Genomic DNA, 57671 nt, shown 5'->3' with positions numbered 1-57671 from the left:
GTGACGATCGATCCCGACAGCGCCTTCACCGACCCGCTCGACGCGATGCTGGGCTTCCATCTGCGGCGCACGGCGGCGGCGGTCACCGGCGCGCTGGGCGAGGCGCTGGCGCCGCTTGGCCTCAATCCGGGCGAAGCGACCTTGCTGCGCCTGATCGGTGCCAATCCGGGGTGCAGTCAGAGCGATATCGCCCGTGCGCTGCGCGCCCAGCCGGCCAATCTGGTGCCGCTCATCAACAAGCTGGCGCTGTCTGGCCTGTTGGAGAAGGGCGCGGGCAAGGGGCGCGCCATTCCGCTGACGCTGACGGCGCAGGGGCAGACGCTGCACGGCCAGGTCTGCGCGGCGTTCGACGCGCATGAGGCGCGGATCGGTCGCGCGATTCCGATCGAACAGCGTCGCGACGTCATCGCCCTGTTGCGTCAGATCTGCCTCGACGCCTGTTGCGGCCCGGCCTAATCGGCCTCCGCCTCCACCCATAGCGGGTGCCGCACCATGGCTAGAGCGAACAGATCCGATTCCAGATGCCCGGCCAGCCAGCCGCGCAACGCGGTCCAGGGCTGCGCGGCAAACCAGTCCGACTCGACCGCAGCAAACTGCCGCACGAACGGAAAGATCGCCATGTCGGCCAATGTCCGCCGCGCGCCACAAAGCTGGGCCTGATCGCGTAACCGCGCGTCCAGCGCGCCGAGCAGCCCGGCCGCTTCGGTCCGATGGGCGATCGGGTCGCTGCCATGGCGCTCGGCATATTTGTAGCGATCCAGATGCCGCTTGAACGGTCCGTCATTGGTCGCGATCAGCGCTGCTGCGTCACCCGCCAGCCACCCCTCGGGATCATGCTGCCCCAGCGCCCAGCGCATGATCTCCAGACTCTCATTGATCACGCCTCCGTCGGGCAGCACCAGCACCGGCACCGTCCCCTTGGGCGAGGCGGCCAGCATCGCCGCCGGCTTGGCGCGCAGCAGGATTTCGCGATGCGCCACCGCCTGTCCGCTCACCAGCAGCGCCAGCCGCGCCCGCATCGCATAGGGACAGCGGCGGAAGGAATATAGGATCGGGGCATCGGCCATGGCCCGCCCTAACCGAGCGGCCGGCCAAGGACTAGCCTTGCTCCGCCTCGACCCATGTCGTCGTCAGCGCGCGCGGCGAGAGATATTTGGTCGAGGTCCAGCCGCCATCCACGACGATCGTCTGGCCGTTGATGAAGGCGGCGCCGGGCGAACAGAGGAAGGCGATGGTGCTGGCCACATCCTCCACCTCGCCCAGCCGCGGGAAGGGGGTGGTCTCCACATTCACCCGCTTGAACATCTCGTCCTCGAACCGGTGGCGCACCATGTCGGTCATGGTGACGCCGGGTGCGACGCAATTGGCGCGGATGCCCTGCGGGCCGTAATCGCAGGCGATATGCTTGGTCAGCGCGTCCAGCCCGCCCTTGGCCGCCGAATAGGCGCCGCCGCGCCGCCCGCCGATCACCGCATAGGTGGAGGTGACGTTCACGATGCCACAGCCCTCGCCCATATGGACGATCGCCTCGCGCGCCAGGCGGAAGGGCGCGCGCAGCATCAGGTCCAGGAACCCGTCCAGCGTGGCGTCGTCGGTTTCGTGCAGCGGCTTGGGGCTGCCCGCGCCGGCATTGTTGACCAGGAAGTCGATCCGGCCGAACCGGTCGAGCGCCAGCTGCACGATCCGCGCGGGCGCATCATCCTGCGTCACATCGATGGACAGGGTGGCGACCCGCGCCGGATCGCCGATTTCGCTCTCCAGCGTCGCCAGCTTGGCCGGATCGCGGCCGACGCCGACGATCGCCATGCCGGCGTCATGCAGCATCTTCGCCGTGCAGAGCCCGATGCCGCTGCCCGCCCCGGTGATGATCGCTACCTGCATCTATCCTGTCCTCTACTCTGTCCTGCCCCGCTCTTATCCGCTTCGCCGGGCATCGGCGAACCGCCATGGCGATGCCTTGCCGCCCCGGCTTGAACCCGCGCGCGCGCCGCGTCACCCCTGCGCCATCATCTGCATAATCCAGCGAAAGGCCCGCTCATGTCCGAACTGCGCTACGACGATCGCGTCATCGTCATCACCGGTGCCGGGCGGGGGCTTGGCCGCGCCTATGCGGAACTGCTGGGCGCGCGCGGCGCCAGGGTCGTGGTCAATGATCCGGGCAGCGCCGTGCGCGGCGAGGGGATCGACGTCGGCCCGGCGGCTGAAGTGGTTGCCGCGATCCAGGCGCAGGGCGGCGACGCGATCGTCTCGACCGACAGCGTCGCCACGCCGGAGGGCGGCCGCGCCATCATAGAGGCGGCGCTCGACCATTATGGCCGGATCGACGGGCTGATCCACAATGCCGGCAATGTCCGCTACGGCTCGATGCAGGCGCTCAGCCAGGAAGATTTCGATGCCGTGCTGGACGTTCATCTGCGCGGCGCCTTCCATGTCGCGCGCGCTGCCTTCCCGCACATGTGCAAGGCGCGCTATGGCCGCATCATCCTCACCAGCTCGATCGGCGGCCTCTATGGCAATCGCGATTGCGTCAATTATGGCATGTCCAAGTCGGGCATGATCGGCCTCAACAATGTGCTGGCGCTGGAGGGGGAGGCCGAAGGGGTCAAATCCAACATCATCGTGCCCGGCGCCGTCACCCGCATGGCCGAGGGGCTGGATATCTCCCAATATCCGCCGATGGGGCCGGAACTGGTCTCGCCGGTCGTCGCCTGGCTGGCGCATGAAAGCTGCTCGGTCACCGGCGAGATGCTGGTGTCGATCGCCGGCCGCGTCGCCCGCGCCTTCATCGCCGAAAGCAAGGGCGTCTATCAGCCCAGCTGGACGCCGGAGGATGTCGGCGCCCGGATCGACGCGATCATGGACAGCCAGGACCCGCTGGTCTTCGGGCTGGAGGGCCATGTCGACCATATCCGCTACAGCTTCGGCCGCGCCGTCGCGGGGGAATAAAGGCCGCGTTCCGACTGTATCCGGCCGGTCGAATGCGGCCGGTCGAATCCTGGCGGTCGATGCGCTATGGATCGGGCATCCCCGTGCGGAGTCGGAACCCATGAAGGCGGAACGGATCGACGAGGCCAGCCTGCGCCAACTGGTCGAAAGCTTCTATGCCCGCGTCCGCGCGGACGACCGACTTGGTCCGATCTTCAACGACGCCGTGGAAGACTGGCCGGCGCATATCGACCGGCTGGTCGATTTCTGGTCGTCGGTGATGCTGTCATCGGGCCGTTACAAGGGACAGCCCGTCCCGGTGCATATGGCGCATCGCGACCGGATCACGCCCGCCCTGTTCGACCATTGGCTGAATCTCTGGTCGCAGACGACCGACGCCGTCATGGTTCCGGCGGCGGCCGCCGCCTTGCAGGGCAAGGCGCAGCGGATCGCGGAAAGCCTGCAACTCGCGCTGTTCTTCCGGTTGGGGGCGCCGCCGGCCGCGGGGGCATGAAGGGCGCGCCGATACGCGCCCCTGTCCGCCTTATTCGATCGTCACGCCGACCACCCGCCAAGCCCCATTTTCGCGATCCAGCGTCACCGTCTCGATCGCCTGTGCCTGGTTGGCGTAGCTGGCGCGGAACTTCACCACTTCATAGCCATGGGGCGGGGCGGGCAGTTCCTCCTGGCTCAGCAGGCTGCGCGACTGGAGGGCGCCGAACCGGCCGCGCATCGTCTGCGACACCTCGGTCCAGACCTGCACCGTATTGAGTTTCTGGAAAGCGCTGCCGGTGCCGCGATAGCTTTCGGCCCATTTGTCCTGGTCGATCAGCGCCAGCCATTGGCGTGCGGCGTCGACGACCTCGGCATTATGGGCCTGGGCGGCGGCCGGCGTCGATTGTGGTGTGGGGGCGGCATCGGGCAGGGCGGCAAGGGCCAGCAGGCCAAGGACAAAAGACATGAGAAGCACTCCAGGCAGGATCGGGCGCCGGCGATCGGCCGGCCCCACGCCGATGACCGGCGCCTCGTCCTGATCCGCTTCGACCGGGGCTGCGTCTGCCCCCAATAGCCTGTCCCCCAGAAAATCGGGGGGCGATGCCTCGGGCGTGCCTTCGGCTTCCAGCAACAGCCGGGCGGCCTCGCGGCTGCTCGACACCGCCATCTTGCGCCGTGCGTCGCGCAGCCATTCGTTGATGGTATGGACCGACAGGTCCAGGCTGCGCGCGATCGATTTCGCGTCATGGCCCCGGACCATCAGGCGCAGCGTCTGCTTTTCCTTCTCGGTCAGCGCCCAAAGGCCGTCTGTCATCCCGCTGGTCATGGCGCCAGATGTACGAAGCCCCCGGTGCGCCAGCTACCCCAAAAAATTCGTATCTTTGGCCGGGGCCGCTCAGTCCGACAGGCTGCGCAGATAGGCGATCAGGTCGGCCCGCGCGAGCGGGTCGGGGATGCCGCTGAACTGCATCTTGGTGCCGGGCACGAAGCGCTGCGGATTGGCGATCCAGGCGTCGAGCGCCTTGTCGTCCCAAACGCCGCCTTTGGCGCGCAACTCGGCGGTATAGCCGAAGCGGGCGCTGTGCTGGCCGATCGGCTGGCCGTAAATGCCATGCAGATTGGGGCCGCCAGTGTCGGGTCCGCCGGCGCTGCTGGTGTGGCAGGCGGCGCAGGTGCCGAACAGCCGGGCGCCGGCCTTGGCGTCGGCCACCGTCATCAGCTTTTCCAGCGTCGGATTGGGGCCGGCGGCCTTCAACCGCTCGGCGCGGCGATCGTCGGCACAGCCGATCAGGCTCAGGGTCAGCAACAGGGCGGCGGAGACGGGACGCAACATGGCGCGCCCATGCCCGATCGCACGGCGCGCGGCCAGCGGACCAATTGTCCTACGACGTTGCCGGCGCGGCCTCTTCCACCAGCCGGGCGCGGATCTGCTGCTTCAGCACCTTGCCGGCGTCATTCTTGGGCAGGGCGTCCCACAGCGCCACCGCCTCGGGATATTTGAAGCGCGCGACGCCATGGCCGGCCAGATGCGCGGCCAGCGCGGCGACATCGGGTGTGGCGCCGGGGCGCGGCACGATCACCGCCACCGCCCGTTCGCCGGTGCGCGGGTCGGGGACGCCGACGATCGCGATCTCGGCAATGGCGTCATGGCCGACCAGCAGATCCTCGATCTCCTTGGGCGCGATATTCTCGCCATTGCGGATGATCAGATCCTTGATCCGGCCGGTCACCACCAGATGGTCGCCATCGACCCAGGCGCCCTGGTCGCCGCTGCGATAATAGCCGTCCGGATCGAAGCTCGCGGCCTCATCCGCCTTGTGGATATAGCCGACCATCATCTGCGGCCCGCGCGCGCGGATCTCGCCATCCTCCGCGATGCGGACGGTGGCGATGCCGGGGCGGCCGTCGGTCTCGGCGGCATGGGTGATATCGGCCCGGTCGATCACGCCAACGGTGGTGACCGGTAATTCGGTCGATCCATAGACGCGGCTGACCACCGCCTGCTCGAAATAGCCGGCCGCTTCGCGGATCAGCGCCGGCGGCACCGACGCGCCGCCGCAGATGAACAATTTGAGCGCGGGCAGCCGCGTCTCCGCCGCGCGCGCCGCCGCCAGCAGATGCTGCAGGAAGGGGGTGGCTCCGGCCATATGGGTGCAGTCGGCCTCGGCCATGATCCGCACCGCATCGTCCGGGTTCCACTGCTCCATCAGGATCGCCGTCGCGCCCAGCAGCAGCGGCGTCTCGAACGCATAGATGGACCCGCCAATATGGCTGATCGGGGAGGGCACCAGGAAACGGTCGCCCGGTTCGACCAGCCAGTGGCGGCCGATCTGGCGGATCAGCGCATTGATCGAATTATGGCTGTGCATCACCCCCTTGGGCCGGCCGGTGGTGCCGCTGGTGTACATCACCATGCGCACCTCGTCGGCATCCAGCGCGGGCAGCGGCCGGCCGGCCGGGGCCGAAGACAACAGAGCGTCATAAGCGCAAACTTTGCCATCTTCCGCCCGGACGATGACGATCTCCGGCGGCCTTTCCATCTCTGCCGCCACCCGTTCCAGCATCGCGCCATAATCATGGCCGCGAAAGCGTTCCGGCACGAAGATCATCCGGCTGTCCACATCCGCCAGGATGAAACGCAGGTCATGGTCGCGCAGCGACGGCAGGATCGGATTGGCGACCATGCCGGCGAGCGTCGCGCCCATGTAGATGACGGCCGCCTCCTGCCAGTTGGGCAGCATGAAGGATATGACGCTGCCGACCGGGAAGCGTGCCAGCAGTACCTGCGCCAGACGCTGCGCCTGATCGTGCAGGCCGGCGGCGGTCAGGCAATGATCGCCGTCGATCAGCAGGATGCGATCGGGCGTGTCGCGGGCGGCGTTCACCAGCGCATCGGCGGCCGTGTCCGATCGCCACCAGCCATCGGCATAGGCCTGCGCTGCCTGATCGGCGTCCCAGCGTATGTCCCATCCTGCGGCGGTGATCCGCCGTCCTGCTCCTGTCCCGGCCATGCTCGCTCCGCTGTCGATGGACGAGCCATGCGAAAGAAGCGCCGACCGGGCAAGCGCGGCGCTGATCCACCGTCCCCGCGATCAAATCGGCTGGCCGGTTCCGACCCTTCCGATCCTCCTTTATGGCCGACCCGATCCGTTTCGAGAGGGCAGCATGCGCATAGTCGACAATTTCATCGGGGGGCAGCATCGCGCATCGGCGTCGACGCGCCTGGGCGACATCTTCAACCCCGCCACCGGCCAGGTGCAGGCGCAGGTTCGCCTGTCGGCGCCCAGCGAACTGGATGAAGCGGTCGCCAATGCGCAGGCCGCGCAGCCCGCCTGGGCGGCGATGAACCCGCAGCGCCGCGCCCGCGTGATGTTCAATCTCAAGGCGCTGATCGAACAGCATATGGACGAGCTGGCCGAACTGCTGTCGGTCGAACATGGCAAGGTCCATTCCGATGCCAAGGGCGATATCCAGCGCGGCCTCGACGTGGTCGAATTTGCCTGTGGCATCCCGCATCTGCTGAAGGGCGAGTATACTGAGGGGGCAGGTCCGGGCATCGACGTCTATTCACTGCGCCAGCCGATCGGCATCGCGGCCGGCATCACCCCGTTCAACTTCCCGGCGATGATCCCGATGTGGATGTTCGCGCCTGCGATCGCCTGCGGCAATGCCTTCATCCTGAAGCCCAGCGAGCGCAATCCCTCTGTCCCGGTGCGCCTTGCCGAACTGGCGATGGAGGCGGGGCTGCCGGCCGGTATCCTGAACGTCGTCCATGGCGACAAGCAGGTGGTGGACGCGATCCTCGATCATCCCGCGATCAAGGCGGTCAGCTTCGTCGGCTCGTCCGACATCGCCCAATATGTCTATGGCCGGGGCGCTTCGAACGGCAAGCGCATGCAGTGCATGGGCGGCGCCAAGAATCACGGCATCGTCATGCCGGATGCCGACCTGGATCAGGCGGTCGCCGACATTCTCGGCGCGGCCTATGGTTCGGCGGGCGAACGCTGCATGGCGCTGCCGGTGGTAGTGCCGGTGGGCGAGCAGACCGCGGTGGCGCTGCGTGCCAAGCTGGAGGCGGGTATCGCCGGGCTGCGCGTCGGCGTGCCGAGCGATCCCGACGCCCATTATGGCCCGGTGGTCAGCGCCGCGCACAAGGCGCGGATCGAGAATTATATCCAGATGGCGGTCGATGAAGGCTCCGAACTGGTGATCGACGGTCGCGGCTTCGCGCTGCAGGGCTATGAGGATGGCTTTTTCCTCGCCCCGACCCTGCTCGACCGCGTGACGCCGCAGATGAAAAGCTATCAGGAAGAGATTTTTGGTCCCGTCCTGCAGATGGTCCGCGCCGAGACCTTCGAGGAAGCGATCAGCTATCCGACCAGGCATCAATATGGCAACGGCGTCGCGCTCTTCACCCGCAATGGCGATTTCGCGCGCCGCTTCTGCGCCAATGTCGAGGTCGGCATGGTCGGGATCAACGTGCCGATCCCGGTGCCGGTCAGCTATCACAGCTTCGGCGGCTGGAAGCGCTCGGGCTTTGGCGACATGAACCAATATGGCATGGACGGCGTGCGTTTCTACACGCGGGTCAAGACCGTCACCCAGCGCTGGCCGAGCGGCGGCGCGGTGCTGGACCAGAGCTTCGTCATCCCTACCATGGGCTGACACGTCTCCTGAGGGGGAGAGGGCAAGGGCGGGTCGGGCAACCGGATCCGCCCTTGGTCCTTTTGCCGCGTGGTGAAACGCGCGCCGGCCGCTATAGGTTAGGGATCGACCACAGGAGAGAGGCGATCCATGACCCCAAAGGGCGACCAGGCATTATATCAGCAGACACGGCGTTCGGCGCAGGAGGCGGCGGCGCTGATCCCGTCGGGCGCGAAGATCTGCATGGCTTTGGGGACCGGCCAGCCGCCTGCCCTGCTAGCCGCCCTTGCCGAACGCGCCCGGTCCGCTTCTGTCGCTGATCTGCGTATCTATTATATGCTCTGCACCGGGATCGCCGGCGCCAGCCTGTTCGACTTCGCGTTGCGCGACCGGATCACGCCGATGAGCCTGTTCCATGGCGGCGTCGAACGGACGCTGGATCGCCAGCTGGGCGACGCGCATCTCCCGATGATCGATTTCCTGCCCTGCCATTTCAGCCAGGTGCCGCGCGCCATGGTCGAGCATGTTGGCGTCGACACGCTGATTGCGACGGTCGCGCCGATGGATGCGGACGGCAATTTCAGCCTGGGAACCGATGTCGACTATGCGCTGGCGGTGGCGCGCAAGTCGGGCACCCGGATCATCCTGGAGGTGAATGCGCATATGCCCTATGTGCGGGGCGATTGCATGATCCCCCTGTCGGCGGTGACGGCGCTGGTCGAGCATGATGTCGCGCTGCCGACTCTGCCGGCCATCACCCGCACGCCGGTTGATGACGCGATCGGCGCCACCGTCGCCGGGCTGATCCGCGATGGCGACTGCCTGCAGATGGGGATCGGCGCGCTGCCGGAGGCGGTGTGCGCCGGCCTTGCCAATCACCGGCATCTGGGCATCCATACCGAGATGATGACCACGGGCCTGGCAGGACTGATGCAGTCGGGTGTGGTCGATAATAGTCGCAAGCAGATCCATGCCGGCAAGGCGATCTATACCTTTGCGCTCGGCGATCAGGCGCTTTATGATTTCCTGCACGACAATCCGGCGGTCGAGGCGCATCCGGTCGATTATGTGAACAGCCCGTTCCTGATCGCGCGCAACGACAATATGGTGTCGGTGAACGCGACGTTGCAGGTCGATTTCCACGGCGCGTGCAATTCCGAATTCGTCAACGGGCGACAGTTTAGCGGCACTGGCGGACAGGTGGATTTCGTGCGCGGCGCCTATGCTTCGCGCGGCGGCCGATCGATCATCGCCTGCCATTCGACTGCGGCCAAGGGCACGATATCGCGCATCACCCCGCGTCTGGACGGGCCGGTGACAACGCCGCGCATGGACACGCATCTGATCGTCACCGAATATGGCCTGGCGGACCTGAAGGGCAAGTCGGTGGGCGAGCGAGCCAAGGCCCTGATCGCCATCGCCCATCCCGATTTTCGGGAACAGCTGGAGCGCGCAGCGTTTGAGGCAGGCTTGTTCGCCGGCTGATCAGCGCGGACGGATCGTCAGCCATTGCGAGACGGTGCCGATCGCGCCGTCCCGGTCGCGCAATATGCTGTGGGTAAGGCCGATGCCATCGGCGCCGAAGGAAACGGTGACGTCGCAGCCCAGCCATTCACCGACCGGCGCGCGGAAGATATGGGCGGTGAGATCGAGATTGGGGAAGGCGGCATCGGCGGTTGACACCAGGGGCGCCAGGCCATTGGCGGTATCGACCAGCCCCATGGCACGGGCGAGCGGGGATACCGCTTCATCTTCGATCAGCGCATGGGGCGTGCGGATCCAGCCAATGGCGCGGCCCGGCGCGACATATTGGCGGCGGGCATCGATGCTGGCGATGAAGCCGCCGGGCCATTCGCCGGTGCCGTCCCATGGCGCCATGGTTTCCGGGCCGGGAACGGGATCAAAGCCGCCGCCGGCGATCGCGCTGGTGTCGTAGGTCTGGGCCAGCCAGGCGCGCAGCAGGATTGCGGGTCGGCCGCCATGGCTGAGCCGCGCTTCGACCAGTTCGATGGTGCGGCCGGGGCGGATGACGCTGACCTCAATCTCGACCGTATCGAGCGGGATAGTGCCCAGGATATCATAGGACAGTCGCCCCAGTTGCAGCGGATCGGGCCGGCGGGATCTGGCATCGACCTCGATTGCGTGGGCCAGCAGGCCGATCGCGGGGGCAACATGTTGTTCCGTCACGTTCCAGGCGCCGCCGACCAGTTCCGTCGGGGTGAAATGGCGGGCATCAAGCCGCCGGAAATAGGCCATGGGGTCCTCTTCATTGCCGTCTGGGCGGGTCTGAGTTCCCCTATCAGCTGGAACCGTCCGCCCGCAAGCTGACGGCGATGATGACAGTCCGGCGTCGGTCGGATGACGATCGCCGCCTTCAAAATTTAACCCCACTGCCGCGCGAACGACACGAGCGTGACTCATGCGCCCGCTAGGGAGGAGGCAGGGGAATGAGGGATGGCGAAGCCTTTGCGTGCGATATTGGTCGCGAGCCTGGCGGTGTTGGCCGCCACGGGATCGCAGGGCGAAAGTCGGCGGAGCGATACTGCCGGGCTGGCGGCGACCGGGCTAGAGCCGGATAGGCCGCTGTCGGTGATGACCTATAATGTGATGGGCCTGCCCTGGCCGATCGCCCTTGGCCGGGACGAAGCACTGGGCCGCATCGCCGATCGGCTGGCGGAGCTGCGCCGGGCCGGGCGCCAGCCGCATATCGTCCTGCTGCAGGAAGCCTTTTCGCCGCAGGTCGCGCAGTTGGCGCGCCGCGCCGGCTATGCCCATGTCGCGATCGGCCCGGACAGCGGGTTGCGTACGGCGATTGTGGCGGGACCGGATGACCGCCACTTTCTGCAGGCGGCGCGCTGGGACCGGGGCGAGACGGTGCCCAAGCAGTTGAACAGCGGTCTGCTGATCCTGTCCGATTATCCGATCGCCGGCATCGATCGCATGGCCTTTCCCGATTTCGCCTGTGCCGGCTTCGATTGCCTGGCGAACAAGGGCGTGCTGATCGCTCATCTGGCGGTGCCGGGCTTCGACCGGCCAGTCAGCATCGTTAACACCCATCTCAACGCGCGCAAGGCGGCAGGCGTGGCGATCGCCCGGTCGCAGCGGGCGTTTGATCGGCAGGCCGGGCTGCTGGCCGACTTCGTGCGCGCCCATGTTCCCGCCGGACAGCCGATGATCCTGGGCGGCGACCTTAATATCGGCGGCGATCGCAACCGCATCCATGCCTTCTTCACCCGCTGGGCGCGGGCGGGCATGGGCTTTGTCGCGGCGCATCTGGGCGGCGCACGTCGGGCTCTGGCGGACAGCCTGCCATCCGATGCCGGCACGCACCGGGATCTCGAACAGGCGCGCGCGCGCGGCAAGGACTGGCTGTTCGCGCGCGACGATCGTGGTCGGCCGATGCGGGCCATCCACGCGGCCGTGCCCTTTGGTACGGAGGTGGAGGGCGCGCCGCTGTCCGACCATTTCGGTTACATGATCGCCTATGAACCGGAAAGTCGCGCCGGGGCCGTCATCCAATTGGCGCAGGTGGCGTCATGACGATGATCCGCTGGATGTTGGTGCCGCTGGCAGCCCTGGCGTTCGCGGTCCCGGCATTGGCGCAGACGATTAACTCCGACCATGGCGGCTTTGTGCTGAAACGGCCCTTGCGGTTTTCCCTGCTGCCCGCGCCGCTGGACGGTGCAGCGAAGCCAGCGCGCATCTATGCGGTCGAGCTGGCGCCATCGCCGACCGAGCCGGCGGCGATCGGCATCGCCGTCCAGCGCAAGCGTAACCGTATGGTGGCGCTGCCGGCTCGTCGGATCGGTACGGTACCCCTGCCCGCCGACCTGTCCGGCGATGCCCAGCCGCGCAGCAGTCTGATGCTGGTCGACGCCCATGGCAGCCTGCCACTGGCGGACGGCTTGCAGGCTGAGCTGGGCTGGCAGGGCGCCAAGCTCAACAATCGCGGGGCCAATGTGACGGCGCTCTATGGCAGCGACGCAATCAAGAGCCGCGACCTGTTCTTGCCGACGGGGCGGCTGGCCTATGACGCCGCGCCCGGCGTCACCCTGCGCGCGGACTATCGCGAAACGATAGAGGCCTATGCCGGGGTCGGCCTGTCGGGTGCGCTGGGGCTGACACGGGAGGCGTTCCGCACGTTGCAGGCCGGTCTGCAGCCGGAACGCGACAGCCGCATGCGGCTGGGCAGCGACTGGATGGTGGCACCGGACCTGACATTGGCGGTCGATGCCTTTGACGGCGAGGTCGAAGACCGGCTGGCCTTCGTCGAGGACGGCTATCTGCCGGTCAATCGCGGGTCGGCGCATGTGCGGGGGCTGGCGATGCGGGCGGAGCATCGGCTGACGTCCGCGCTCAGCCTGTCGGCGCGATACCATATGGCGCAGTTGCGCCAGGACCGGGGCGGCAATGTGCAGGAGCAGCAACTGATGCTGGAAGGACTGTGGGCGCAGGGCCCATGGCGCTGCCGGATCGCTGCCGCGCAGAGCAGCGCGCCGGCGCTGATGCAGGATGATGGTGGCCTGCGGCTGGAGGCCGGCATCGATTATGCGTTGACCGGGCGTCGACCGATGCGGGTTGGCCTGCACCTGACCGATCCCGACCAACTGGCGAGCAGCAGGCTGATGCGCGTTGATGCCTCCGGCGCGGCGCGGCCGGAGGATCAGGCGCAGGCGCTGATGCTGACCGCCGCCCTCGCCTGGTAAGGCAAGGGGCGGCAGGAAGCACCTCAGTTCAGGGCATAGGCAATCAGCTCGTCGCCCACTGGCGTCTGCATGAAATGATGACCGCCGGCCATGATGACCAGATATTGCTTGCCATTCTGGCTGTAGGTCATCGGCGTCGCCTGGCCACCGGCGGGCAGCACATCCTGCCACAGGGTCTTGCCGGTCTTGAGGTCGATCGCGCGGATCAGATTGTCGGTCGCGGCGGCGACGAAGATCAGCCCGCCGGCCGTCACCACCGACCCGCCATTATTGGGCGTGCCGATCGTCAGCGGCAGCATGGAGGGGATGCCGAACGGGCCGTTGGTGCGCGCGGTGCCGAAGGGACGATCCCAGATGGTCTTGCCGGTGGCGATGTCGATCGCGCGGATGCCGCCATAGGGGGGCTGCTTGCAGAGCAGGCCGGTGAAGGGCAGGCGCCAGCCGGCATTGACATCGATCGCATAGGGGGTGTGCGCCTGCGGATCGCCTGCGCCCTCCGCCCCGCCAATCTCGCCGCGCGCCTGGTCGCGGGGGGCCCAGCCCTTCTTGTTGGCTTCCTTGCGGGGCACCAGCCGGACATAATTGGGCATATCGTTATAATTGGCGACGATCACCCCGCGCGCCGGATCGACGGCGATGCCACCCCAGTCGGTGCCGCCATTATAGCCGGGATATTCGATCGAGCGCTTGTCGGCCTCGGGCGGGGTGAAGAAGCCCTTGTAGCTCGCCCGGCGGAACTGGATGCGGCAGATCATCTGGTCGATCGGCGACATGCCCCACATGTCCTTTTCGGTGAGGTCGGGCTTGCGCAGCGTATGGTAGAGCGAGATGCGCTGGGTGGCGGCGCGCTGCTCCGGCTCGACACCGATCTGCGGGGCCTTGATGTCACCGATCGGGGTCAGCGGCCGGCCGGTGCGGCGGTCGAGCACATAGATGTCACCCTGCTTGCTGGGCAGCAGCATCGCCGGTACCGGACCGCGCGGGGTCGGGAAATCGATCAGGGTCGCCTGGGCGCCGAAATCATAGTCCCACACATCCTTGCGCACCGCCTGGAAATTCCAGCGCGGCTTGCCGGTCATCACGTCGATCGCGACCAGCGAGGTGGCGTAGCGATTTTCCTCCGGCCGGCGCAGGCTGCTGTAATAATCGGCGGCGCTGTTGCCCATCGGCAGATAGACGAGGCCAAGCTGCTCGTCGCCCGAGGCGATCGTCCACATGTTCGGGGTGCCGCGGGCATAGGTCTGGCCGGCCGGCGGCGGACCGCTGCGTTCCGGGTGCATCATGTCCCAGGCCCAGCGCATCTTGCCCGTGACCGCGTCATAGGCCTGGATCACGCCGGACGGCGCCCAGCGATCCTGCCCGTCCAGCACCTGATGGCCGGTGACGATCACGCCGCGCACGATGGTCGGCGGCGAGGTGATGGAGACATAGCCCGGAGGGACCTGGCCCATGCCGTCGGTGATGCGGACCTGGCCATTGCTGCCGAAGTCGTGGCACTGCTGGCCGGTGCGGGCGTCGAGCGCCATGATCCGGGCATCGAGCGTGCCCAGGATGATGCGCTGGGCGCAGGGCGCGTCGGCCGTGGCGCCGGGCACGGCATAATAGCTGACGCCGCGACAGGCGGCGGTATAGGGAATGGCCTCGTCCGACACCCTGGGATCGAAGCGCCATTTCTGCTTGCCGGTGGCGGGATCGAGCGCGATCACCATGCTCTTGGGCGTGCAGACATAGAGGGTGTCGCCGATCTTGAGCGGCGTGTTTTCCGCGCCATAGGTGTTGCGGATCTGGGCCGAGGCCGGCAGGTCGCCGGTGTGGATCAGCCAGGCACGCTTGAGGTTGCCCACATTGGCGGTGGTGATCTGGGCGAGCGGCGAGTAGCGACGGGCGCTGTTGGTGCCGCCATAGGCCGGCCAGTCGGCGCCGGTGGTGCCGATCGAGGGATCGGCCATGGCATAGCGGGCGTCGGGCAGACCCTGCAGCACCGGCGGAATGAAGTTGCTGGCGATGCTCCAGAAAAAGCCGATCGCGACAACGAAAGTGACAGCCACCCCGACCCATGCACGACGCCAGCGACCGGCGCTGCGGTCGAGCGTCGGCCAGACCAGTTGCAGCGCGATCAGGAGGACCAGCGGGGCGACGACGCGCGGCACCAGTGCCCAGGGATCAAGGCCCACTTCCCAATAGGCCCAGAGCAAAGTGACAGCGAAGATGACAATGTAGAGCCAGCCGCCCGCCTTGCGCCCGCGTGCCAGCAGCACGCCCGCGACGATCAGGGCGATGCCGGTGACCAGATAATAAGGCGAGCCGCCCGAGATCAGCAGCCAGGCGCCGCCGCCGGTCAGCACCAGCCCGATGAGGCCGAAGACGATGCCCAATATCAGGGCGGCGATCGATCGGCGGGGCGGTGCGTTTGTCATGGTCGGATACTCCCTGGGCAGGAGGCACGGGCAGGTGCCAGTTTACAAAGGAGAAACCGACCAGCTTCGTTCCAGACATGAACAAAATTTCATCTTCGTGGCGCGATTGTAGCGCGCATGCAATGCTAATGCGTTTGACTCGCATTCTGGACATGCCTAACGCGCGGCGCAGATAGAGAGCCATCGGGGAAATCAAAATGCGTCTGTCCTTGCGCCACCTCCTGTTGAGCAGCAGCTTTGCCCTTGTCGTGATGCCGCATGTCGCCCGCGCGGCAGAAGCGGACAATGCCGCAGAGGACGCGTCGCGGATCGTCGTGACCGCGGCCAACCAGCCGTCCAGTTCCGCCACCGCCCTGTCGCTGTCGGTGCGCGAGACGCCGCAGTCGGTGACGATCATCAATCGCGAACGGATCGAGGATTTCGCGATCACCAACGTCAACGACCTGCTCGACCAGACGATCGGCATCAATGTCGAGCGCGTCGAGACGGACCGCACCTATTTCAACTCGCGCGGTTTCGACGTGTCCAATTTCCAGGTCGATGGCGTCGGCCTGCCGCTCGCCTGGGGCATCCAGTTCGGCGACCTCGACACCGCCCTGTTCGAGAATGTCGAGGCGGTGCGCGGCGCCAATGCGATCATGACCGGCATCGGCAATCCGTCGGCGACGATCAACTATGTCCGCAAGCGGCCGCTCGACGAGTTCCAGGCCAAGGGCACGGCCCAGCTCGGTTCGCGCGACCTGTGGCGCGTGGAGGGCGACGTCAATGTCCCGGTGACCGATACGGTGTCGGCGCGCTTCATCTATGCGCATGAGGATCGCGACACGCATCTCGACTATAACCATATCAATCGCGACGTCTTTGGCGCGATCCTCGCCTGGCAGGTGACGCCCGATCTCAAGGCGACGGTCGGTTACACGCGCCAGGAAAATGACGCCGACGGCGTGATGTGGGGGGCGATGCCGCTGGTCTTCACCGACGGCACCCGGATCGACTATGCGCGCTCGGCAACCACCTCGGCCGACTGGACCTATTGGAACACCAAGGACCAGAACAGCTTTGGCGAACTGGTCTATACGATGGGCCAATGGACGCTGAGCGGGATGTTCACCTACAAGCGCTTCCAGGAGAATGCGAAGCTGCTCTATGCCTATGGCTATCCCGACAAGGAAACCGGCGAGGGCGTCTATGGCATGGCGGGCATCTACCCGTCCGACTATAAGCAATATCTGGGCGATTTCAGCGCCACCGGTCCGTTCAGCCTGTTCGGCCGCGAGCACAAGCTGGTGCTGGGCCTGTCCTACGCCAAGTCCAATGCCAAGGAGTGGGAGAATTTCGCCGAGGACACGGCGCTGGTCTATCCGTCGGTCTATGACTGGGGCAGCGCGCAAGTGACCGAGCCGGATTATCCGGGCGAATATCTGGCCGCCAAATATAGCGACGAGCTGACCCGCCTCTATGGCGCGGCGCATCTCAACTTCACCGACCAGCTGAAGGGCGTGGTCGGCGCCAGCGCGATGTGGATCAAGTCGTCCGGCTATTCCTATGGCACCGATCAGGCGCGCGACGACCACAAGATCAGCCCCTATCTCGGCCTGCTCTATGACGTGACGCCCAATGTCACCCTCTATGCCAGCTATACCGACATCTATAATCCGCAGGCCGAGGTCGACGCGAATAATCGCAAGCTGGACCCGGCCAAGGGCACCAGCATCGAGGGCGGCATCAAGAGCAGCTGGTTCGGCGATCGCCTCTATGCCACCGCCACCGTGTTCCGCGCCAAGCAGAAGGGGCTGGCCGATTATGCCGGCACCTTTGGCGAGGATGGACCGGGCAAGGCCGGCGGCAGCTATTATGCCGGCGTCGATACCACCTCGACCGGTTTCGAGCTGGAAGTGGCAGGCAAGATCACCGACCAGTGGACGCTGAGCGGCGGCTATACCCAATATGATATCGAGGATGATGACGGCAACGACACCCGCACCTGGTTGCCGACCAAGTCGCTGAAGCTGGCCACCACCTATCAGGTGCCGCAGCTCAACGACCTGAAGCTGGGCGCGCAGATGCGCTGGCAGAATGCGATCAAGACGACGCTGACCGATGTCTATGACGGCGATGTTTACATGGGCGATGTGGTCGTTAAGCAGAAGAGCTATGCCGTGCTCGACCTGATGGCGGGTATCCGGGTGGTCGATCATCTGCGGGCAAGCGTGAACGTGAAGAATGTCACCAACACCAAATATCTGGGCAGCCTGATGTGGGGCCAGGCCTTCTATGCCGCGCCGCGCACGGCGGTGTTCACCTTGAGCGTCGACTATTGAGCAAGGCGGCGGCTCTGCGCGCCCGTAGCGGCTGGCGTTATCGCGGCAATGTCGCGCTGCGCACGCTGGCGGGCACGGTGGGCGCCTATGCGGTGGCGGCGCTGGCGGCGATGCTGCTGGCCCGCACCCTGCCGATGGGCCGGCTGGAGGCGGTGACGGTTGCGACCATGTTCTCCTACCTGTTCGCCCCGGCGGTCAGCGTCTGGGCCTTTCTGGCGCGCGGACCCTGGGTCGCTCTGGGCGGCGTGATAGTTCTTTCCGCACTGCTGGCCGGGCTGGTCTGGACCAGCGGAGGCTTTGCATGAGCGGGGCATCGGCGATGGTGCGGGATGGCGTGCGGCAGGCGATGGCCTGGCTGCACGGCTGGACCGGGCTGCTGCTGGGCTATGTATTGTTCGTCATGTGCCTGGCCGGGACGCTCAGCGTCTTCAAGCCGGAGATCGGCCGCTGGATGCGGCCCGAGGTGACGGCGCAGGCGGATAGCAAGAGCGCGATCGTCGCGGCGACAGGCTGGCTGTCGAAACATGCGCCCGGTTCCACCGGCTGGTATCTGACCGCGCCTGACGGCCGGGCCAATACGGTCGAGGCATCCTATGACCAGGGCAGCGACTATCTCTATCGCGCGCTCGATCCGGTGACCGGCGCGCCGGTCGCGCGCGAGACGCTGGGCGGCGAATTCTTCTACCGCCTCCATTTCGAGCTGGAAATTCCCTATCCCTGGGGCCGGCTGCTCGCCTCGCTGGCGGCGATGGTCATGCTGGTGGCGCTGGTCACCGGCATCATCGCGCACAAGCGCATCTTCAAGGACTTCTTCACCTTCCGCCCGGCCAAGGGCCAGCGGTCCTGGCTCGACGGGCATAATGCGACCGGTGTGCTGGCCATGCCCTTTCACCTGATGATCACCTTCACCGGGCTGCTGACGCTGGCGTCGCTCAACATGCCCTGGCCGATCAGTGCCGGCTATGGTGACAAGGTGATGGAGATGTACGAGGCGCTGGCGCCGGGTTCGGTGACCCGTCCGGCGGCCGGAAAGCCCGCGTCGCTGGCACCGATCGCACCGATGCTGACGGCGGCCGAGCGCGCATTTGGCGGCGGCCATGTCGGCCGCGTCTATGTGTTCAACCCCGGCGACGCGGCATCGGTCGTCACCGTCTACCAGTCCGATGCCGACACGATCGGCTATATGCGGGGGCAGGCGAGCTTCGACGGCGCGACGGGCCGGCTGCTAAAAAGCTGGGTCGAGCGGCGGCCGGCGATGCGCACCTATCAGGTCATCTATGGCCTGCACATGGCGCGCTTCGCGCCGATGGCGACGCGCTGGCTCTATGTGCTGGGCGGGGCGATGCTGACGCTGGCGATCTCGACCGGGATGGTGCTGTGGATCGCCAAGCGGCGCGAGCGCCAGCCGCTCTCGATCGGCAATCGCATCCTCGAACGGCTCAATGTCGGCGTGATCATCGGCGTGCCGCTGGGCGCGGTCGCCTATTTCATCGCCAATCGCCTGTTGCCGATCGGCATGGCGGGGCGCCCCGAAGCGGAAGTGTCCGTGGCCTTGTGGACCGCGGCCGCGGCCGTGCTGGCCGGGCTGGCGCTGCGACCGGCCATCGGCTGGCCGCTGATGATGGGGCTGCTCGCCTTTGCCTGCGTGCTGGCGGCGGTGCTGGGGCCGGTCTGGTCGACCGAACCGGTCCTGCTGGCCGGCAATCTTCTGTTCCTGGCCATGGCGGCCGCGCTGGCGCTGATCGTGCGTCGGCAGGTGCGGCGGCGCAATGCGCCAACGCCAGCGCGTCGGCGGATGCGGGAGCAGCCGGCATGATCGTCGCGGGACTGCTCTATATCGGTTTCTTCGCATTGGCGGCGGCGATGACGCGGCATGGACCGGCGCTGCTTGGCCCATGGCAACGCCATGGACTGGCCCGGCATCTGCCGCTGCTCGGCTGGAGCGCGATTGCCCTGTCGCTGATCGGTGCGATCCTGGCCGGCACCGACGGGATCGGCGTCGTCACCTGGTGCGGGCTGCTGCCGCTGATGGCGGGGGCGGTGCTGCTGGCGCTGACCTATGGTCCCCGGCTGGCGCGCGGCGGGCTGCTGCTGGCATTGGCGCTGATGGCAATCGGTGCGGTTTAGGCCGCCTTCATCTCGATACTGGCGATCAGGCCGCCATCGGGCGCATTGCGCAGCGCGACGATCGCACCGAAGCTGAGGCCCAGCGACCGCGCGATGGTGAGGCCGATGCCGGTGCCGTGGCGGCCGCCCGGCTGGCTGCTGGCGCCGCGGGTGAAGGGTTCGAACATCTGGTCCAGATCCTGCGGCGGGATGCCGGGGCCATGGTCGCGTATCTCGATCGTGACATGGCCGGGCGTGCGCAGGCAGCTGATCTTTGCGCATCCGCCATATTTGACGGCATTGTCGACCAGATTGCTCATGCAGCGGGTCAGCGCATTGGGCTTGACCCGGACCGACGCGCCGCAACCGGCGGCGAACTGGACCGGCGCGCCCAGTTCCTGCGCATCCTCGGCCATGCTGGCGAGCAGGGAGTCGAGGTCGATCACTGACCATTCCTCATGCGTCTCGGTGCTGGCGGCAAGGTCCAGCCCTTCGCGCACCAGCCGCTGCATCGCCTCATGATCCTGCAGCAGGCGGGCGCGCAATTCCTCATTCTCGACCAGTTCCAGCCGCAGCCGCAGCCGGGTGAGCGGGGTCTGGAGATCATGGCTGATCGCCGCCAGCAACTGGGTCCGTTCGGTAAAGCCAGCACGGACGCGGCGCTGCATCAGGTTGAAGGTGGAGAGGGCGGCGCGCACCTCCTCGGGACCGCGCTCGGGAATCTCCTCCGGGTCGCGGGACACGGAAAAGGCCTCGGCCGCCTGGGACAGACGACGCAGCGGCTTGGCGGCGATCCGGCCGATCAGGATGGAGAGGCCGGCGGCCGAAAGCAGGATGACGACCAGATAGGCCGGGCTGAACAAGGAGCTGGGCGGCCGGGCGAGGCGCGGGAAGGTGAGCGCCATGCCGCGGCGCTGGCCGGTCGCGTCGGTCATGCGCACGATCCAGCAATCGGGCCGGGGCGCATCGATCAGGCCGGCGGCGCGGCTGCGCCCGGCATCCTTGTCGGGGAAACAGAGGCCGAAGGGCACCTGTCCCGCCTCCGGCTGGGCGCGGGCCCCGAAACGCCGGGCGAGCGCGGCTTCGAGATCGGGATCGGGCTCATTGATGGAGATGCCGTCAGGGGCGATGGAAGCGCCGACAATGCCGTGATTTTCCAGCATCTGCTGGACGCGCACCGGATCGCGGCGCAGCCGATCGGCGACGTCGAAGGCACTGGCCAGCACGCGCTGGCGGCGAACGCGTTCGAAATCATGACGCCGCCCCTGTTCCGACACGGCGAGCGCGAGGATGGCCGAGAGCGAGATGCCGACGGTCAGCAGCACGAAGATATGCCCCGCCATCGAGCGGAAGAAATCCCGCACGCGCTGCACCGGCTGGCCGATCATTCGTAGCGCACCGGGCTGGCGAGGACATAGCCTTCGCCCCGAACGGTCAGGATCAGGTCGGCGCCGCCGGTGGCGCCGGCCAGCTTCTGGCGCAGGCGGCTGACCTGCAGGTCGATGGTGCGGTCGAAGGCGGCGGTGGCGCGCCGTTCGGGCAGCAAAGTCTCACGCGCGAGCACGACATTGGGCTCCTCGATGAAGCGGGAGAGCAGGCGGAATTCGGCGGAGGACAGCATCACCAGCCGGTCATCCGGGGCGATCAGCCGGCGTTGCAGCAGATCGAGCCGCCAGGGACCGAAGACGGCATAGCGGGACTGGTCGGCGGGTGCCGGGGCCTCGACGCGGGGACGGCGCAGCAGGTTGCGGATACGCACCAGCAGCTCGCGCGGCTCGAACGGCTTGGTCAGATAATCGTCGGCGCCCAGTTCCAGCCCGAGCACCCGGTCGATCGCGCTGCCGCGCGCCGTCACCATGATGATCTGAATGCCCGACCCTTCGGCGCGCAACTCGCGGCACAGCGACAGGCCGTCGCCATCGGGCAGGTTGAGATCGAGCACGATCAGGTCGACCGGCTGCTCGCGCAGGGCCTGGCGCAGTTCGGCGAGGTTCGAGGCGGAAAGCAGGTCGTAATTTTCCTGCCGCAACTGATCGACGATCAGACCGCGAATATCGGCATCATCGTCGACGACGATGACGCTGTTGCGGCGGGGATCGGACAGGTCAGCCATGTTGCGCTTCTAGCGGCGGATATTGCAAAAGTCTGTGCCTCTACCGGGGATGATACAGGGCGATACAAAGCGATACGCGTTCGGATGTCACGCGACATGATGATGCGTCAGGATATCAACTTGGTCTAGCAGGATACCGCCCAAATCGCGATCAGGCGATCGTCGGCGCTGCCTGCCGGCGGTAACGATGTGAAGCCATGCCCATTTTCGCAGAGCTCCGGAGCCTCCGGGTCGCACCGATCGCATTATGCATCCTGATCACCGCTTGCGGACAGGAAAAGGCGCCAAAGAAAGGGCCTGTGGAAGTGGGCGTGGTGACGCTGGCGGCACAGAATGTGACCGTCTCGTCCGAATTGCCGGCGCGCACCGTGTCGACCATGCAGTCGGAAGTCCGGCCGCAGATCACCGGCGTGATCCAGAAAAGGCTGTTCACCGAAGGATCGATGGTGACGGCCGGCCAGCCGCTCTACCAGATTGACGAACGGCTCTATCGCGCGTCGCGCGACGAGGCGCAGGCGGCGCTGGTGAGCGCGCAGGCGACGGCGGTAGCGGCACAGGCCAAGGCGCAGCGCTATCGCGGCCTTGGCGATACCGAGGCGGTGAGCGCGCAGGACCGCGACGATGTGATCGCGACGGCGCGCCAGGCAGCGGCCGCAGTGGGCCAAGCGCGCGCTTCGCTCGACACCGCGAATGTCAACCTGACCTTCACCCAGGTGCGTGCGCCGATCAGCGGCCGGATCGGCCGCACGCTCTTCACCCCCGGCGCGCTGGTAACCGCCAGCCAGACCGATCCGCTGACGACGATCCAGCAGCTTGACCCCATCTATGTCGATGTCACCCAGTCGAGCAGCCAGCTGCTGCAGCTGCGGCGATCGCTGGCGGCGGGCAAGACGCTGCCGGCCAGCGCGACGATCCGGCTGAAGCTGGACGACGGCACCGAATATCCGCTGGAAGGGCGGATCGAATTTGCCGAGCCGATCGTCGATGTCGACAGCGGCACGGTGACGCTGCGGGCGCGCTTCCCCAATCCCGACGGCATGCTGCTGCCCGGCATGTTCGTGCGCGTCGTCGCGCCGCAGTCGGTCGTGCCCGGCGCGATCCTGGCGCCGCAGCAGGGCATCGCCCGCGACGCCAAGGGCAATGCGACCGCGCTGGTCGTGACCAAGGACAACAAGGTCGAGCGCCGCACCGTCACCGCCGCGCAGGCGATCGGCGACAAATGGCTGATCACCGCAGGCCTGAAGGCCGGCGACCGGCTGATCGTCGAGGGCACCGACAAGGTCCAGCCCGACGACAAGGTAAAGCCCGTCGCCGTCGCGGCGAAGAAGTAGGAGAGGCCCGGTGCTGAGCCGCTTTTTCATCGACCGGCCGATCTTTGCCTGGGTCATCGCCATCGGCATCATGTTGGCGGGCCTGGGTGGCATGCTGTCGCTGCCAGTCGCCCAATATCCCGACATCGCGCCGCCGGGCGTCGGCATCAGCGCCACCTATCCGGGCGCATCGGCCGAAACGGTCGAGACCAGCGTCACCCAGGTCATCGAACAGCAGCTGACCGGCATCGACGGCCTCATGTATTTCTCCTCCTCGTCGACATCGACGGGGCAGTCGCGCATCACCGTCACCTTCCAAAAGGGCACCGATCCCGACACCGCGCAGGTGCAAGTGCAGAACCGGGTGCAGCAGGCGCTGAGCCGGCTGCCCAGCGCCGTGCAGCAGCAGGGCCTGTCGGTCACCAAGCAGCAGACCGACTTCCTGATGCTGGTGGGTCTCTATGACGAGACCGACAATGCCACCCAGGCGGACATTGCCGACTATCTGGTCAATAATTTCCAGGATTCGATCGCCCGCATCGACGGCATCGGCGCGACCCAGATCTTCGGGTCGCAATATGCGATGCGCATCTGGCTGGACCCCTATAAGCTGGCCGCGGTCAAGCTGATGCCGTCGGACGTCGAAACGGCGATCAAGGCGCAGAATATCGAAGTGTCGGCCGGCCAGATTGGTGCCGATCCGGCGCCGGCCAACCAGCAGATCAACGCGACCGTCACGGCGCGTGCGCGCCTGGAAACGCCGGACCAGTTCCGCAATATCGTGGTGAAGACGCAGAGCGACGGGTCGGTCGTCCACCTGTCCGACGTGGCCCGCGTCGAGCTGGGCAATGAAAGCTATACCACCAGCGCGCGCCTCAACGGCCATCCGGCATCGGGCATGGCGTTGCAGCTGGCGCCGGGCGCCGACGCGCTCAAGACCGCCGAGCTGGTGAAGGCGCGCGTCGCCGAACTGGGCGGCAACCTGCCGCACGGCTACAAGATCGTCTATCCGCGCGACACCACGCCCTTCATCAAGCTGTCGGTCGAGGAAGTCGTGCAGACGCTGATCGAGGCGGTCGTGCTGGTCGTCATCGTGATGTTCGTCTTCCTGCAGAGCTGGCGCGCGACGCTGGTGCCCGCGATCGCGGTGCCGGTCGTACTGCTCGGCACGTTCGGCATCCTTGCCCTGTTCGGCTATTCGATCAACACGCTGACCCTGTTCGGCATGGTGTTGTCGATCGGCCTGCTGGTCGACGACGCGATCGTCGTGGTGGAAAATGTCGAGCGCATCATGGAGGAAGAGGGGCTGTCGCCCCGCGACGCCACGATCAAGTCGATGATGGAGATTGGCAGTGCGCTGGTCGGCATCGCGCTGGTGCTGTCGGCGGTGCTGCTGCCCATGGCCTTCTTCGGCGGATCGACCGGCGTCATCTATCGCCAATTCTCGATCACGATCGTGTCGTCGATGCTGTTGTCGGTCGTGGTCGCATTGATCCTGTCGCCGGCCCTGTGCGCCACCATCCTGAAGCCGATCGACAAGGCGCATCGCGAGAAGGGCTGGTTCGGCAAGTTCAACCGCTGGTTCGAGCGGCTGACCAATGGCTATGTCCGCCGCACCCAGGGCGTGATCGGCAAGCGGGGCATCTTCTGGGGCCTCTATGTGGTGGTGCTGGGTATATTGGTCGTGCTGTTCATGCGCCTGCCGACCAGCTTCCTGCCGGTCGAGGATCAGGGCCAGGTGATGGTGCAGGTCACGCTGCCGTCCGGCGCCAAATCGAGCCGCACCAATGCGGCGATCGACCAGGTGCAGAGCTATTTCCTCAATGACGAGAAGGACAATGTCGCCTTCGCCTTCATCATGACCGGCTTCAGTTTCCAGGGGCAGGGCGAGAATGTCGGCCAGGGCTTCATCAACCTGGCGCCATGGGACGACCGCAAGGGCAAGACGAACGAGGCCGGCACGATCGCCAATCGGGCGACCAAGCAGCTGGGCGCGATCCGCGATGCCAAGGTGCTGGCGATGACCCCGCCGGCGATCCGCGGCCTGGGCCAGTCCAATGGCTTCACCTTCGAACTGCTGAACAGCGGCGGCCTCAGCCGCGAGCGCTTCCTGGAGCTGCGCAACCAGCTGATCGCGTCCGCGCAGCAGGATCCGGTGCTGGCCGGCGTGCGTGCAGCCTCGCTGGAGGACACGCCGCAGCTCAAGATCGACATCGATACCGAGAAGCTGACCGTGCTGGGCCTGACCCAAGCCAATGTCGACGATGTGCTCAGCTCCGCCTGGGGCAGCACCTATGTCAACGACTTCGTCGATCGCGGCCGGGTGAAGCGCGTCTATATGCAGGCCGACGCTCCCTATCGCGCCTTGCCGAGCGATCTCGACAACTGGATGGTGCGGTCGAGCACGACCGGCGAGATGGTGCCCTTCTCCGCCTTTGCCACCAGCCATTGGGTGATGGGGCCGAGCAGCGTGCAGCGCTTCAACGGCCTGTCCTCCTTCGAGATCCAGGGCCAGTCGGCGCCGGGCGCCAGCTCGGGCGATGCGATGGACCGGATGGTGGCGCTGCAGAAGCAGCTGCCGGCCGGCACCAGCTATGCCTGGAGCGGCCTCAGCTATCAGGAGCAATTGTCCGGCGGACAGGCACCCCTGCTCTATGGCCTGTCGGTGCTGGTCGTCTTCCTCTGCCTCGCGGCCCTTTATGAAAGCTGGTCGATCCCGCTGTCGGTGCTGCTGGTCATTCCGCTCGGCCTGATCGGCGCGGTGCTGGCGGTGACGCTGCGCGGGCTGGAGAATAATATCTTCTTCCAGGTCGGCCTGCTGACCACCATGGGTCTGGCGGCGAAGAATGCGATCCTGATCGTCGAGTTTGCCGAACTGGCGCATCGCAATGGCCGCAATGCGCTGGAAGCGGCGCTGGAGGCGGCGCGGCTGCGCTTCCGTCCGATCCTGATGACCAGCCTGGCCTTCATCGCGGGCGTCATTCCGCTCGCCATCGCCACTGGGGCTGGCGCGCAGAGCCGCGTCGCGATCGGCACGGCGGTGGTCGGCGGCATGGTGACGGCGACGGTGCTGGCGATCTTCTACGTGCCGCTCTTCTTCGTCTCGATCGCCCGCCTGTTCGGCATGGACAAGAAGAAGCCGGGTGGCGAGCCGCCGGCCCAGGAACCGCCCGTGGACGGAGTGCCCGCATGACCCGCGCTGCATGGATGATGATGCCGCTGTCGGCGCTGGTGCTGGCCGGGTGCGACATGGCGCCCAAATATGTCCGGCCGCAAACGCCGGTGGCGCCGGCCTTCCCCACGGGTGAGGCCTATGCCCCGGCCAGCGCCGAGCCTGCGGGCCTGCCCTGGACCGCGCTGATCGGCGACGCGCGGCTCAAGACCGTGATCGAGCGGGCGCTGGCCAATAATCGCGACCTGCGGGTGGCGCTGGCCAATGTCCAGTCGGCGCGGGCGCAGTACAAGGTCGAGCGGGCGGCGCAGTTGCCGACGATCACTGGCGACGCAGCGGCGAGCTTCAGTCGCCAGAATGACAATCGGCAGAACAGCTATAGCGCCGATGTCGGCTTCAGCGCTTTCGAGATCGACCTGTTCGGCCGGGTCAAGAATCTGACCCGATCGGCGCTGGAATCCTATCTGGCGACGCAGGAAGGGATGCGGTCGACCCGCATCACCCTGATCGCCGAGACGGCGAACGCCTATGCGACGATGGCAGCGGACCAGGAATTGCTGGCCCTGTCGCGCCAGACGCTGGCGAGCACCGAGCGCAGCCTGAAACTGACGCAGACGCTCAACACTTCAGGTCTGGCCGGCAAGCTGGACGTGCATCAGGCCGAAACCACGGTGGAGCAGGCGCGCTCCGACATCGAGGCGAATGTCACCCAGGTGGCGCAGGACCGCAACGCGCTGGAACTGCTGGTCGGCGCGCCGGTCGAGGATGCGTTGCTGCCGCAATCGCTCGACAGCCTGTTGCAATCGACCGCGAAGGTGCCAGCCGGCCTCTCCTCCGACGTGCTGTTGCAGCGACCCGATGTGCTGCAGGCGGAGCATCAGCTCAAGGCCGCCAATGCCGATATCGGCGCGGCGCGGGCGGCGATGTTCCCCAAGATCAGCCTGACCACGGCGATCGGTGTGGCCAGCTCGGCCCTGTCTTCGCTGTTCAGCGATGGCGGATTTGCCTGGTCGGCGGCACCATCGGCCAGCATGCCGATCTTTGGCGGGGCGGCGCGCGGCAATCTGGACTATAGCAAGGCGCAGCGCGACCTCTATGTCGCGCAATATGAGAAGGCGATCCAGACCGCCTTCCAGGAAGTGTCGGACGGGCTGGCGCGGGCCGGCACGATCGACCGGCAGCAGGCGGCACAGCAGGCGCTGGTGACGGCGAACCAGCGTTATTATGCGCTGGCGGACCAGCGCTATCGGGCGGGCATCGACACCTTCCTCAATTCGCTGACCAGCCAGCGGTCGCTCTACAGCGCGCAGCAGTCGGCGATCGCGACTGAGCTGGCGGCGGTGCAGAATCGCATCCTGCTCTACCGGGTGATCGGCGCCGACCAATAGGCGCCGATCCGCCCTCTTCTCCGGCTTTTCCATGCCCGCGAATCCTGTTATTCTGCGCGCATAAAGAAGAAGGAGAGGGCCATGGCATTTCTGGCTCGGTGTCTGGACTGGCTGTGCGGCATCTGTGCATCCGCCGCGCAGGATGAGTGCGTCATCAACCAGCTGATCTCCAGCGTGACGCGATCGCGACATACGCCCTGACCTCTTCGCAGCTGCAACATAGTTCTTCACCTGCGCGCGCCGCCGTGTAGACTGGCGCTGCGGCATGATGCGCCGCAGGCTTGGGACATGGGGTGGCGCAAATGGCTCCCGACAGTCGTGATGCAGGCGATCGGCCCTGGTGGAAGGGCGCGGTCCTCTATCAAATCTATCCCCGCAGCTTTCAGGATTCGAACGGTGACGGCATTGGCGACCTGCCGGGCATCACCGCGCGGCTGGAGCATGTCGCCCGGCTGGGCGTGGACGCGATCTGGATTTCGCCCTTCTTCCCCTCGCCGATGCGCGATTTCGGCTATGACATCGCCGATTATTGCGGGGTGGACCCGATCTTCGGCACGCTCGCCGATTTCGACGCGCTGGTGGCGCGCGCGCATGAACTGGGGATCAAGGTCACGATCGACCAGGTCTATGCCCATAGTTCCGACCTGCACCCCTGGTTCGCGCAGAGCCGGCAGGACCGGGACAATGACAAGGCAGACTGGTTCGTCTGGGCCGACCCCCGGGCGGACGGCACCCCACCCAACAACTGGCAGTCGGTGTTCGGCGGCCCGGCCTGGACCTGGGACGCGCGGCGGCGCCAATATTATATGCACCAGTTCCTGACCAGCCAGCCGCAGCTCAACGTCCATAATGTTGCAGTGCAGGATGCGCTGCTGGGCGCGATGCAATTCTGGCTGGATCGGGGCGTCGACGGCTTTCGCCTCGATGCGCTCAACCATGCGATGCATGACCCGGAATTGCGCGACAATCCACCCGCCCCCGAGGGGGAAGGGCCGCGCACCCGGCCGTTCGACTATCAGATTCGCCGCTACAGCCAGTCGCATCCCGGCGTGGTCGATTTCGTCGCGCGCATCCGCGACCTCACCGATCGCTATGGCGCGATCTTCACCGTGGCGGAGGTGGGCGGCGACCTCGCCGAGCAGGAGATGAAGGCCTATACGGCGGGCGAAGGCCATCTCAACAGCGCCTATGGCTTCAACTTCCTCTATGCCCCGGCGCTGACCCCTGGCCTGATCGCCGATACGCTGGCGCGCTGGCCGGATGAACCGGGCATGGGCTGGCCGAGCTGGGCGTTCGAGAATCATGATGCGCCGCGCGCCTTGTCGCGCTGGTGTACGCCGGAGGATCAGCCCGCCTTCGCCCGGCTCAAGATGCTGCTGCTGATGGCGCTGCGCGGCAATGTCATCCTCTATCAGGGCGAGGAGCTGGGCATCACCCAGGTCGATATCCCGTTCGAGAAATTGCAGGATCCCGAGGCGATCGCCAACTGGCCGCTGACCCTATCGCGCGACGGCGCGCGCACGCCGCTGCCCTGGTCGGTCGATGCGGCGGAGGCGGGCTTTACCGATGGCGAGCCCTGGTTGCCGCTGGGCGATGACAATGTCGCGCGGGCGGTGGCGGCGCAGGAGGGCGACCCCGCGTCGCTGCTGCACTTCACCCGCGCGATGATCGCGCTGCGCAAGGCGAATCCGGCGTTGCGCCATGGGCGCCTGGATATCATGCGTGCCGACGACCAGTGCCTGGCCTTCCGTCGTGTGACAGGGGATCAGGCCCTGACCTGCATCTTCAACCTGTCGCCGACGCCCGCGCCCTGGCCGGAGGAAGTGGAAGGGCGCGGCGCGATCATCGCGGCGATTGGCGATGCCGCGCCGGGGATGGCATTGCCGCCTTATGCGGCGCTGCTGCTGGCGCAGGATTAGGTCAGCCTACTGCCGCCAGTTCCGGTGTGACGAAGCCGGCGAGGCGGTTCTGAATAATCGCGGTGGCGTCGTCGACGATGCGGGTGATGAGGTCCTGACAGGTCGGGATGTCGTGGATCAGGCCCTGAATCTGGCCGGCCCAGATCAGCCCCGCGTCGAGATCGCCGGTTTCGAGTGCGACCCGGCCCCTGGCGCCGGATACCAGCGGCTGGATGTCGGGGAAGACCGATCCTTCGCGCAGCGAGATTTCGACCACCTCGTCCGACACGCTGTTCTTGGCGACGCGGCCGGTATTCTTGAACTTGCGGAAGATGAGGTTGGTGCCGCGTTCGTCATTGTCGACCAGGAACTGCTTCACATTCTGGTGGATCGGCGCCTCGACCGTGGCGCAGAAGCGGGTGCCCATGTTGATGCCCTCGGCGCCCAGCGCCAGCGCGGCGGCGAGGCCGCGGCCGTCGCCGAAGCCGCCGCTGGCGATCATCGGGATGCTGAGCTTGTCGGCCGCCGCCGGGATCAGGATGAGGCCGGGAATATCGTCCTCGCCCGGATGGCCGGCGCATTCGAAGCCGTCGATCGAAATGGCGTCGACGCCCATCCGCTCGGCCGAGAGGGCGTGGCGGACGGCAGTGCATTTATGGACGACGATGATGCCATGCGCCTTGAAATCATCGACATGTTCCTGCGGCTTGTGGCCGGCGGTCTCGACGATCGTCACGCCGCTGTCGATGATCGCCTGGCGATACTCCGCATAGGGCGGCGGATTGACCGAGGGCAGGATGGTGAGGTTCACGCCGAAGGGCTTGTCCGTCATCGTCCGGCAGCGGTCGATCTCGCGGCGCAGATCGTCCGGCGTCGGCTGGGTCAGGGCGGTAAGGATGCCCAGGCCCCCGGCATTGGAGACGGCGGCGGCCAGTTCGGCGCGGCCGACCCACATCATGCCGCCCTGCACGATCGGATGTTCGATGCCGCACAATTCGGTGAAACGCGTCTTCAAAGCCATCACAGTGCCTCCACGATCGTCACATTGGCGATGCCGCCGCCTTCGCACATGGTCTGCAGGCCATAGCGCTTGCCCCGTGCCTTGAGCGCATGGACGAGCGTGCTCATCAGCTTGGTGCCCGACGCGCCGAGCGGATGGCCGAGCGCGATCGCGCCGCCATGAACGTTGAGCTTGTCGGGATCGGCACCGATCGCCTTGAGCCAGGCCATGGGGATGGAGGCGAAAGCCTCGTTCACCTCGAACAGGTCGATATCGTCGAGCTTCAGGCCCGAGCGTTCGAATGCCTTGCGGGTCGCGGGGATCGGCTCCTCCAGCATGATGACCGGATCGCCGGCGGTGACGGTCAGGTTGACGATGCGGGCGAGGGGCGTGAGATTGAAGCGCTTGATCGCGGCTTCGCTCGCCACCAGCACGCCCGACGCGCCATCGGTCATCTGGCTGGCATTGGCGGCGGTGATGGTGCCGCCTTCCTCCAGCGTCTTGACGCTGGCCATCGCCTCCATCGTGCCGCCACGGCGCACGCCGTCGTCGGTGTCGAAAATGCCTTCGGGCGTCAGCACCGGCACGATCTCCGCCTTGAAGGCGCCGCTGTCGATCGCGGCCGCCGCCTTGGCGTGGCTGGCGAGCGCATAGGCGTCCATATCCTCGCGGCTGAAGCCATATTTGTTGGCGATCGCCTGCGCGCCATGGAACTGGCTGAATTCGGCGACGCCATAGCGTTTCTGGATGCTTTTGGGCCAGGGGCCGTCGCCCAGCCCGGCGGCAGCGTGGAGCTGGAAATTGGAACCCATCGGCACGCGGGTCATGCTTTCGGCGCCGGCGGCGATCACCAGATCCTGGGTGCCGGACATGATCGCCTGCGCCGCGAAATGCAGCGCCTGCTGCGAGGAGCCGCATTGCCGGTCGATCGTCACGGCCGGCACGCTGTCGGGCAGTTTCGAGGCGAGGACGAGGTTACGGCCAAAGGCGAAGCTCTGTTCGCCCGCCTGGCTGACGCAGCCGACGATCACATCCTCGATGGCGGCGGGATCGATGCCGGTGCGATCGACCAGCGCGTTGAGAATGGTGGCGCCCAGATCGGCGGGATGGACGTCGATCAGCCCGCCCTTGCGGGCACGGCCACCGGCGGTGCGGACGGCATCGACAATATAGGCCTCGGCCATGGGTCAGGCTCCTCTGAAATTGGGGGGACGCTTGGCGAGCAGGGCGGCAAGCCCTTCCTGCGCCTCACCGGCGCCGGCTATCGCCATCGAACGCAATTCACGGTCGAGCTGGGTCTCGAAACCGGTGTCGAAACTGTCGTGCAGCAGGGTGCGGGCGGCACCGTATGCTGCGGTCGGCGCATCGGCGAGGCGGGCGGCGAGCGCCAGCCCCTCGGCCTCCAGCACCTCGTCATCGACCAGCCGGGTGACGAGGCCGATCGCTTCGGCCTCCTCGCTTTTGATGCGACGGTTGGTGAGGATGATCTCCTGTGCGCGGCGCAGACCGACCAGGCGCGGCAGCAGCCAACTGAGCCCGCCATCGGCGGTCAGGCCGATCGCGCCATAGGCGGCGGTATAATGGGCCGAGCGGGCGGCCAGCACGACATCGCCCAATATGGCGAGGCTAAAGCCCGCGCCCGCCGCCGGGCCGTTGACCAAAGTCACCAGCGGCTTGGCCATGCGGGTGAGGCGGGTGACGGCGGCGTGGAAGGTGGCGATGAGTTCGGTGAGGACGGTGGGCAGTTGCGCGCCCGCGCCGCCCATCAACGCGACATCGCCGCCGGCGCAGAACAGCTTGCCATTGCCGGTGAGGACGACGCAGCGGACCGCCGCATCGCCCTCGCAGCGGATTGCGGCGTCGAGCAGCGCGCGGGCGAGCGGCAGGTCGATCGCATTGCCGACCGCCGGCCGGTCGAGCGTGATCCGGGCGATGCCGTCGGCGATCGCCAGCGTCACGCCGCTGCCCGACCCGCTCATCAGCGCGGCGCCATGCGGATGGCGCCGTCGAGGCGGATCACCTCGCCATTCAGCATCGGGTTGCGGACGATGGATTCGACCAGCTGGGCATATTCGGCCGGCTTGCCGAGGCGGCTGGGGTGGGGCACCTGCGCGCCCAACGCATCCTGCACATGCTGGGGGAAGGCCTCCAGCATCGGGGTCAGGAAGATGCCCGGTGCGATCGTCATGACGCGGATCTTGTGCTGGGCGAGATCACGGGCGATCGGCAGGGTCATGCCGACCACGCCGCCCTTCGACGCGGAATAGGCCGCCTGGCCGATCTGGCCGTCATAGGCCGCGACCGAGGCGGTGTTGACGATGACGCCACGCTCGCCGTCCATCTCCTCGGCCGCCGCCGCGCGGGCGGCGAATTTGGAGATCATGTTGAAGGTGCCGATCAGGTTGACGGTGATCGTCTTGCTGAACGTGTCGAGCGGATGAGGCACATTTTCCTTGCCCACCGTCTTCACGGCCGGGGCGATACCGGCGCAATTGACCAGGATGCGGGCGGTGCCATGGGCGGCTTCCGCCGTGTCGAGCCCGGCGGTGACGCTGGCATCGTCGGCAACATTGACGCCAACATAAAGCCCGCCAATTTCGGCGGCGACCGCCTTGCCGGCATCCTCATTGAGGTCGAAGATCGCGACCTTGGCGCTCTGCGCCGCGAGCATCGTCGCGGTGGCACGGCCGAGGCCGGAGGCGCCACCGGTGACGATGGCGGCCCGTCCCTTGATATCCATTATCTGTCCTCTCCCGGCAGAATTATACGAGTTCGACGGCCATGGCAGTGGCTTCGCCGCCGCCGATGCAGAGGCTGGCGACGCCGCGCTTGAGGCCGCGCGTTTCCAGCGCGCCCAAAAGGGTGGCGACGATGCGCGCACCCGATGCGCCGATCGGATGGCCAAGCGCAGTGGCGCCGCCATTGACGTTGAGCTTGTCGGCCGGGATGCCCAGTTCCTTGGCGGCGATCATCGCGACCACGGCAAAGGCTTCGTTGACCTCGAACAGGTCGACATCCTCGACCGACCAGCCGGCCTTGGCCAGCAGCTTGCGCATCGCGGGCACCGGCGCGGTGGTGAACTTGGCGGGCTCATGGGCATGGGCGGCGGTGGCGACGACCTTCGCCACCACTTTAAGGCCCTGCTTTTCCGCAACGCTCTGGCGGGTCATCACCAGCGCGGCGGCGCCATCCGAAATGGACGAGGCATTGGCGGCGGTGATGGTGCCATCCTTGACGAAGGCGGGCTTGAGGCCGGGGATCTTTTCCGGCCGGGCCTTGCCGGGCTGTTCGTCGGTGTCGATGACGGTGTCGCCGCCCCGGCCCGATACGGTGACCGGCGTGATCTCGCGGACGAAGGCGCCGCTGCCGATCGCCGCATTGGCGCGGTCGAGCGAGCGGATGGCATAATCATCCTGGTCGGTGCGGGTGAACTGATAGTCGCGCACGGCCTCTTCGGCGAAGACGCCCATCGCCTTGCCGGGTTCATAGGCATCCTCCAGCCCGTCCATCATCATCGTGTCGATGATGCGGTCATGGCCGATGCGGGCGCCGCTGCGATGCTTGGGCAGGGCATAGGGGGCGTTGGTCATGCTCTCCATGCCGCCGGCGATGACGATGTCGGCTGCGCCCGATGCCAGCGCCTCATGCGCCATGATCGCCGCCTGCATGCCCGATCCGCACATCTTGTTGACGGTCGTCGCCTCGGTATTGAGGCCAAGGCCCGCGCCGAGTGCCGCCTGACGCGCGGGCGCCTGCCCAAGGCCGGCGGGCAGCACGCAGCCCATATAGATGCGATCGATGGCGTCAGTGGCGACGCCGGCGCGCTCAACCGCGGCCTTGACCGCCGTCGCGCCAAGATCGGTCGCCTTGACCGCCGAGAGCGCGCCCTGGAACCCGCCCATGGGGGTGCGGGCATAGCTCGCAATGACTACCGGATCGTCCTGCATCGAAATACTCCTTCAAAGGCTGCGCGCAATGACCATGCGCTGGATGTCCGACGTGCCTTCGTAAATCTGGCACACGCGGACATCGCGGTAGATTTTCGCGATTCCGAATTCTTCAAGATAGCCATAGCCACCCAGTGTCTGCATCGCGCCGGATACCACCGCCTCGGCGGCTTCCGACGCGAACAGCTTGGCCATCGACGCCTGGGTCAGGGCCGGCTGGCCACTGTCCTTCATCGCGGCAGCGGACAGAGCGAGCTGGCGCGCGGCCTCCAGTCGGGTGGCGAGGTCGGCAAGGCGGAAGCCGACCGCCTGATGCTCGATGATCGCCTTGCCGAAGCTCTTGCGGTCCCTGGCATAGGCGACCGCAATCTCCAGTGCCGCCTGGGCCATGCCGACGCACTGGGCGGCAATGCCGATGCGGCCGGTCTCCAGATTGGCGAGCGCTTGTGCGTAGCCCTGGCCCGGCTGGCCGATCAGCAGATCATCCTCGACGAACATGTCGTCGAAGCGCAGCGCGCAGGTGTCGGACGCGCCCTGGCCCATCTTGTGCTCGACCTTGTCGACCGCATAGCCGGGCCGGTCGGTCGGCACGATGAAGGCAGACAGGCCCTTCTTGCCGGCATCGGGATCTGTGACGGCGATGATCATCACCAGCCCGCCAATCTTGCCGGAGGTGATGAACTGCTTGGCACCGGTGATGCGCCAGCCGCCATCGACCTTGACCGCGCGGGTGCGCACGGCCGACGCGTCGGAGCCGGCGTCGCTTTCGGTGAGGGCAAAGGCGCCGATGGTGCGGCCGCCGATCAGGTCGGGCAGGAAGCGGGCCTTCTGCGCCTCGCTGCCATCCTTGAGCAGGCCGGAGACGAGGATCGAATTCTGGATCGAGACGATGGTGGACAGCGCGCCGTCGGCAGCGGCCAGTTCCATCAGGGCGAGGGCATAGGAAACGGAGTCAGCCTCCGCGCCGCCATAGGCTTCGGGCGCGGTCATGCCCCAGAGGCCAAGGCCGGCCATCTCTTCGAACAGCGCGCGGGGATAGCCGCCCTCCGCCTCGAACCGGGCCGAATGCGGGCGGATCGTCGCCTGGGCGAAATCCCGGACGGTGTCGCGAATCGCGCTCTGGATTTCGGTCAGCATAAACCCTTGCGTCTCTCCTATACTCATGAGTAGGTTGCGCCTGTTGCGATTTCTTGTCAACAGGCGGCATGGAGGAACAGCGAGTGTCGGCGAAAAGCGCAGTGGCGATCCCGTCTCCCTTCCGCACGCGGGAGGAGAAGGCGCGCGAGCGGGAGGAAAAGCGCGAGGCGGTGCTGCGCGCGGCGGTGCGGATGTTCAATGCGCGCGGCTTCCATGCGACCTCGCTGGACGATGTCGCCGCCAGCCTGGGGATCAGCAAGCCGACCATCTATCATTATCTGGGCAACAAGGAGCAGGTGCTGATCGAATGCGTCACCCGCGGCCTGGAGATGCTGCGCGCGGCGGCCGATGAGGCCCGCGCGGGGGAAGGCAATGGCCTGGCCCGGCTTGCCTATTTCCTGCGCCGCTATGGCGCGGTGATCATGGATGATTTCGGCGCCTGCGTGGTGCGGACGGGTGACGAATGCCTGTCGGCCGAAGGCGCGATCCTGTTCCGATCGCGCAAGCGCGACATCGACCTCGCCATGCGCGGGCTGATCGCCGACGCGGTGGCGGACGGGTCGATCGCCCCGGTCGACGTGAAGCTGGCCGCCTTCACCCTGGCCGGCGCGCTCAACTGGGCGGCACGCTGGCGCGATCCGGCAGGCGCGATGAGCGCCGAGGCAATCGCGGCGGCGCAGGTCGACCTGCTGATTGCGGGCCTCGCCCCGCGCGGCTGAGGCCGCCCGCTTCCTTCCTGTCCGAATTGGTCAAGCGACGCGTCATGGCGCGCGCCTATGACCGGCCCATGGACAGACAGCCCGCCGCGACGGGCGGGAAGGAGAGGGCCCGATGGACATTGCCGTCACGCATTTGCAGGCGATGCTGGACCGGGAGGCGATCCGCGATTGCCTCGCCCGGCTGGCGCGGGGTGAGGACCGGCGCGACGCTGACTTGATCCGGGCCTGCTGCTGGCCCGATGGCAGCACCGATTATGGCGTGTTCGCCGGCGATTTCGACGCTTATCTCGCCTGGGTGGTGCCCGGCGCCGACGCGATCCTCTGCACCCAGCATCTGCTGGGGCAGAGCGTCGTCGACCTGGAGGGCGACGCTGCGCGGGTCGAAACGCAGGTCCAATCCTATCATCGCATCGACATGGGCGATGCGCAGCGCGACGTCATGATCGGCGGCCGTTACCTCGATATTTTCGAACGGCGCGAGGGCCAGTGGCGGATCGCGCGGCGGACCATGCTCTATGACTGGGTGCAGGATATCGGCGCATCGGCCGACTGGAGCCAGGGCGTGATGGGCATGGCGTTCAGCGCGCCGCATTTCACCGGCCGCGCGAACGGCGATCACAGCATGCGCTTCTTCGCGCGCGAGACGGACTGAGGGAGAGGATCATGAAACCGCTGGACGGCAAGGTCGCGATCGTCACCGGCGCAAGCCGGGGCATCGGCAAGGGGATGGCGCTGGCGCTCGCCGAGCAGGGCGCGACCGTCTATGTCACCGGGCGCACGGTCAAGGCGGGCGACCATGAACTGCCAGGCACGGTCGGCGAGACGGCGGCACAATGCGATGCGCGCGGCGGCCGGGGCATCGCGGTGCAGGTCGACCATGGCGATGATGCGCAGGTGGCGGCCCTGTTCGACCAGGTGCGGCGCGAACAGGGGCGGCTCGACCTGCTGGTCAACAATGCCTTTGCGATCCCCGAGGATCTGACCGTGCCGGGCAGCTTCTGGGAAAAGCCCTTGTCCAACTGGGACATGGTCGATGTCGGCGTGCGCTCCAATTTCGTCGCGGCGCGCCATGCCGCGCAGATGATGGTGCCGCAGGGTTCGGGGCTGATCGTCGCGATATCGGGCTATGTCGGCGTGACCTATACCTATGGCGTCGTGTTCGGCACTGCCAAGTCGGCGGTCGACCGCATGGCGCGCGACATGGCGATCGAATTGCAACCCCATGGCGTCGCTTCGCTCTCGCTATGGCAGGGGCTTACCATGACCGAGCGGGCGCAGCGCAACATCGCCGCCAATCCGGCGATGAAGGCGCTGACCGTCACCAATCCGCTGGTCGGCTGCTCGCCCGAATTTCCCGGCCGGGTGATCGCCGCGCTGCTGGCCGATCCGGCGATCATGGCGCGATCGGGCGGCACCTTCATCACTGCGGAGCTGGCGCAGGATTATGGCATCACCGATGTCGACGGAAAGACCATCCCGTCGCTGCGGGCCGAGCGCGGCGCGCCGATCTGGCAGCCGATCGCCCCACGGACGGAGGCATAGGATGGACGCGGATCGCCAGGCGCGGATCGACGCGCTGCTCGACCGGCAGGATATTGTCGACTGCCTGACCCGGTTCAGCCGGGGCATGGACCGGTTCGACCGGGCGTTGTTCCTGTCGGCCTTTCATGACGATGCCACCGTCGCGGCGGGCAGCTTCGTCGGCGCGCCCGATGCGCTCTATGCCTGGGCCAGCGCCCTGCACGAGGGCGGGCAGGTGGCGACCCATCATAATCTGCTCAACATGACGATCGATATCGACGGCGACAGCGCCCATGCCGAAACCTATTATCTGTTCGTCGGCCGCAACCGGGACGAGAGCAACTGGATCGCCGGGGGCCGCTATCTCGACCGGCTGGAACGGCGCGATGGCCAGTGGAAGATTGTGCTGCGCACCAACATGATCGAATGGTCCGGGCTGGTGCCGACGCTGCCGCTCCCCTTTGGCGACATACCGGACCTGCATGCCAATGGCGCGCCGGCACGGGACAAGAGCGATCCCTCCTATCAGCGGCCGCTGGCCAACCGGCGGGCGCCGCATATTCCCCAATAGCGCGCATCGCGGGGTCGATCCTTGGGCGGGGACATTCTGTCCACGTTGACGCCGCCTGCCGCGCATCCCACCTTCGCATCGAAATGGGGCCATGCTGCGTTGGACGCAGCGACGGGCGCGCCCTGCGCCCCTTGCCCCGCATCCTGCCGAAGAAGGTGATCCGATGACCATAGCCCTTGCCGACCCCAGCCTGCTGCGCGAACAATGCTATGTCGACGGCCAGTGGATCGGCGCCGCCAGCATCGACGTGACCGATCCTGCGACGGACGAGCGGCTGGCCGGCATTCCCGCGATCGACGAGGCGGGGACGCGCGCGGCGATCGAGGCGGCCGAGGCGGCACTGCCAGAGTGGAAGGCGAAGACGGCGGGCGAGCGGTCGCGCATATTGCGCCGCTGGTTCGAACTGCTGATCGCGCATCAGGATGACCTGGCGATGATCCTGACCCGCGAGCAGGGCAAGGCGCTGACCGAGGCCAAGGGCGAGATCGCCTATGCCGCCAGCTTCATCGAATGGTTCGGGGAAGAGGCCAAGCGCATCTATGGCGAGATCATCCCCAGCCATCGCGCCGACAGCCGCATCGTCGTCATCAAGCAGCCGGTCGGCGTGGTCGCCGCGATCACGCCGTGGAATTTCCCCGCCGCGATGATCACGCGCAAGGCGGCACCGGCGTTGGCGGCAGGCTGCACCATGGTCTTGAAGCCCGCCACCCAGACGCCGCTGACCGCGCTGGCGCTGGCCGTGCTCGCCGAACGGGCGGGCGTGCCCAAGGGGGTGTTCAACGTCGTCACCGGATCGTCGCGGGTGATCGGCGCGGAACTGACCGGCAACCCGCTGGTGCGCAAGCTGAGCTTCACCGGATCGACCGAGGTCGGCAAGACGCTGATGGCGCAATGCGCGCCGACGATGAAGAAGCTGTCGATGGAGCTGGGCGGCAATGCGCCCTTCATCGTCTTTGCCGATGCCGATCTGGATGCCGCCGTCGAAGGCGCGATCGCGTCCAAATATCGCAACAGCGGCCAGACCTGCGTCTGCGTCAACCGCATCCTGGTGCAGCGCGACGTCGCGCCGGCCTTTGCCGAGAAGCTGAAGGCCGCCGTCGCGAAGCTGAAGGTCGGGCCGGGCACGGAAGCGGGCGTGACCCAGGGGCCGCTGATCGACGAGAAGGCGGTGGAGAAGGTCGAGGAACATGTCGCCGACGCGCTGGCCAAGGGCGGCACGCTGGTGAGTGGCGGGCATCGCCATGCACTGGGCCACAGTTTCTTTGAGCCGACCATCATCAGCGGCTGCACGCCGGAGATGAAGCTGGCCGACGAGGAGACGTTCGGGCCGCTTGCCGCGCTCTTCCTGTTCGACACGGAAGAGGAAGCGGTCGCGCTGGCCAACGCCACCGAAGTCGGCCTGTCGGGCTATTTCTACACCCGCGACCTGTCGCGCGCCTGGCGCGTGGGCGAGGCGCTGGAGGTCGGCATGGTCGGCATCAATACCGGCCTCATCTCGACCGAGGTCGCGCCGTTCGGCGGCATCAAGGAATCGGGCATGGGCCGTGAGGGATCGCGCCATGGCATCGAGGACTATGTCGAGATCAAATATCTGTGCATGTCCGGGATCTGACGCAGACTATCGAAAGGGGATGATGATGGCGGGAGTGGTGGCGGTAACCGGTGCGGCCGGTGCGCTGGGCCGGGCGGCGGTGCAGGTGCTGCGCGCGGCCGGCTGGACGGTGGCGGGTATCGACCTGGGCGATGTGCCGGCCGATGGCGTCGACCTGGCGCTGGGCGGCATCGACCTGTCCGACGAGCAGGCGGTGGCCGGCGCGGCGGCGAAGATCGGCGAAGCGCTGGGCGGGCTCGACGCGCTGGTTAATATCGCCGGTGGCTTCAGCTGGGAGACGGTGGAGGATGGCTCGGTCGCCACCTGGGATCGGCTCTATGGCATGAATGTCCGCACCGCGCTGATCGCGACTCGCGCCTTGCTGCCGCTGTTGCGCGATGGCGGCGGGGCGATCGTCAATATCGGCGCTGCGGCGTCGGTAAAGGCGGCCGCCGGCATGGGCGCCTATGCCGCGTCCAAGGCGGGCGTCGCGCGCCTGACCGAGGCGCTGGCCGAAGAACTGAAGGATGCGGGCGTGCGCGTGAATGCGGTGCTGCCCAGCATCATCGACACGCCGGCCAACCGCGCCGACATGCCCGACGCGGATGTCAGCCGCTGGGTCTCGCCCGAGGCGCTGGGCGGGGTGATCGCCTTCCTGCTGTCGCCTGCCGCCGCACCGATCACCGGCGCGCTGATCCCGGTCACCGGCCGGGTCTGATCGCGATCGACCGGTTGCCGTTGCAAGGCGCGCAACCGGTCGATGGCGTTTCGTGCAACTGGCCTTGGCGCCTTTGCATTTGCGAAAAAAGCCGGGGAGGACCAGATGAACCTCGATGCTGCGACGCAGCAATATTCTTGTCCGAGGTTCTTATGTTTTCGCTCATCTCGCTCTATTTCGCCTATCGCCGGGACGTCGTCACCGCCGAGCGTTATATCGCCGCGCTGACCCCCGCTGCCGAGCCGGTTTCGGCCGACGTCGTGACCTTCCCGGTCGCCAAGGAAGAAAAGCTGGCCCGCGCCGCCTGATCGGCGCGCTAGCTGACGACTGACCACCTCTCCCGCTGACTGCCCATTTTCAGGGCAGCGCCGCGGCCAGAAGGCCGCCAAGGGATCGCCACAGCGCTAACAGCGCCGGCCCGCCGCTACGCCATTGCAAGTCAACATATGTGTTGATTAACAAAATGGCGAGAACAGCGATCCCCAGGAGAGGTCATGACCTGCAAGCCGACGCAGACGCCTGCGGCTGACACATTCGATATCCCGACCCTGCGCGAGAAATATCGCGCCGAGCGCGACAAGCGGATGCGCGCCGACCGGGAAGGCCAATATCAGCCGACCACCGACGACACGACGCACAGCTATGACGTCGACCCGCATATGCCGGTCGTCGCGCGCGACCCGATCGTCGAGGAACTGGATGTCGTCGTGCTGGGCGCCGGCTTCGCCGGCCTGCTCGCCGGCTATCATCTGACCAAGCAGGGCGTCACCAATTTCCGCAACATCGACCATGGCGGCGATTTCGGCGGCGTCTGGTACTGGAATCGCTATCCCGGCATCCAGTGCGACAATGACGCCTATTGCTATCTGCCGCTGCTGGAAGAAACCGGCTTCATGCCGTCGAAGAAATTCGCCGACGGCGCGGAGATCCAGGCCTATTGCCGCCAGATCGCCGAAAGCTTCGGTTTCGCCGACAAGGCGCTGTTCCACACCCTCATCACCTCGCTGAAATGGGACGAGACGATCCAGCGCTGGCGCGTCGGCACCAGTCGGGGCGACGAACTGCTGGCCCGCTTCGTGGTGATGGGTTGCGGCGTGCTCAACATGCCCAAGCTGCCCGGCATCGCCGGCATCAACAGCTTCAAGGGCAAGATCTTCCACACCGCCCGCTGGGACTATGACTATAGCGGCGGCAGCTATGCCAATCCGGTGCTCGACAAGCTGGCCGACAAGCGCGTCGCCATCATCGGCACCGGCGCGACTGCGATCCAGGCGGTGCCCTATCTTGGCCGCTACGCCAAGCAGCTCTATGTCATCCAGCGCACGCCATCGACCGTGGACGAACGGCCCAATCCGGCGACCGACGCTGACTGGGCGGCATCGCTGCAGCCCGGTTGGCAGGCCGATCGCCAGGCCAATTTCCACCGCGCCGCGATGGAATCCTTCGCGCCGGGCGAGCCGGACCTGATCTGCGACATCTGGACCGAGATCGCCCGCAACCTGTCGGCCGAACTGGAAGCCGAAGGCTGGCCGGAAATGTCGATCGAGCAGTTCATGGCCAAGCGCGAGCTGGTCGATTATCGCGTGATGGAGCGGCTGCGCGCCCGCGTCGACGAGATGGTCGATGACAAGGCGACGGCCGAGGCCCTGAAGCCCTGGTATCGCTTCCTGTGCAAGCGCCCGCTGTCGAGCAACGAGTTCTACCCGACTTTCAACCGGCCCAATGTCACGCTGATCGACGTTGCCGACAGCAAGGGGCTGGAGAAGATCACCGAGAAGGGCTTCGTGTCGGGCGGCGTCGAATATGAGGTCGACTGCATCATCTTCGCCAGCGGCTTCGAGGTGACGAGCGAGCTGAAGCGCCGCTGGGGCATCGACGCGGTCGAGGGGCGCGATGGCCTGTCCATCTACGATCATTGGGCCAATGGCCCGCGCACCCTGCACGGCACCATGACCCATGGTTTCCCCAACCAGTTCTTCATCGGCTATATCCAGGGCGGCCTCAACGCCAGCGTGACCGAACAGTTCGGCCGCCAGGCGGAGCATATCGCCCATATCATCCATGCGGTGATGGATAAGGGCGCCAAGGTGGTCGAGACCACCCTGCAGGGGCAGGAGGATTATGTCCGCCATTTCGAGGAAATGGAAATCGACATGACCGCATTCCAGCAGGAATGCACCCCCAGCTATTTCACCAATGAGGGCCAGGTGAAGGCGCCCTGGGCGCTGTTCCGCAGCTATGGGCCGGGCTGGGGCGCCTTCCAGAAACTGGTGCAGGACTGGCGCGCGAAGGGCGATCTCGACGGCATGGAATTGCGGTCCTGAGCCATGGGTCGGATCGCCCCGGGGATGGTTCGTAGCGGTCGCCGCTCTTCCCTTGGGGCGCTCCCGCCAGTTGCGATAGGCAGGTTGAAAATATTGTCCTTGCGGACCCGGCGAGCGGACTCGCGGGCCGTACCCATCGGGCAACGCGGACGTTGCAGGAGGATGCCATGAGCAAGATCGACAATATCGATGTGGAGGCGCTGGCCAAGCCGCTGACCTACCCGACCGAGGCATTCCTGTCGAAGGACTATGCCCTGGCGGAGAAGGAGAAGCTGTGGCCCCATGTCTGGCAGATGGCGGCGCGGGTCGAGGAACTGCCCGATGTCGGCGACTGGATGACCTACGACATTTGCGATGAGTCGATCATCATCGTGCGGACCGCGCCCGATACGTTGCGCGCCTTCTTCAATGTCTGTCCGCATCGCGGCCGCCAGCTGGTCGACGTGCCCAAGGACGTGCATTCGGTGCGTGGCAAGAACCGGCGCAGCTTCGTCTGCGGCTTCCATGGCTGGACCTTCGATACCGAGGGCAACAACACCTATATTCTCGACCCGCAGGACTGGCAGGGCGCGCTCAATGCCGAATGCACCCGCCTGTCGGACGTCAAGATCGACACATGGGGCGGCTGGATCTGGATCCATATGGACCTCAATGCCGAGCCGCTGATCGATTTCCTGGGCGATGCCGGCCGGATCCTGTCCTACTTCGAAATGGACAAGATGCGCTACAAATGGCGCAAATGGGTGGTCTATCCGGCCAATTGGAAGACCGCGCTTGAGGCTTTCATGGAGCCTTATCATGTCGCGGGCACCCATACCCAGCTGCTCGATTATGGCGATTATTACGCATACAGCGCGGCCTATGGCCTGCATGGGGTGAGCGGTTTCGACCAGCGCGACCCGGCCTTCCAGATGAGCCAGAGCAGCAGCGTCACCCGCGCGGGCAAGGGCGACGATCCGCGCCGCTCCACCTATGAGCTGATCCGCGAAAATTACGAGACGCTGAACTATGCCGCCTCGACCGAGACTTTGGTCAATGCGGCGAGCCGGCTGGTCGACGAACTGCCCGAGGGCACGGCGGCGGGCGACGTGATCGCCCATTGGCTGAAATCCGCCAAGGCCGACGATGCCGCGCGCGGCGTCATCTGGCCGGAAATCCCGCCCGAGGTGATGGCCGAGGCGGGGCTTGCCTGGCACGTCTTTCCCAACATGTCGGTGCTGCAGGGGATCACCTTCGCCCTTTGCTACCGCACCCGTCCCTATGGCGACGATCCCGACATGTGCATCTTTGAATCCTACGCGATCGAGCGCTTTCCCGAAGGTGAAGTGCCGGCGACCGAGTGGGAAGAGACGGAGGCCACGGCCGAGGGCTGGGGCGCCGTCCTCGCCCAGGATTTCTCGAACATGGAGTGGGTGCAGAAGGGCATGAAGTCGCGCGGTTTCCGCGGGCCGCTGCCCAACCCCCACCAGGAACGCAAGATCACCAATTTCCACCGCAACCTAGCCACGTACATGGGTACGGGCGCACCGAGGTTACTCAAATGAGCTATGACGATCCCAAGCCCGCCGTCAACGTGAACGCCACCGACAAGAAGGGCACGCCGGTCTACAAGCGGATGCTGGACCTGTTCGAGGCCGAAGGCATCAACACGCTGTTCGGCATTCCCGACCCCAATTTCGTCCACATGTTCCTGGAGGCCGAACGGCGCGGCTGGACCGTGGTTGCGCCCCATCATGAGGCCGCTGCCGGCTTCATGGCCGAGGCCGCGTCGCGCATCACCGGCAAGCCGGCCGTCGCGATCGGCACGCTGGGGCCGGGCATCGCCAATATGGCGCCCGCCATCCAGTGCGCGCTGGTCGAAAATTCGCCGGTCATCTTCCTGTCGGGCCAGCGCGCCCGCGTCACCGAACAGCGCGTCCGTCGCGGCCGCATCCAGTTCGTCAAGCAGATGCCCCTGTTCGAGAATAGCGTCAAATATGCTGCCTCGATCGAATATGCCGACCAGACCGACGAGGTCGTGCGCGAGGGCATCCGCAAGGCAATGGGCGGCACTCCCGGCCCGGTCTATATCGAATATCCCAGCCACATCATCCTGGAGGAGCTGGACCTTCCCGCGCCACTGGCGCCCGATCGTTATCGTCTGGTCAACCAGGGCGCCGACATCGACCGGGTCAAGGAAGCGGCCGACCTGATCCGCGCGGCCAAGAACCCGATCCTGCTGGTCGGCCATGCCGTCCACACCTCGCGCTCCGGCGCGGCGGTGAAGGAACTGGCGGACCTCATGAACTGCCCGGTGATCCAGACTTCGGGCGGCACCAGCTATATCAAGGGGCTGGAAGATCGCACTTTCCAGTACGTCTTCTCCAAGGCGTCGATCGAGGCGGTCACGGAATCGGATCTGGTGCTGGCGCTGGGCACCGAACTGGGCGAGCCGGTCCATTTCGGCAAATGGCGCTACTGGATGAAGAATGAAGCGATCCGCAAATGGATCTATGTCGAGCAGGATCCCGCTGCGATCGGCGTCAACCGCCCGATCGACGTGCCGCTGGTCGGCGATCTGCGCGGCGTCGTGCCGCAGCTGGTCGAGGCGCTGAAGGACACGCCGCGCGCCCCTGCGCCGATGCTGGAAGCCTTCATGCGCGACGGTCAGGCGGAACTGGACGAGCTGGCGGCGGAATCGCGCACCAAGAGCGACGGCACCGGCGACCTGCCGATCCATCCCGCCCGTCTGGCGGTGGAAGCGACCGAGGCCTTCCCCAAGGACGGCATCCTGATCCGCGACGGCGGCGCCGGCGTGATCTTCCAGTGGACCTATTCGCAGTGCAAGCCGAACGACGTCATCTGGAACCAGAATTTCGGCCATATCGGCACCGGCATTCCCTACGCTACCGGCGCGATGCTGGCGGACAAGGCGGCCACTGGCGTCAGCCGTCCGGGCCTGTTGCTGACCTCCGACAGCAGTTTCATGTTCCATATCGCCGAACTGGAAGTGGCGGTGCGCACCAAGCTGCCGCTGGTCTGTGTCGTCGGCGTGGATAATCAGTGGGGCCTGGAAGTGGGCGTCTACAAGCGCACCTTCGGCCAGGGCACGGAAGAAACCGGCACCCATTGGAGCAAGGACGTCCGCTTCGACAAGATCGGTGAGGGCTTTGGCTGCCACGGCGAATATGTGACCAAGGCAGAGGACATCAAGCCGGCGATCGCGCGCGCCTATGCCAGCGGCAAGCCGGGCGTCGTCCATGTCGTGATCGATCCCAAGGCCAATTCGGAAGAAATGCCGAAATATGCCGAATTCCGCACCTGGTATGCCGAAGGCACCCAGTAAAACGCCCTACCTCCCCAGATAAGGGGAGGGGGACCGCCGCAGGCGGTGGAGGGGTGTCACCCTGGTGGGCACACCCCTCCGTCTGGCCTTTGGCCAGCCACCTCCCCTTCCGGGGGAGGATTTTGGAGAGGATGGGACATCGACATGCGCGACTATCGGAACTTCTATATCGACGGCCAGTGGGTCGCCCCGGTCGAACCGAAGACCGCGGATGTCATCAACCCGGCGACCGAGGCGGTTGCGGGTACCATCTCGCTCGGCGGTGTCGCCGACGTGAACAAGGCGGTCGCCGCCGCCCGCAAAGCCTTTGCTAGCTGGTCGCAGACCACACGCGAACAGCGGCTCGACCTGCTGCTCGCCATCCAGGCCGAATATGCGCGGCGCCAGACCGAACTGGGCGATGCGATCATCGAGGAAATGGGCGCGCCGTCCTCGCTCGCCCATGGCTTCCATGTCGGGCTGGGGGCGGGGCATCTGCAGACCGCGATCGAGGTGCTGCGCGAATTCAAGTTCGACGAGCCGCATGGCGCGACGATGATCGCGCGCGAGCCGATCGGCGTCTGCGCGCTCATCACGCCGTGGAACTGGCCGATGAACCAGACCTGCGTGAAGATTTTCCCGGCGCTGGCGACCGGCTGCACCATGATCCTGAAGCCGCCACAACTCGCGCCCTTCTCGGCCCAGATCCTGGCCGAGATTCTCGACACGGCGGGCGTGCCGGCGGGCGTGTTCAACATGGTGCAGGGCAGCGGCAGCGTGATTGGCACGGCGCTTTCCACCCATGAGGATGTCGACATGGTGTCCTTCACCGGGTCGGAGCCGGTCGGCGTCCAGATCCAGAAGGATGCCGCGACCACGATCAAGCGGGTCGGGCTGGAACTGGGCGGCAAGAGCGCTTTCATCGTGCTGGACGATGACGCGCTGGCCGCCAATGTCGCCGGCGCGACCGGAGGCATGATGGGCAATTCGGGCCAGACCTGCAGCGCGGGATCGCGCTTGCTGGTGCCCGCGTCGCGCATGGACGAGGTGATCGCGGCGGCCAAGGGCGCGGCGGACGCAGTGACGGTCGGTGATCCGACCGGCAATGTCGCCATGGGTCCGGTCGTGTCGAAGAGCCAGTACAACATCATCCAGGACTATATCCGCAAAGGCCTGGACGAGGGCGCGACCCTGATCGCCGGTGGCGCCGGTCGCCCGGACGGGATCGACAAGGGCTGGTTCGTGAAGCCGACGGTGTTCGTCGGCACCAACAACATGGTGATCGCGCGCGAGGAGATATTCGGCCCGGTGCTGGTGATCATCGGCTATGACGATATCGACCATGCGGTCGAGATCGCCAATGACAGCAATTTCGGCCTTGCCGGCTATGTCAGCGGCACCGATGTCGACCAGTGCCGCGCCGTTGCCCGGCGGATGCGCACCGGCTGGATCAGCATCAATGGCGGCTTCGATTTCCACGCCCCCTTTGGCGGTTACAAGCGCAGCGGCAATGGCCGCGAATGGGGCGAGCATGGCTTCCTCGAATATCTCGAAGTGAAGTCGCTGCTGGGCTACGCCTGAGATGGCGGTCCAGTCCGGGCGCTATGGCGCCGCCAGTGCTGCGGTCGCTGCCGAGGGCTGGACCCTCGCGCGGCTGACCCCGCCCAGTCGCCTGCACGGCGCCAATGGTCTGGCCACCGGGCCGGACGGGCGCCTCTATGTCGCGCAGGTTGGCGGTAGCCAGGTCAGCGCGATCGATGTCGAAAGCGGCGCGATCGAGACGATCAGCGCGATGGGCGGCGCCATCGTCGCGCCTGACGATCTGGTGTTCGACGATGCCGGCAACCTCTATCTGACCGAGATTACCGAGGGCCGGGTCGCGATGCGCACGCCATCGGGCGACGTGCGGGTGGTGCGCGGCGACATTCCGGTCGCCAATCCGATCACCTGGCATCAGGGCCGGCTGATTGCGGGCGAATGCCGCATCGGTGCGCGGATCATGGAACTGAACCTGGATGGGGGCGAGCCGCGCATCATCCTCGACAATATCCCGATGGCCAACGCCTTTCAGGTCGGGCCGGACGGCAAACTCTATTTCCCGGTGATGGGCGCCAACGAGATTTGGCGGGTGGACCTGAATGGTGGTGCGCCCGAAGTGGTGGCCGGCGATCTGGGCGTGCCGGATTCGGTGAAGTTCGACAGCAAGGGGCGGATCGTCACGACCCAGGTGGCCAGCGGGCAGGTGCTGCGGCTCGACCTGGTGAGCGGCACGCGCGAGGTGCTGGCCGATCTTGGCCCCGGCCTCGACAATGTCAGCTTCATCGGCGACCGCATCTTCGTGTCGAGCATTCCGGGCGAGATCACCGAATTGCTGGGCGATGGCAAGGTCCGCTCCGTCGTGCCGCGCGCACTGCAATGGCCGCTGGGTCTCGCCATGGGCGCGGACGGCGCGCTGTTCGTCGCCGATGGCACCTTCGGATATACGCTGCGAGCTGGCGCGGCGCTGACCCTGGCCGGCATGATCTTCTACCCCGGCTGTCCCGGCTATATGCGCGGTGTCGCTGCGGGCGCGCAGGCGGGCGAATGGATCATCAGCACCGGCTTGGGAGCGGTGGCGCGCTATCGGCCGGGGCAAGGGGAAAGCGATTTCCTCGCCACCGGCCTCGACCAGTTGATGGGTGTGGCGGTCGCTCCGGGCGGCGCGGTAGTGATTGCCGAATATGGCACCGGCCGGCTGCTCTCGATCGAGAATGGCGCGGTCAGCGAACTCGCGACCGGACTCGACAAGCCGATGGGCGTCGCGCTGGCGCCGGACGGGACAGCCTATGTTGCCGAGACCGGAGCGGGGCGCGTGCTGCGCATCGCGGGCGGCCGCAGCGAGACGATCATCGATGGTCTCGGCCGACCGGAAGGGCTGGCGATCCATGATGGGAAGCTGTTCGTCGTCGATACGCGGGCCAAGACATTGGTCGCCACCGACCTGTCGGGCGGCGCGCGTGAGACGATCGCCAGCGCCCTGCCGGTCGGCGCGCCCGCCGGCATAACGCCCAAATTCCTGGGCCCGATCGGCGACATGGCCGGGCCGATGATCAATTTCGCCGATGTGACGGCGGGACCGGACGGCAAGCTCTATGTGTCGGGCGACGCCGAAGGGAGCGTGCTGGCGCTACGCCGCCGGTAGGGGCCGCTCTCCGCTCAACTGGTGGCTGAGCGCGTCCGCCGCCTCGACCAGCGCCTGTTGCAATGCGCCCAGCCCCTCGCGCTGCAGCGCGGCGCCGATGCCGATCGCGACCAGCGCATGGACCGGGCGGCCCGCGCCTTTCCACACCGGGGCGGAGACGACGGTGACGCCGGCAATATATTGGCCCTCGTCCACCGCGAAGCCCTGCGCGCGGGTCTGGCGCAATTGTTCCATCCAGTCGGCGAAGGGCGGCGGATCGTCCCAGCGCAGCGTGTCGAACCGCGCCTTCAATTCCTTCTCGCCATAATCGCCAAAGGCGGCGATGCAGCGGCCGGTGGCGCTGATGAGAGCGGGAAAGCGGCTGCCGACCTGGGCGCTCAGCTGAAAGCCGCTGCCCGACTGCGCCATGGCGACGACGATCATATGATCGAGGCCCACCGCCTGCACCCCCAGCATGGTGAGGCCGAAGCGCTGGGCCAGCCGATCCAGCACCGGTTGGGCAAGGTCGTTGAAGGCGTCGCGGCGCAGCCAGTTGCGGGCCAGGGTTAGCACGCCGGCCTGCAGCGCATAGCGTTTGGTATCGGGATCGAAGGCGACCAGTTCCTCCTCCACCAGCGCGCGCAGCACATAGAGGCAGGTGCTGGGCACCAGCCCCAGTTCCTTGGCGATCGCCTGCACGCCGAGCGGCCGGTCGCTCTTGCCCAGCAGGCGCAGGATCGCGGCGGCGCGGGAGATGGCGGGTGCCTTGCTCTCCTGCACGGCCTTGGCGACCTTGCGGACGGTGGAGGGCGGGCGGGGCGTCGTGCGGCTGTCGGTCATGGCGTCATCCTATCGCGACACCGATGGCCTGTCATTCGAAATATAGAACATCATTCACCATTTACAACAAATGAGTCGCTGTGACATCGCTTGTGGCAAGCAGCGACGGGATTTCGGCCCGTTCGCCCGGTTGAATGCCGGACCGATGGGATGGGATGATGGCGAAGCTAACCGACTATCGCAGCTATGCCGATGCACAGGCGCATGCGACCTCAGCCGCGCTGTGGGATCTGTTCGACGGCGACCGCGAAGACCTCAACATCGCCCATGAATGCATCACCCGCCATGCCGACGGATCGGGCCGTGCCGCCGTGCGCATCGCCCATGCGGCCAATGGTGATGATGGCGGCCGCGACGAGATACTGAGCTTCGATGCGATCGCGGCAGGCGCCGCGCGCTTCGCCCATTGGCTGGACGCCGAGGGCATTCAGCCGGGCGAACGCATCGCCTTCATGCTGGAGCCTTCGCTGCCCTTCTATGTCTGCCTGTTCGGGGCGATGCAGACCGGCGCGATCTCGGTGCCGCTCTTCACCCTGTTCGGCCCGGATGCGCTGCGGCTGCGGGTCGATGACTGCAAGCCGACCATCCTCATCACCAATGCCGAAAAGGCGGAGCTGGCGCGCAGCATGGACGGCCCGCGCGTGATCGTCGCCGACGACGCATTGCTCGCTGATCTCGGCCGCTTCCCGGCGACTTACAGCCCGAAGACCAAGGCCAATGACCTGGCCGTCTTCCAATATACGTCGGGCACCACGCGCGAACTGCCGGAGGCGGTCAAGCACAGCCACCGCGCGCTGGTGACCCTGATGTTCGCCGCCCTCTACGGCACCGGCATTCGGCCGGGCGACGAGTTTTTCTGCCCCTCCTCGCCGGCCTGGGGTCATGGCCTGTGGCATGGCACGCTGGCGCCGCTGGGGCTGGGCGTGACCACCGGCACCTTTGCCGGCCGGTTCGATCCGGTGCGGCTGATGCAGGCGCTGGATGCCTATGGCATCACCAACATGTCTGCCGCCGCGACCCATTATCGCATGATGAAGAATAGCGGCCGGGCCGCCGACTTCGCCTTCCATTTCGACAAGCTGTCCTACACCGGCGAGCCGATCGACCCGGCGACGCTGGAGTTCATCGACGCCCATTTCAAGGTGCCGGCCTGCTCCATGTACGGCACGACCGAGATCGGCGTGGTGCTGGTCAACTATCCCGGCGCGCAGGATTTCATGGTGAAGCCGGGTTCGCTGGGCAAGGCGGTGCCGGGCCAGAGGCTGGAAGTGCAGCGCCCCGATGGCAGCGCCTGCGATCCCGGCGAGATTGGCGAGCTGATGCTGTGGCGGCGCGACCGGTGGGAGACGACCAAGGATCGGGCGAAGATCGACGGTGACGGCTATTTCTACCATTGCGGCCGCGCCGACGACGTCATCATCTCGGCCGGCTGGACGATGAGCGCGGTCGAGATCGAGAATACGCTGCTCAAGCATGAGGCGGTGCTGGAATGCGCGGTGATCGGCGTGCCCGACGACAAGCGCGGCCAGGTGGTGAAGGCCTTCATCATCCTCAATCGCGACGGCAGCGACGCGCTGGTCCGCGAATTGCAGGACTTCACCCGCGAAAAGCTCGCCCAGCATGAATTCCCCCGCATCGTCGAATTCGTAACCGACCTGCCCAAGACGCCGGCCGGCAAGGTCCACCGCAAGATTTTGAGAGATCGTGAGGCCGCCAAGGCGGTCGAACTCGCCAACTGAAGTCAGGAGAAGAGAGATGGCAACATTGGCCGAAGCGCCCGTGAACAAATTCCCCAAGATCACCGAGGAGGGGCTGGACGACCTGCGCAAGCGCATCGGCGTCAAGATCGAGAATACCGTCGAACCGTGGAATTACGAAGCCACGCGCGACGCGATCCGCCACTATGCGCATGGTATCGGTGACGATAATCCGCTGTGGTGCGATCCGGCCTATGCCGAAAAGACCAAACATGGTTCGCTGGTCGCGCTGCCAAGCTTCCTGTTCACCACCAGCCGCATCATCTCGGGCTATTGCGGTGGCCTGTCGGGCGTCCATGCCATGTGGGCGGGCGCCGACTGGACCTGGCACAAGCCGGTGCTGCGCAACGACACGATCCGCACCGAGGCCTATTTGAAGGATCTGATCGAGCATCAGACCAAGTTCGCCGGTCGCAGCTTCCAGCAGATCTACCATGTCGATTTCTTCAACCAGTCGGGCGACAAGGTGGCTGAAGGCGATAGCTGGGTATTCCGCACCGACCGCGACGAAGCGCGCGAGCGTGGCACGAAGTACACCGAAGCCCGTGGTCGTGTGGAACCCTTCACGGACGAACAGCTGGCCGAGATGTACAAGCTATACGAGAAGGAAGAAATTCGCGGCGCTACGCCCCGTTATTGGGAAGATGTGCAGGTCGGCGACGAGCTGCCGCGCATGATGAAGGGGCCGATGACCGTCACCGGCTTCATCTGCTACGCGCAGGGCTGGGGCGGCCTCTATATCCGCGCCAACAAGCTGGCGTGGAAGATGCAGCAGAAGCATCCCGGCACCGGCATCAAAAACCGCTTCAACGTGCCCGACTGCCCGGAACGCGTCCATTGGGACGAGGCGTTCGCGCTCGAAGTCGGCGCGCCGGGCGCTTATGACTATGGTCCGGAACGCTGCAGCTGGCTGACCCATCAGGTTACCAACTGGATCGGCGACGACGGCTTCCTGCACAAGAGCAAGTGCCAGATCCGCCGCCACAATCCCGATGGCGACGTGATCTTCATCGACGGCAGCGTGATCCGCAAGTTCGAGGAGAACGGCAAGAAATATGTCGAGATCCAGCAGCGCGCGGAAACCCATCGCGGCGAAGTCTCGGCCTTCGGCACCTCGATTGCCGAACTGCCCAGCCGCCCGGCCTGATCCGGGCGCGGCGGGCCGTTCCTTCCCCCCTGGGGAGGATTTGGGATGGGACGGCCCACCGAAAGATGCATGATGGACAGCCACGACAAGAGTGAATGGGCGGGGCCGCTGGCCGGGGTGCGGGTGCTGGATTTCACCCGCGTCCTGGCCGGCCCCTCGGCTGCATTGGCGCTCGCCGATCTGGGCGCGGAGGTGATCAAGGTGGAGCCGCCCGGCAGCGGGGATGACACCCGCAGCTTCCCGCCGCTGCGCGACGGCGAGAGCCATTATTTCCTCAGCGTCAATCGCGGCAAGAAGAGCATCGTGCTCGACCTCAAGGCCCCCGAGGGGCTGGCGATCGCCCGCGACCTGGCGGCCAAGTCCGACATCGTCATCGAAAATTACCGGCCCGGCGTGATGGACCGGCTGGGCCTTGGCTATGAGGCGCTGTCGGCGCTCAACCCCGGCCTCATCTATTGCGCCATTTCCGGTTTCGGCATGACCGGGCCACTCAAGGACCGGCCGTCCTTCGACATCGTGCTCCAGGCCATGTCCGGCGCGCTCAGCGTCAATGGCGAGCCGGGCGGACTGCCGACCAAGCTCGGCATTCCGCTGGGCGATCTGGTCGGCGGCATCAACGGGCCGATCGCTATCCTCGCCGCCCTGCATGAACGCCATGCGACCGGGCGCGGCCGGCTGATCGACATCAGCCTGATGGACGGGATGATCGGCCTGCTCGGCTATCTGGCGCAACTCAGTTTCTTCACCGGGCAGGACCCGGTGCCGCAGGGATCGCAGCACCCCAATCTCGTCCCCTATGGCGTCTTCCCGGCCAGCGACGGGTCGATCGTGATCGCCTGTCTCACCAATCATTTCTGGGGCAAGATCTGCGCCGCGCTGGGGCTGGACGCGCTGGCCGACGATCCGCGCTATGACATGCTCGACAAGAGGCGCGAGCGACGGGCGGAGGTGAATGCCCTGCTGTCGGCGGTGACCCAGACCCGCACCGTGGCCGACCTCGCCGATTTGTTCGCCGCGCACCAGGTGCCGCACGCGCCGATCCTGACCATCAGCGAGGCGCTGGCCCAGCCGCAGACGCTGGCCCGCAACATGGTGGTGGAGACCGAGCATAAGAGTTTGGGCACGATCCCGATCGTCAACCGTCCCTTCCGCTTCCCCGGTGCGGAGCAGCCGGTGCCGAGCGCGCCGCCGGTGCTGGGCGAGCATAGCGATATGGTGTTGGCAGACCTTCTGGGCATGGATGCGCAGACCATCGCCCGCCTGCGCGACGCCGGAATCGTCGCCTGAGCGATCATTTGGCGCCACGCTTGGGACGACGGCACCGCCGCCGCTAAGCTCGCCGCCAATCATCTTCCGGGAGAGAGACTATCATGCTGCGATTTGACGACCGCGTCGCCCTGATCACCGGCGCCGGGCGTGGCCTCGGCCGGGCTTATGCGCTGCTGCTGGCGGCGCGCGGCGCCAAGGTCGTGGTCAATGATCCCGGCGTCAGCATGCAGGGCGAAGGGACCGATGCCGGCCCGGCCCAGTCGGTGGTGGACGAAATCCGCGCCGCCGGGGGCCAGGCGATCGCCTCGACCGACAGCGTCGCCACGCCTGAAGGCGGGCAGGCGATGATCGACCTCGCCCGCGACCATTTCGGCAGCATCGACATCCTCATCCACAATGCCGGGATCGTCCGGCGCGGCGGCCTAGCGGAACTCAGCTATGCCGATTTCGAGACGGTGCTCGACGTTCATTTGCGCGGCGCCTTCCATGTCGTGCGCGCTGCCTTCCCGCATATGTGCGCGGCGAACTATGGCCGCATCGTCCTGACCGGATCGATCAACGGCCTTTATGGCAATGCCGGCGTGGTCAATTACAGCGTCGCCAAGGCCGGGATGATCGGCCTGTCCAACGTCGCCGCGATCGAGGGGGCGGCCCATGGCGTGAAGAGCAACATCATCCTGCCCGGCGCCGTCACGCGCATGGCGGAGGGCCTTGACACCAGCGCCTATCCGCCGATGGATCCGGAGCTGGTCGCACCCGCCGTCGGCTATCTCGCGCATCAGGATTGCGCGGTCAGTGGCGAGATGCTGATCGCCATGGCCGGGCGTGTCGCGCGGGCCTATACGATGGAGACGGTAGGCCTGTTCCAGCCCGACTGGACGATCGAGCAGATTGCCGATCGGCTGGAGGCGATCCGCGATACGCAGGACGCGTTGCTCTTCCCGCCGGTGCCGACCGGCCATCTCGACCATCTACGCTACAGTTTCGCGATGGCCAGCGAGGGCATGAAACAGGGCTGATCGCTCAGCCCTGTTTTGCCGCCATCATCGCCTGGATCAGCGGCTTGATCTGGGCTTCCACCGGCGCCGGGTTGAAATGCTCGGCGACCGACGCGATCCGGCCGTCGCGGATACGCAGCAGGAAGACATAGCGATTGGCGAAGGGCTCGCCATTTACCAGCGTGCCCGCCGATCGCACCTCGGCCGCGACCCGGTCCGCTTCGGCCGTCAGCGAATCGACGGTGAAGCTCAGCCCACCCTGGAACAGCGACCCCAGCATCGCCACGCCGCGCTGATAGGATGCGCGCGGCGCATCGACGCCCGACGTCGTCGTCCAGGCGGTCATGTCCTCGGTCAGCAGTTCGTCCGGCAGTGCCGCCGCCGACAGGGCGGCGAAGAAGCGGCGGGCAAGGTCATGATGGGCCTGCGTCATCGGATCAGGCCTTCACGGGAATCGAGAAGCGGTCGGTATAGGCCTTGAAATGGGCGTGAATCTGCGCCCGATCGAGGCCATAATCGGCCAGGTCATAGCTGTGCTTGCCATGCTTGCCCTGTGGATTGGCGGCCAGCATCGCGCTCATGCCGGCTTCCGCTTCCGCCGTGAACGGCTCGTCGAACCGGGCATAGAGCTTGCGCATCTCGCCGATCGGGTCGCGCAACTGGTCGTCATACTGGATGTCGTGGATCGCATCCTGGCCATGCTTTGCGCGATAGGCCAGCATCCGCTCGATCATCAGGTCGAAGGTGCGCAGCTGCGAGCGGCCGACCTCGACCGGGTCGACATCGGCGCTGAACATCTTGCGCACCTGATAGACGAGGGAGCAGGCCGAACCGACGACATCGGCCGGATCGCGATGGGTCATCACCAGCTGGGCATCGGGATAGACGGTGGTGAGGTCGTCCAGGAACAGCGGATGCCAGGGATTCTTCAGCGTCCAGCGGCCGCCATTTTCCGCCTGCAGCAATTGCAGCAGCCGCTTGTGATAGCGGAAGGCAGGCAAGTAGCTCGTGGCGAACAGCCATTTCTGGTAGCTCGGCACATGCAGCACCGAGTCATAATATTGGGCGCAGAAGGACGGCGCCATGGCGAACTGGCACTCGGTCGGGCTGTCGGCATCCTCATGATGGATGGCCGAGATATGCGGCGCATATTTGAGCGACATGTCGAGCCGCGCCTGTTCCGCGACATAGCGCGGGTCGCTGCTGAGCGTGCCGGCGGCGGCGGGTGGCGCCGAATTGAAGGCTTCCCAGCGCAGGAAGGACCGGCGAGCCGGATCGGCGTTCAGCAGGTTGATCGTCAGGGTCGTGCCGGTGCGCGGCAGGCCAAAGACGAACATCGGCTTCTCGACCGGGGCGTCGAGCAGTTCGGGATGACGGGCGAGCCAGTCCTCGACCTGCAAGCGGTTGGCGAGCGTCGCGGTTAGCTGCTGCGCCCAGCGGCCTTGCGCTGCTTCGGTGAGGTTGGCCTCGCGATTGATCGCGTCGACCAGCACGTCCAGCCCTTCCAATATGGCGTCGTCGCCCAGGTCGGAAAGGCCGGTCTGTTCGCGCGCGGCGGCGACCAGGGCGTCGGCGTCGAGGCCGATGGTGTCGGTGGTCATGATCCTCTTCCCTTCTGTTTTCAGGCGGCCTGCGCCGCGATCTCGGCCAAGGCCCCCAGCACCATGTCGGCATGTTCGTGCCGGCAGATGAGGAGGTCGGGCATGTATGTGTCTTCTTGGTTGTAGATGAGCGGCGATCCGTCGATGCGGGAGGCGTGGAGGCCGTGGGCGAGGGCGACGGCGGCGGGTGCGCAGCTGTCCCATTCATATTGGCCGCCGGCATGGAGATAGATGTCGGCCTGTCCCAGGATCACGGCCATGGCCTTGGCGCCGGCCGATCCCATGGGCACCAGTTCGGCGCCCAGCGCCTCTGCGACCGCGACCGCCTGGGGTGCGGGTCGGGTGCGGGAGACGACCATGCGGAGTTTCTCGGGCGCGGGCGGCACGACACGCGGCTGGTCGGTGCGCAGGACGATGCCGTCTTCATGCCCCGGCAGCGCAACCGCGCCGATGGTCGGCACGCCGTCGATGGCGAGACCGACATGGACGGCCCAGTCGGCGCGTTCCTCGCCATATTCGCGGGTGCCGTCGACCGGGTCGACGATCCACACGCGGCTGTGCTGGAGCCGCGC

At 66.4% G+C, this 57671-nt stretch carries 50 protein-coding genes; 31 read left to right on the top strand and 19 right to left on the bottom strand.

Features of this window, described 5'->3' with window-relative positions:
• Positions 1–456, top strand: coding sequence for a MarR family winged helix-turn-helix transcriptional regulator (locus tag JQK15_RS23510; RefSeq protein ID WP_214868557.1), 456 nt, complete (start codon positions 1–3; stop codon positions 454–456).
• Here JQK15_RS23510 and JQK15_RS23505 read toward each other — a convergent pair.
• Together JQK15_RS23505 and JQK15_RS23500 are read right to left on the bottom strand one after the other, a co-directional pair.
• Positions 453–1067, bottom strand: a complete 615-nt coding sequence (locus tag JQK15_RS23505; RefSeq protein WP_214868555.1) for a glutathione S-transferase — start codon at positions 1065–1067, stop codon at positions 453–455. The genes JQK15_RS23510 and JQK15_RS23505 overlap by 4 nt on opposite strands.
• A gap of 31 nt (positions 1068–1098) precedes the next feature.
• The gene (locus tag JQK15_RS23500) at positions 1099–1881 is read right to left on the bottom strand and encodes an SDR family NAD(P)-dependent oxidoreductase (RefSeq protein ID WP_214868553.1); all 783 of its coding nucleotides are present in this window, start codon (positions 1879–1881) and stop codon (positions 1099–1101) included.
• A gap of 156 nt (positions 1882–2037) precedes the next feature.
• Here JQK15_RS23500 and JQK15_RS23495 point away from each other — a divergent pair, with 156 nt between their 5' ends.
• Together JQK15_RS23495 and JQK15_RS23490 are read left to right on the top strand one after the other, a co-directional pair.
• The gene (locus JQK15_RS23495) at positions 2038–2946 is read left to right on the top strand and encodes an SDR family NAD(P)-dependent oxidoreductase (protein WP_185706718.1); all 909 of its coding nucleotides are present in this window, start codon (positions 2038–2040) and stop codon (positions 2944–2946) included.
• A gap of 100 nt (positions 2947–3046) precedes the next feature.
• Complete coding sequence (locus tag JQK15_RS23490) at positions 3047–3439, top strand: group III truncated hemoglobin (protein WP_214868551.1); 393 nt, start codon at positions 3047–3049, stop codon at positions 3437–3439.
• Positions 3440–3469: 30 nt separating this feature from the next.
• Here the strand turns inward: JQK15_RS23490 and JQK15_RS23485 are convergent, their stop codons facing one another.
• From JQK15_RS23485 to JQK15_RS23475, 3 genes are all read right to left on the bottom strand, one after another.
• Entirely contained in the window at positions 3470–4246 is a 777-nt protein-coding gene (locus JQK15_RS23485) for a helix-turn-helix domain-containing protein (protein WP_214868550.1), read from the bottom strand.
• A 69-nt stretch (positions 4247–4315) separates the two neighbouring features.
• Entirely contained in the window at positions 4316–4753 is a 438-nt protein-coding gene (locus JQK15_RS23480) for a c-type cytochrome (protein WP_214868548.1), read from the bottom strand.
• Positions 4754–4802: 49 nt separating this feature from the next.
• Positions 4803–6431, bottom strand: coding sequence for an AMP-binding protein (locus tag JQK15_RS23475; protein WP_214868546.1), 1629 nt, complete (start codon positions 6429–6431; stop codon positions 4803–4805).
• Between the two features lie 154 nt (positions 6432–6585).
• Between JQK15_RS23475 and JQK15_RS23470 the strand changes: the two genes are divergently transcribed.
• Entirely contained in the window at positions 6586–8085 is a 1500-nt protein-coding gene (locus JQK15_RS23470) for a CoA-acylating methylmalonate-semialdehyde dehydrogenase (protein WP_026109105.1), read from the top strand.
• A gap of 129 nt (positions 8086–8214) precedes the next feature.
• The gene (locus JQK15_RS23465; protein WP_214868544.1) at positions 8215–9549 is read left to right on the top strand and encodes an acetyl-CoA hydrolase/transferase family protein; all 1335 of its coding nucleotides are present in this window, start codon (positions 8215–8217) and stop codon (positions 9547–9549) included.
• Here the strand turns inward: JQK15_RS23465 and JQK15_RS23460 are convergent, their stop codons facing one another.
• Positions 9550–10320 (bottom strand): thioesterase family protein, encoded by a 771-nt coding sequence (locus tag JQK15_RS23460; RefSeq protein ID WP_214868542.1) that lies wholly within the window; start codon positions 10318–10320, stop codon positions 9550–9552.
• Between the two features lie 198 nt (positions 10321–10518).
• Here JQK15_RS23460 and JQK15_RS23455 point away from each other — a divergent pair, with 198 nt between their 5' ends.
• Both JQK15_RS23455 and JQK15_RS23450 read left to right on the top strand, forming a co-directional pair.
• Positions 10519–11604 carry an endonuclease/exonuclease/phosphatase family protein gene (locus tag JQK15_RS23455; RefSeq protein WP_214868540.1) on the top strand — a complete coding sequence of 362 codons (1086 nt, stop codon included), beginning with the start codon at positions 10519–10521 and terminating at the stop codon, positions 11602–11604.
• The gene (locus tag JQK15_RS23450; RefSeq protein WP_214868532.1) at positions 11601–12770 is read left to right on the top strand and encodes a TonB-dependent receptor domain-containing protein; all 1170 of its coding nucleotides are present in this window, start codon (positions 11601–11603) and stop codon (positions 12768–12770) included. The genes JQK15_RS23455 and JQK15_RS23450 overlap by 4 nt, the downstream gene beginning before the upstream one ends.
• A 23-nt stretch (positions 12771–12793) precedes the next feature.
• On the opposite strand, the gene JQK15_RS23445 is transcribed toward JQK15_RS23450, so the two are convergent.
• Positions 12794–15187 (bottom strand): membrane-bound PQQ-dependent dehydrogenase, glucose/quinate/shikimate family, encoded by a 2394-nt coding sequence (locus JQK15_RS23445; protein WP_214868530.1) that lies wholly within the window; start codon positions 15185–15187, stop codon positions 12794–12796.
• Positions 15188–15384: 197 nt separating this feature from the next.
• Between JQK15_RS23445 and JQK15_RS23440 the strand changes: the two genes are divergently transcribed.
• From JQK15_RS23440 to JQK15_RS23425, 4 genes are read left to right on the top strand one after another with little or no spacing between them, the layout of a single operon-like run.
• Positions 15385–17508, top strand: a complete 2124-nt coding sequence (locus JQK15_RS23440; RefSeq protein ID WP_214868528.1) for a TonB-dependent siderophore receptor — start codon at positions 15385–15387, stop codon at positions 17506–17508.
• The gene (locus tag JQK15_RS23435; protein ID WP_214868526.1) at positions 17505–17813 is read left to right on the top strand and encodes a ketohydroxyglutarate aldolase; all 309 of its coding nucleotides are present in this window, start codon (positions 17505–17507) and stop codon (positions 17811–17813) included. The genes JQK15_RS23440 and JQK15_RS23435 overlap by 4 nt, the downstream gene beginning before the upstream one ends.
• Complete coding sequence (locus JQK15_RS23430; RefSeq protein ID WP_214868524.1) at positions 17810–19324, top strand: PepSY-associated TM helix domain-containing protein; 1515 nt, start codon at positions 17810–17812, stop codon at positions 19322–19324. Before JQK15_RS23435 ends, JQK15_RS23430 begins: the two co-directional genes overlap by 4 nt.
• Entirely contained in the window at positions 19321–19635 is a 315-nt protein-coding gene (locus JQK15_RS23425) for a DUF3325 family protein (RefSeq protein WP_214868522.1), read from the top strand. Before JQK15_RS23430 ends, JQK15_RS23425 begins: the two co-directional genes overlap by 4 nt.
• Here JQK15_RS23425 and JQK15_RS23420 read toward each other — a convergent pair.
• Both JQK15_RS23420 and JQK15_RS23415 read right to left on the bottom strand, forming a co-directional pair.
• The gene (locus JQK15_RS23420; RefSeq protein WP_214868520.1) at positions 19632–21002 is read right to left on the bottom strand and encodes an ATP-binding protein; all 1371 of its coding nucleotides are present in this window, start codon (positions 21000–21002) and stop codon (positions 19632–19634) included. The genes JQK15_RS23425 and JQK15_RS23420 overlap by 4 nt on opposite strands.
• Positions 20999–21727 carry a response regulator gene (locus tag JQK15_RS23415; RefSeq protein WP_037508515.1) on the bottom strand — a complete coding sequence of 243 codons (729 nt, stop codon included), beginning with the start codon at positions 21725–21727 and terminating at the stop codon, positions 20999–21001. The genes JQK15_RS23420 and JQK15_RS23415 overlap by 4 nt, the downstream gene beginning before the upstream one ends.
• Before the next feature lie 197 nt (positions 21728–21924).
• Here JQK15_RS23415 and JQK15_RS23410 point away from each other — a divergent pair, with 197 nt between their 5' ends.
• The 4 genes from JQK15_RS23410 (at position 21925) to JQK15_RS23395 (ending at position 29516) form a co-directional block, all read left to right on the top strand.
• Positions 21925–23058, top strand: a complete 1134-nt coding sequence (locus JQK15_RS23410; RefSeq protein WP_180275628.1) for an efflux RND transporter periplasmic adaptor subunit — start codon at positions 21925–21927, stop codon at positions 23056–23058.
• A gap of 10 nt (positions 23059–23068) precedes the next feature.
• The gene (locus JQK15_RS23405; protein ID WP_037508511.1) at positions 23069–26230 is read left to right on the top strand and encodes an efflux RND transporter permease subunit; all 3162 of its coding nucleotides are present in this window, start codon (positions 23069–23071) and stop codon (positions 26228–26230) included.
• The gene (locus JQK15_RS23400) at positions 26227–27597 is read left to right on the top strand and encodes an efflux transporter outer membrane subunit (RefSeq protein ID WP_214868518.1); all 1371 of its coding nucleotides are present in this window, start codon (positions 26227–26229) and stop codon (positions 27595–27597) included. Before JQK15_RS23405 ends, JQK15_RS23400 begins: the two co-directional genes overlap by 4 nt.
• Before the next feature lie 302 nt (positions 27598–27899).
• Positions 27900–29516, top strand: coding sequence for an alpha-amylase family glycosyl hydrolase (locus tag JQK15_RS23395; protein ID WP_214868516.1), 1617 nt, complete (start codon positions 27900–27902; stop codon positions 29514–29516).
• A 1-nt stretch (position 29517) separates the two neighbouring features.
• Here the strand turns inward: JQK15_RS23395 and JQK15_RS23390 are convergent, their stop codons facing one another.
• Genes JQK15_RS23390 through JQK15_RS23365 form a run of 6 tightly spaced genes read right to left on the bottom strand, consistent with a single transcriptional unit; the run spans position 29518 to position 35579 of the window.
• Positions 29518–30516 carry an NAD(P)H-dependent flavin oxidoreductase gene (locus tag JQK15_RS23390; protein ID WP_214868514.1) on the bottom strand — a complete coding sequence of 333 codons (999 nt, stop codon included), beginning with the start codon at positions 30514–30516 and terminating at the stop codon, positions 29518–29520.
• A complete protein-coding gene (locus JQK15_RS23385) occupies positions 30516–31679 on the bottom strand; it encodes an acetyl-CoA C-acetyltransferase (RefSeq protein ID WP_214868512.1) in 1164 nt (387 codons plus the stop codon). The genes JQK15_RS23390 and JQK15_RS23385 overlap by 1 nt, the downstream gene beginning before the upstream one ends.
• 3 nt (positions 31680–31682) lie before the next feature.
• The gene (locus JQK15_RS23380) at positions 31683–32474 is read right to left on the bottom strand and encodes an enoyl-CoA hydratase/isomerase family protein (protein WP_214868509.1); all 792 of its coding nucleotides are present in this window, start codon (positions 32472–32474) and stop codon (positions 31683–31685) included.
• The gene (locus tag JQK15_RS23375) at positions 32474–33235 is read right to left on the bottom strand and encodes a 3-hydroxyacyl-CoA dehydrogenase (RefSeq protein ID WP_214868502.1); all 762 of its coding nucleotides are present in this window, start codon (positions 33233–33235) and stop codon (positions 32474–32476) included. Before JQK15_RS23375 ends, JQK15_RS23380 begins: the two co-directional genes overlap by 1 nt.
• 22 nt (positions 33236–33257) lie before the next feature.
• Positions 33258–34442: an acetyl-CoA C-acyltransferase gene (locus JQK15_RS23370; RefSeq protein WP_010336219.1), complete on the bottom strand. Its 1185-nt coding sequence runs from the start codon at positions 34440–34442 to the stop codon at positions 33258–33260.
• 12 nt (positions 34443–34454) lie between these two features.
• Complete coding sequence (locus JQK15_RS23365; RefSeq protein ID WP_214868501.1) at positions 34455–35579, bottom strand: acyl-CoA dehydrogenase family protein; 1125 nt, start codon at positions 35577–35579, stop codon at positions 34455–34457.
• Between the two features lie 83 nt (positions 35580–35662).
• Between JQK15_RS23365 and JQK15_RS23360 the strand changes: the two genes are divergently transcribed.
• The 12 genes from JQK15_RS23360 (at position 35663) to JQK15_RS23305 (ending at position 49508) form a co-directional block, all read left to right on the top strand.
• The gene (locus JQK15_RS23360) at positions 35663–36298 is read left to right on the top strand and encodes a TetR/AcrR family transcriptional regulator (protein ID WP_214868493.1); all 636 of its coding nucleotides are present in this window, start codon (positions 35663–35665) and stop codon (positions 36296–36298) included.
• A 112-nt stretch (positions 36299–36410) separates the two neighbouring features.
• Positions 36411–36950: a nuclear transport factor 2 family protein gene (locus JQK15_RS23355; RefSeq protein ID WP_214868491.1), complete on the top strand. Its 540-nt coding sequence runs from the start codon at positions 36411–36413 to the stop codon at positions 36948–36950.
• Positions 36951–36961: 11 nt separating this feature from the next.
• Entirely contained in the window at positions 36962–37840 is an 879-nt protein-coding gene (locus tag JQK15_RS23350; protein WP_214868489.1) for an SDR family NAD(P)-dependent oxidoreductase, read from the top strand.
• A 1-nt stretch (position 37841) separates the two neighbouring features.
• On the top strand, positions 37842–38390 hold the full coding sequence (locus JQK15_RS23345) for a nuclear transport factor 2 family protein (protein WP_214868487.1): 549 nt from the start codon (positions 37842–37844) through the stop codon (positions 38388–38390).
• Positions 38391–38553: 163 nt separating this feature from the next.
• The gene (locus tag JQK15_RS23340; protein ID WP_251007999.1) at positions 38554–40002 is read left to right on the top strand and encodes an NAD-dependent succinate-semialdehyde dehydrogenase; all 1449 of its coding nucleotides are present in this window, start codon (positions 38554–38556) and stop codon (positions 40000–40002) included.
• A gap of 19 nt (positions 40003–40021) precedes the next feature.
• Positions 40022–40699: an SDR family NAD(P)-dependent oxidoreductase gene (locus JQK15_RS23335; protein WP_214868485.1), complete on the top strand. Its 678-nt coding sequence runs from the start codon at positions 40022–40024 to the stop codon at positions 40697–40699.
• Between the two features lie 137 nt (positions 40700–40836).
• Complete coding sequence (locus JQK15_RS23330) at positions 40837–41007, top strand: hypothetical protein (RefSeq protein ID WP_155276487.1); 171 nt, start codon at positions 40837–40839, stop codon at positions 41005–41007.
• Between the two features lie 186 nt (positions 41008–41193).
• Positions 41194–43023 (top strand): flavin-containing monooxygenase, encoded by a 1830-nt coding sequence (locus JQK15_RS23325; RefSeq protein ID WP_214868483.1) that lies wholly within the window; start codon positions 41194–41196, stop codon positions 43021–43023.
• A gap of 167 nt (positions 43024–43190) precedes the next feature.
• Positions 43191–44567, top strand: coding sequence for an aromatic ring-hydroxylating oxygenase subunit alpha (locus JQK15_RS23320; RefSeq protein WP_159367384.1), 1377 nt, complete (start codon positions 43191–43193; stop codon positions 44565–44567).
• Complete coding sequence (locus JQK15_RS23315; protein WP_214868481.1) at positions 44564–46348, top strand: thiamine pyrophosphate-binding protein; 1785 nt, start codon at positions 44564–44566, stop codon at positions 46346–46348. The genes JQK15_RS23320 and JQK15_RS23315 overlap by 4 nt, the downstream gene beginning before the upstream one ends.
• 144 nt (positions 46349–46492) lie before the next feature.
• The gene (locus JQK15_RS23310) at positions 46493–47908 is read left to right on the top strand and encodes an aldehyde dehydrogenase family protein (protein WP_214868479.1); all 1416 of its coding nucleotides are present in this window, start codon (positions 46493–46495) and stop codon (positions 47906–47908) included.
• Position 47909: 1 nt separating this feature from the next.
• Positions 47910–49508, top strand: a complete 1599-nt coding sequence (locus tag JQK15_RS23305) for a Vgb family protein (protein WP_214868477.1) — start codon at positions 47910–47912, stop codon at positions 49506–49508.
• Here JQK15_RS23305 and JQK15_RS23300 read toward each other — a convergent pair.
• The gene (locus tag JQK15_RS23300; protein WP_214868475.1) at positions 49494–50327 is read right to left on the bottom strand and encodes an IclR family transcriptional regulator; all 834 of its coding nucleotides are present in this window, start codon (positions 50325–50327) and stop codon (positions 49494–49496) included. The genes JQK15_RS23305 and JQK15_RS23300 overlap by 15 nt on opposite strands.
• Before the next feature lie 155 nt (positions 50328–50482).
• On the opposite strand from JQK15_RS23300, the gene JQK15_RS23295 reads away from it, so the two are divergent.
• The 4 genes from JQK15_RS23295 (at position 50483) to JQK15_RS23280 (ending at position 55519) form a co-directional block, all read left to right on the top strand.
• Entirely contained in the window at positions 50483–52066 is a 1584-nt protein-coding gene (locus JQK15_RS23295; RefSeq protein ID WP_502956873.1) for an acetate--CoA ligase, read from the top strand.
• Between the two features lie 16 nt (positions 52067–52082).
• The gene (locus tag JQK15_RS23290; RefSeq protein ID WP_048939197.1) at positions 52083–53231 is read left to right on the top strand and encodes an FAS1-like dehydratase domain-containing protein; all 1149 of its coding nucleotides are present in this window, start codon (positions 52083–52085) and stop codon (positions 53229–53231) included.
• A 69-nt stretch (positions 53232–53300) separates the two neighbouring features.
• Positions 53301–54518 carry a CaiB/BaiF CoA transferase family protein gene (locus JQK15_RS23285; protein ID WP_251007998.1) on the top strand — a complete coding sequence of 406 codons (1218 nt, stop codon included), beginning with the start codon at positions 53301–53303 and terminating at the stop codon, positions 54516–54518.
• An 83-nt stretch (positions 54519–54601) separates the two neighbouring features.
• Positions 54602–55519 (top strand): SDR family NAD(P)-dependent oxidoreductase, encoded by a 918-nt coding sequence (locus JQK15_RS23280; protein WP_214868469.1) that lies wholly within the window; start codon positions 54602–54604, stop codon positions 55517–55519.
• A gap of 4 nt (positions 55520–55523) precedes the next feature.
• Here the strand turns inward: JQK15_RS23280 and JQK15_RS23275 are convergent, their stop codons facing one another.
• From JQK15_RS23275 to JQK15_RS23265, 3 genes are all read right to left on the bottom strand, one after another.
• Entirely contained in the window at positions 55524–55931 is a 408-nt protein-coding gene (locus JQK15_RS23275; RefSeq protein ID WP_214868467.1) for a nuclear transport factor 2 family protein, read from the bottom strand.
• A gap of 4 nt (positions 55932–55935) precedes the next feature.
• Positions 55936–57099 (bottom strand): sulfotransferase family protein, encoded by a 1164-nt coding sequence (locus JQK15_RS23270; protein ID WP_214868465.1) that lies wholly within the window; start codon positions 57097–57099, stop codon positions 55936–55938.
• Between the two features lie 20 nt (positions 57100–57119).
• Positions 57120–57671 (bottom strand): inositol monophosphatase family protein (locus tag JQK15_RS23265; protein ID WP_214868463.1); only part of this gene is annotated, 552 nt, incomplete at its 5' end.

It is taken from the genome of Sphingobium sp. BHU LFT2 (assembly GCF_018604485.1).
GTDB lineage: Bacteria > Pseudomonadota > Alphaproteobacteria > Sphingomonadales > Sphingomonadaceae > Sphingobium > Sphingobium yanoikuyae_A.
This window is presented reverse-complemented; position numbering and strand designations above follow the sequence as displayed.

Bases quoted from the DNA above. Each gene is read 5' to 3' on its own strand.
- JQK15_RS23505 (WP_214868555.1), bottom strand. From the start codon at position 1,067: ATGGCCGATGCCCCGATCCTATATTCCTTCCGCCGCTGTCCCTATGCG.
- JQK15_RS23500 (WP_214868553.1), bottom strand. From the start codon at position 1,881: ATGCAGGTAGCGATCATCACCGGGGCGGGCAGCGGCATCGGGCTCTGC.
- JQK15_RS23495 (WP_185706718.1), top strand. From the start codon at position 2,038: ATGTCCGAACTGCGCTACGACGATCGCGTCATCGTCATCACCGGTGCC.
- JQK15_RS23490 (WP_214868551.1), top strand. From the start codon at position 3,047: ATGAAGGCGGAACGGATCGACGAGGCCAGCCTGCGCCAACTGGTCGAA.
- JQK15_RS23485 (WP_214868550.1), bottom strand. From the start codon at position 4,246: ATGACCAGCGGGATGACAGACGGCCTTTGGGCGCTGACCGAGAAGGAA.
- JQK15_RS23480 (WP_214868548.1), bottom strand. From the start codon at position 4,753: ATGTTGCGTCCCGTCTCCGCCGCCCTGTTGCTGACCCTGAGCCTGATC.
- JQK15_RS23475 (WP_214868546.1), bottom strand. From the start codon at position 6,431: ATGGCCGGGACAGGAGCAGGACGGCGGATCACCGCCGCAGGATGGGAC.
- JQK15_RS23470 (WP_026109105.1), top strand. From the start codon at position 6,586: ATGCGCATAGTCGACAATTTCATCGGGGGGCAGCATCGCGCATCGGCG.
- JQK15_RS23465 (WP_214868544.1), top strand. From the start codon at position 8,215: ATGACCCCAAAGGGCGACCAGGCATTATATCAGCAGACACGGCGTTCG.
- JQK15_RS23460 (WP_214868542.1), bottom strand. From the start codon at position 10,320: ATGGCCTATTTCCGGCGGCTTGATGCCCGCCATTTCACCCCGACGGAA.
- JQK15_RS23455 (WP_214868540.1), top strand. From the start codon at position 10,519: ATGGCGAAGCCTTTGCGTGCGATATTGGTCGCGAGCCTGGCGGTGTTG.
- JQK15_RS23450 (WP_214868532.1), top strand. From the start codon at position 11,601: ATGACGATGATCCGCTGGATGTTGGTGCCGCTGGCAGCCCTGGCGTTC.
- JQK15_RS23445 (WP_214868530.1), bottom strand. From the start codon at position 15,187: ATGACAAACGCACCGCCCCGCCGATCGATCGCCGCCCTGATATTGGGC.
- JQK15_RS23440 (WP_214868528.1), top strand. From the start codon at position 15,385: ATGCGTCTGTCCTTGCGCCACCTCCTGTTGAGCAGCAGCTTTGCCCTT.
- JQK15_RS23430 (WP_214868524.1), top strand. From the start codon at position 17,810: ATGAGCGGGGCATCGGCGATGGTGCGGGATGGCGTGCGGCAGGCGATG.
- JQK15_RS23425 (WP_214868522.1), top strand. From the start codon at position 19,321: ATGATCGTCGCGGGACTGCTCTATATCGGTTTCTTCGCATTGGCGGCG.
- JQK15_RS23420 (WP_214868520.1), bottom strand. From the start codon at position 21,002: ATGATCGGCCAGCCGGTGCAGCGCGTGCGGGATTTCTTCCGCTCGATG.
- JQK15_RS23415 (WP_037508515.1), bottom strand. From the start codon at position 21,727: ATGGCTGACCTGTCCGATCCCCGCCGCAACAGCGTCATCGTCGTCGAC.
- JQK15_RS23410 (WP_180275628.1), top strand. From the start codon at position 21,925: ATGCCCATTTTCGCAGAGCTCCGGAGCCTCCGGGTCGCACCGATCGCA.
- JQK15_RS23400 (WP_214868518.1), top strand. From the start codon at position 26,227: ATGACCCGCGCTGCATGGATGATGATGCCGCTGTCGGCGCTGGTGCTG.
- JQK15_RS23395 (WP_214868516.1), top strand. From the start codon at position 27,900: ATGGCTCCCGACAGTCGTGATGCAGGCGATCGGCCCTGGTGGAAGGGC.
- JQK15_RS23390 (WP_214868514.1), bottom strand. From the start codon at position 30,516: ATGGCTTTGAAGACGCGTTTCACCGAATTGTGCGGCATCGAACATCCG.
- JQK15_RS23385 (WP_214868512.1), bottom strand. From the start codon at position 31,679: ATGGCCGAGGCCTATATTGTCGATGCCGTCCGCACCGCCGGTGGCCGT.
- JQK15_RS23380 (WP_214868509.1), bottom strand. From the start codon at position 32,474: ATGAGCGGGTCGGGCAGCGGCGTGACGCTGGCGATCGCCGACGGCATC.
- JQK15_RS23375 (WP_214868502.1), bottom strand. From the start codon at position 33,235: ATGGATATCAAGGGACGGGCCGCCATCGTCACCGGTGGCGCCTCCGGC.
- JQK15_RS23370 (WP_010336219.1), bottom strand. From the start codon at position 34,442: ATGCAGGACGATCCGGTAGTCATTGCGAGCTATGCCCGCACCCCCATG.
- JQK15_RS23365 (WP_214868501.1), bottom strand. From the start codon at position 35,579: ATGCTGACCGAAATCCAGAGCGCGATTCGCGACACCGTCCGGGATTTC.
- JQK15_RS23355 (WP_214868491.1), top strand. From the start codon at position 36,411: ATGGACATTGCCGTCACGCATTTGCAGGCGATGCTGGACCGGGAGGCG.
- JQK15_RS23350 (WP_214868489.1), top strand. From the start codon at position 36,962: ATGAAACCGCTGGACGGCAAGGTCGCGATCGTCACCGGCGCAAGCCGG.
- JQK15_RS23345 (WP_214868487.1), top strand. From the start codon at position 37,842: ATGGACGCGGATCGCCAGGCGCGGATCGACGCGCTGCTCGACCGGCAG.
- JQK15_RS23340 (WP_251007999.1), top strand. From the start codon at position 38,554: ATGACCATAGCCCTTGCCGACCCCAGCCTGCTGCGCGAACAATGCTAT.
- JQK15_RS23335 (WP_214868485.1), top strand. From the start codon at position 40,022: ATGATGATGGCGGGAGTGGTGGCGGTAACCGGTGCGGCCGGTGCGCTG.
- JQK15_RS23325 (WP_214868483.1), top strand. From the start codon at position 41,194: ATGACCTGCAAGCCGACGCAGACGCCTGCGGCTGACACATTCGATATC.
- JQK15_RS23320 (WP_159367384.1), top strand. From the start codon at position 43,191: ATGAGCAAGATCGACAATATCGATGTGGAGGCGCTGGCCAAGCCGCTG.
- JQK15_RS23315 (WP_214868481.1), top strand. From the start codon at position 44,564: ATGAGCTATGACGATCCCAAGCCCGCCGTCAACGTGAACGCCACCGAC.
- JQK15_RS23310 (WP_214868479.1), top strand. From the start codon at position 46,493: ATGCGCGACTATCGGAACTTCTATATCGACGGCCAGTGGGTCGCCCCG.
- JQK15_RS23305 (WP_214868477.1), top strand. From the start codon at position 47,910: ATGGCGGTCCAGTCCGGGCGCTATGGCGCCGCCAGTGCTGCGGTCGCT.
- JQK15_RS23300 (WP_214868475.1), bottom strand. From the start codon at position 50,327: ATGACCGACAGCCGCACGACGCCCCGCCCGCCCTCCACCGTCCGCAAG.
- JQK15_RS23295 (WP_502956873.1), top strand. From the start codon at position 50,483: ATGATGGCGAAGCTAACCGACTATCGCAGCTATGCCGATGCACAGGCG.
- JQK15_RS23290 (WP_048939197.1), top strand. From the start codon at position 52,083: ATGGCAACATTGGCCGAAGCGCCCGTGAACAAATTCCCCAAGATCACC.
- JQK15_RS23285 (WP_251007998.1), top strand. From the start codon at position 53,301: ATGATGGACAGCCACGACAAGAGTGAATGGGCGGGGCCGCTGGCCGGG.
- JQK15_RS23280 (WP_214868469.1), top strand. From the start codon at position 54,602: ATGCTGCGATTTGACGACCGCGTCGCCCTGATCACCGGCGCCGGGCGT.
- JQK15_RS23275 (WP_214868467.1), bottom strand. From the start codon at position 55,931: ATGACGCAGGCCCATCATGACCTTGCCCGCCGCTTCTTCGCCGCCCTG.
- JQK15_RS23270 (WP_214868465.1), bottom strand. From the start codon at position 57,099: ATGACCACCGACACCATCGGCCTCGACGCCGACGCCCTGGTCGCCGCC.